The 57,671-nt window shown below is 34.0% G+C and carries 49 protein-coding genes (2 of these 49 running past the window's edge); 18 read left to right on the top strand and 31 right to left on the bottom strand.

The annotated features are described in order from the left end of the window. Positions 1-305: the 5' portion of a YceI family protein gene (locus tag OZP07_RS12630; protein WP_281635349.1), read on the bottom strand. It extends 268 nt beyond the left edge of the window; the window shows 305 of its 573 coding nt (coding positions 1-305); the start codon lies at positions 303-305; its stop codon lies beyond the left edge, outside the window. A gap of 253 nt (positions 306-558) precedes the next feature. Between OZP07_RS12630 and tnpA the strand changes: the two genes are divergently transcribed. Next, the gene (gene tnpA, locus OZP07_RS12625; protein WP_194644296.1) at positions 559-1,014 is read left to right on the top strand and encodes an IS200/IS605 family transposase; all 456 of its coding nucleotides are present in this window, start codon (positions 559-561) and stop codon (positions 1,012-1,014) included. Positions 1,015-1,342: 328 nt separating this feature from the next. Here tnpA and OZP07_RS12620 read toward each other — a convergent pair whose 3' ends face one another. Continuing rightward, positions 1,343-2,620 carry a hypothetical protein gene (locus tag OZP07_RS12620; protein ID WP_281635348.1) on the bottom strand — a complete coding sequence of 426 codons (1,278 nt, stop codon included), beginning with the start codon at positions 2,618-2,620 and terminating at the stop codon, positions 1,343-1,345. Between the two features lie 341 nt (positions 2,621-2,961). Between OZP07_RS12620 and OZP07_RS12615 the strand changes: the two genes are divergently transcribed. Continuing rightward, entirely contained in the window at positions 2,962-3,192 is a 231-nt protein-coding gene (locus tag OZP07_RS12615; RefSeq protein WP_281635347.1) for a hypothetical protein, read from the top strand. Positions 3,193-3,332: 140 nt separating this feature from the next. Here OZP07_RS12615 and OZP07_RS12610 read toward each other — a convergent pair whose 3' ends face one another. Then, on the bottom strand, positions 3,333-4,373 hold the full coding sequence (locus tag OZP07_RS12610) for an agmatine deiminase family protein (protein ID WP_281635346.1): 1,041 nt from the start codon (positions 4,371-4,373) through the stop codon (positions 3,333-3,335). 1,023 nt (positions 4,374-5,396) lie between these two features. On the opposite strand from OZP07_RS12610, the gene OZP07_RS12605 reads away from it, so the two are divergent. Further along, positions 5,397-6,653 (top strand): OmpA family protein, encoded by a 1,257-nt coding sequence (locus OZP07_RS12605; protein WP_281635345.1) that lies wholly within the window; start codon positions 5,397-5,399, stop codon positions 6,651-6,653. 70 nt (positions 6,654-6,723) lie between these two features. Here the strand turns inward: OZP07_RS12605 and OZP07_RS12600 are convergent, their stop codons facing one another. The 4 genes from OZP07_RS12600 to OZP07_RS12585 all read right to left on the bottom strand — a co-directional run bounded on the left by OZP07_RS12600 (position 6,724) and on the right by OZP07_RS12585 (position 9,382). Beyond that, positions 6,724-7,611, bottom strand: a complete 888-nt coding sequence (locus tag OZP07_RS12600; protein WP_281635344.1) for a carbon-nitrogen hydrolase — start codon at positions 7,609-7,611, stop codon at positions 6,724-6,726. Between the two features lie 65 nt (positions 7,612-7,676). After that, entirely contained in the window at positions 7,677-8,222 is a 546-nt protein-coding gene (gene hemG / locus OZP07_RS12595; protein ID WP_281635343.1) for a menaquinone-dependent protoporphyrinogen IX dehydrogenase, read from the bottom strand. A gap of 96 nt (positions 8,223-8,318) precedes the next feature. Next, on the bottom strand, positions 8,319-8,738 hold the full coding sequence (locus OZP07_RS12590) for a hypothetical protein (protein ID WP_194641974.1): 420 nt from the start codon (positions 8,736-8,738) through the stop codon (positions 8,319-8,321). 473 nt (positions 8,739-9,211) lie between these two features. After that, complete coding sequence (locus OZP07_RS12585) at positions 9,212-9,382, bottom strand: hypothetical protein (protein ID WP_281635342.1); 171 nt, start codon at positions 9,380-9,382, stop codon at positions 9,212-9,214. A gap of 432 nt (positions 9,383-9,814) precedes the next feature. Between OZP07_RS12585 and OZP07_RS12580 the strand changes: the two genes are divergently transcribed. Then, on the top strand, positions 9,815-10,822 hold the full coding sequence (locus OZP07_RS12580; protein WP_281635341.1) for an LLM class flavin-dependent oxidoreductase: 1,008 nt from the start codon (positions 9,815-9,817) through the stop codon (positions 10,820-10,822). A 262-nt stretch (positions 10,823-11,084) separates the two neighbouring features. Here the strand turns inward: OZP07_RS12580 and OZP07_RS12575 are convergent, their stop codons facing one another. The 6 genes from OZP07_RS12575 to OZP07_RS12550 all read right to left on the bottom strand — a co-directional run bounded on the left by OZP07_RS12575 (position 11,085) and on the right by OZP07_RS12550 (position 17,824). Further along, positions 11,085-11,771, bottom strand: coding sequence for an HAD family hydrolase (locus tag OZP07_RS12575; protein ID WP_281635340.1), 687 nt, complete (start codon positions 11,769-11,771; stop codon positions 11,085-11,087). Between the two features lie 72 nt (positions 11,772-11,843). Then, on the bottom strand, positions 11,844-12,713 hold the full coding sequence (locus OZP07_RS12570; RefSeq protein WP_281635339.1) for a DUF808 domain-containing protein: 870 nt from the start codon (positions 12,711-12,713) through the stop codon (positions 11,844-11,846). A gap of 323 nt (positions 12,714-13,036) precedes the next feature. After that, positions 13,037-13,261: a heavy-metal-associated domain-containing protein gene (locus tag OZP07_RS12565; protein WP_281635338.1), complete on the bottom strand. Its 225-nt coding sequence runs from the start codon at positions 13,259-13,261 to the stop codon at positions 13,037-13,039. 49 nt (positions 13,262-13,310) lie between these two features. Further along, the gene (locus OZP07_RS12560) at positions 13,311-15,728 is read right to left on the bottom strand and encodes a heavy metal translocating P-type ATPase (RefSeq protein ID WP_281635337.1); all 2,418 of its coding nucleotides are present in this window, start codon (positions 15,726-15,728) and stop codon (positions 13,311-13,313) included. Between the two features lie 77 nt (positions 15,729-15,805). Beyond that, positions 15,806-16,366: a helix-turn-helix domain-containing protein gene (locus tag OZP07_RS12555; protein ID WP_281635336.1), complete on the bottom strand. Its 561-nt coding sequence runs from the start codon at positions 16,364-16,366 to the stop codon at positions 15,806-15,808. 858 nt (positions 16,367-17,224) lie between these two features. Continuing rightward, complete coding sequence (locus OZP07_RS12550; RefSeq protein ID WP_194641982.1) at positions 17,225-17,824, bottom strand: nitroreductase family protein; 600 nt, start codon at positions 17,822-17,824, stop codon at positions 17,225-17,227. A gap of 480 nt (positions 17,825-18,304) precedes the next feature. On the opposite strand from OZP07_RS12550, the gene OZP07_RS12545 reads away from it, so the two are divergent. After that, positions 18,305-19,765 (top strand): hypothetical protein, encoded by a 1,461-nt coding sequence (locus OZP07_RS12545; RefSeq protein ID WP_281635335.1) that lies wholly within the window; start codon positions 18,305-18,307, stop codon positions 19,763-19,765. Positions 19,766-19,961: 196 nt separating this feature from the next. Here the strand turns inward: OZP07_RS12545 and OZP07_RS12540 are convergent, their stop codons facing one another. Further along, positions 19,962-20,504, bottom strand: coding sequence for a TetR/AcrR family transcriptional regulator (locus OZP07_RS12540; RefSeq protein WP_281635334.1), 543 nt, complete (start codon positions 20,502-20,504; stop codon positions 19,962-19,964). Positions 20,505-20,738: 234 nt separating this feature from the next. On the opposite strand from OZP07_RS12540, the gene OZP07_RS12535 reads away from it, so the two are divergent. Next, complete coding sequence (locus OZP07_RS12535) at positions 20,739-21,560, top strand: universal stress protein (protein WP_281635333.1); 822 nt, start codon at positions 20,739-20,741, stop codon at positions 21,558-21,560. 871 nt (positions 21,561-22,431) lie between these two features. Here OZP07_RS12535 and OZP07_RS12530 read toward each other — a convergent pair. Continuing rightward, the gene (locus OZP07_RS12530; RefSeq protein WP_281635332.1) at positions 22,432-23,412 is read right to left on the bottom strand and encodes an IS30 family transposase; all 981 of its coding nucleotides are present in this window, start codon (positions 23,410-23,412) and stop codon (positions 22,432-22,434) included. Positions 23,413-23,635: 223 nt separating this feature from the next. Here OZP07_RS12530 and OZP07_RS12525 point away from each other — a divergent pair, with 223 nt between their 5' ends. After that, entirely contained in the window at positions 23,636-24,769 is a 1,134-nt protein-coding gene (locus OZP07_RS12525; RefSeq protein ID WP_281635331.1) for an IPT/TIG domain-containing protein, read from the top strand. Positions 24,770-24,890: 121 nt separating this feature from the next. Here the strand turns inward: OZP07_RS12525 and clpB are convergent, their stop codons facing one another. Further along, the gene (gene clpB / locus OZP07_RS12520) at positions 24,891-27,494 is read right to left on the bottom strand and encodes an ATP-dependent chaperone ClpB (RefSeq protein ID WP_281635330.1); all 2,604 of its coding nucleotides are present in this window, start codon (positions 27,492-27,494) and stop codon (positions 24,891-24,893) included. A 151-nt stretch (positions 27,495-27,645) separates the two neighbouring features. On the opposite strand from clpB, the gene ytxJ reads away from it, so the two are divergent. Beyond that, entirely contained in the window at positions 27,646-28,044 is a 399-nt protein-coding gene (gene ytxJ, locus OZP07_RS12515; RefSeq protein ID WP_194641985.1) for a bacillithiol system redox-active protein YtxJ, read from the top strand. A gap of 29 nt (positions 28,045-28,073) precedes the next feature. Beyond that, a complete protein-coding gene (locus OZP07_RS12510) occupies positions 28,074-28,748 on the top strand; it encodes a hypothetical protein (protein ID WP_194641986.1) in 675 nt (224 codons plus the stop codon). Positions 28,749-28,837: 89 nt separating this feature from the next. Here OZP07_RS12510 and OZP07_RS12505 read toward each other — a convergent pair whose 3' ends face one another. Together OZP07_RS12505 and OZP07_RS12500 are read right to left on the bottom strand one after the other, a co-directional pair. After that, positions 28,838-30,025: a hypothetical protein gene (locus tag OZP07_RS12505; RefSeq protein WP_281635329.1), complete on the bottom strand. Its 1,188-nt coding sequence runs from the start codon at positions 30,023-30,025 to the stop codon at positions 28,838-28,840. Then, complete coding sequence (locus OZP07_RS12500; protein WP_281635328.1) at positions 30,009-31,007, bottom strand: DUF2157 domain-containing protein; 999 nt, start codon at positions 31,005-31,007, stop codon at positions 30,009-30,011. The genes OZP07_RS12505 and OZP07_RS12500 overlap by 17 nt, the downstream gene beginning before the upstream one ends. A gap of 223 nt (positions 31,008-31,230) precedes the next feature. Here OZP07_RS12500 and OZP07_RS12495 point away from each other — a divergent pair, with 223 nt between their 5' ends. Both OZP07_RS12495 and OZP07_RS12490 read left to right on the top strand, forming a co-directional pair. Continuing rightward, positions 31,231-31,857 (top strand): hypothetical protein, encoded by a 627-nt coding sequence (locus OZP07_RS12495; RefSeq protein ID WP_281635327.1) that lies wholly within the window; start codon positions 31,231-31,233, stop codon positions 31,855-31,857. Positions 31,858-32,063: 206 nt separating this feature from the next. Next, positions 32,064-32,315 carry an NAD(P)H-binding protein gene (locus OZP07_RS12490; RefSeq protein WP_281635326.1) on the top strand — a complete coding sequence of 84 codons (252 nt, stop codon included), beginning with the start codon at positions 32,064-32,066 and terminating at the stop codon, positions 32,313-32,315. A gap of 93 nt (positions 32,316-32,408) precedes the next feature. On the opposite strand, the gene ypfJ is transcribed toward OZP07_RS12490, so the two are convergent. The 6 genes from ypfJ to panB form a co-directional block, all read right to left on the bottom strand. Beyond that, positions 32,409-33,260: a KPN_02809 family neutral zinc metallopeptidase gene (gene ypfJ / locus OZP07_RS12485; protein WP_281635325.1), complete on the bottom strand. Its 852-nt coding sequence runs from the start codon at positions 33,258-33,260 to the stop codon at positions 32,409-32,411. Between the two features lie 61 nt (positions 33,261-33,321). Beyond that, positions 33,322-36,714 carry a PAS domain S-box protein gene (locus OZP07_RS12480; RefSeq protein ID WP_281635324.1) on the bottom strand — a complete coding sequence of 1,131 codons (3,393 nt, stop codon included), beginning with the start codon at positions 36,712-36,714 and terminating at the stop codon, positions 33,322-33,324. 728 nt (positions 36,715-37,442) lie between these two features. Then, positions 37,443-38,213 carry a DUF2189 domain-containing protein gene (locus OZP07_RS12475; RefSeq protein WP_281635323.1) on the bottom strand — a complete coding sequence of 257 codons (771 nt, stop codon included), beginning with the start codon at positions 38,211-38,213 and terminating at the stop codon, positions 37,443-37,445. Between the two features lie 190 nt (positions 38,214-38,403). Continuing rightward, a complete protein-coding gene (locus tag OZP07_RS12470) occupies positions 38,404-39,735 on the bottom strand; it encodes an aldehyde dehydrogenase (RefSeq protein WP_281635322.1) in 1,332 nt (443 codons plus the stop codon). Positions 39,736-39,813: 78 nt separating this feature from the next. Further along, positions 39,814-40,503: an RluA family pseudouridine synthase gene (locus OZP07_RS12465; protein WP_281635321.1), complete on the bottom strand. Its 690-nt coding sequence runs from the start codon at positions 40,501-40,503 to the stop codon at positions 39,814-39,816. Between the two features lie 87 nt (positions 40,504-40,590). Then, positions 40,591-41,409: a 3-methyl-2-oxobutanoate hydroxymethyltransferase gene (gene panB, locus OZP07_RS12460; protein WP_194641292.1), complete on the bottom strand. Its 819-nt coding sequence runs from the start codon at positions 41,407-41,409 to the stop codon at positions 40,591-40,593. Positions 41,410-41,516: 107 nt separating this feature from the next. On the opposite strand from panB, the gene OZP07_RS12455 reads away from it, so the two are divergent. The 4 genes from OZP07_RS12455 to OZP07_RS12440 all read left to right on the top strand — a co-directional run bounded on the left by OZP07_RS12455 (position 41,517) and on the right by OZP07_RS12440 (position 45,768). After that, on the top strand, positions 41,517-41,711 hold the full coding sequence (locus OZP07_RS12455) for a hypothetical protein (protein ID WP_281635320.1): 195 nt from the start codon (positions 41,517-41,519) through the stop codon (positions 41,709-41,711). Between the two features lie 209 nt (positions 41,712-41,920). Continuing rightward, positions 41,921-43,033 carry a sensor histidine kinase gene (locus OZP07_RS12450; protein ID WP_281635319.1) on the top strand — a complete coding sequence of 371 codons (1,113 nt, stop codon included), beginning with the start codon at positions 41,921-41,923 and terminating at the stop codon, positions 43,031-43,033. Continuing rightward, complete coding sequence (locus OZP07_RS12445; protein ID WP_281635318.1) at positions 43,026-43,712, top strand: response regulator; 687 nt, start codon at positions 43,026-43,028, stop codon at positions 43,710-43,712. Before OZP07_RS12450 ends, OZP07_RS12445 begins: the two co-directional genes overlap by 8 nt. Positions 43,713-43,824: 112 nt before the next feature. Beyond that, the gene (locus tag OZP07_RS12440; RefSeq protein ID WP_281635317.1) at positions 43,825-45,768 is read left to right on the top strand and encodes a KUP/HAK/KT family potassium transporter; all 1,944 of its coding nucleotides are present in this window, start codon (positions 43,825-43,827) and stop codon (positions 45,766-45,768) included. A 180-nt stretch (positions 45,769-45,948) separates the two neighbouring features. Here OZP07_RS12440 and OZP07_RS12435 read toward each other — a convergent pair whose 3' ends face one another. After that, positions 45,949-47,376: an L-serine ammonia-lyase gene (locus tag OZP07_RS12435; protein WP_281635316.1), complete on the bottom strand. Its 1,428-nt coding sequence runs from the start codon at positions 47,374-47,376 to the stop codon at positions 45,949-45,951. 392 nt (positions 47,377-47,768) lie between these two features. On the opposite strand from OZP07_RS12435, the gene OZP07_RS12430 reads away from it, so the two are divergent. Beyond that, positions 47,769-47,936, top strand: a complete 168-nt coding sequence (locus OZP07_RS12430; protein WP_194641288.1) for a hypothetical protein — start codon at positions 47,769-47,771, stop codon at positions 47,934-47,936. Positions 47,937-48,007: 71 nt separating this feature from the next. Here the strand turns inward: OZP07_RS12430 and OZP07_RS12425 are convergent, their stop codons facing one another. Together OZP07_RS12425 and OZP07_RS12420 are read right to left on the bottom strand one after the other, a co-directional pair. Then, positions 48,008-50,464 carry a TonB-dependent receptor gene (locus OZP07_RS12425; protein ID WP_281635315.1) on the bottom strand — a complete coding sequence of 819 codons (2,457 nt, stop codon included), beginning with the start codon at positions 50,462-50,464 and terminating at the stop codon, positions 48,008-48,010. 80 nt (positions 50,465-50,544) lie between these two features. Next, complete coding sequence (locus tag OZP07_RS12420; RefSeq protein ID WP_194641286.1) at positions 50,545-50,886, bottom strand: arsenate reductase family protein; 342 nt, start codon at positions 50,884-50,886, stop codon at positions 50,545-50,547. A 106-nt stretch (positions 50,887-50,992) separates the two neighbouring features. Between OZP07_RS12420 and OZP07_RS12415 the strand changes: the two genes are divergently transcribed. After that, positions 50,993-51,904 carry a CPBP family intramembrane glutamic endopeptidase gene (locus tag OZP07_RS12415; protein ID WP_194641285.1) on the top strand — a complete coding sequence of 304 codons (912 nt, stop codon included), beginning with the start codon at positions 50,993-50,995 and terminating at the stop codon, positions 51,902-51,904. Positions 51,905-51,940: 36 nt separating this feature from the next. Further along, positions 51,941-52,996, top strand: a complete 1,056-nt coding sequence (locus OZP07_RS12410; protein ID WP_194641284.1) for an AMP-binding protein — start codon at positions 51,941-51,943, stop codon at positions 52,994-52,996. Between the two features lie 89 nt (positions 52,997-53,085). Here the strand turns inward: OZP07_RS12410 and OZP07_RS12405 are convergent, their stop codons facing one another. From OZP07_RS12405 to glgP, 4 genes are all read right to left on the bottom strand, one after another. Then, on the bottom strand, positions 53,086-53,517 hold the full coding sequence (locus OZP07_RS12405; RefSeq protein ID WP_281635314.1) for a DoxX family protein: 432 nt from the start codon (positions 53,515-53,517) through the stop codon (positions 53,086-53,088). Between the two features lie 88 nt (positions 53,518-53,605). Then, complete coding sequence (locus OZP07_RS12400; RefSeq protein WP_281635313.1) at positions 53,606-55,201, bottom strand: S41 family peptidase; 1,596 nt, start codon at positions 55,199-55,201, stop codon at positions 53,606-53,608. A 171-nt stretch (positions 55,202-55,372) separates the two neighbouring features. Further along, complete coding sequence (locus OZP07_RS12395) at positions 55,373-57,001, bottom strand: acyl-CoA carboxylase subunit beta (RefSeq protein WP_281635312.1); 1,629 nt, start codon at positions 56,999-57,001, stop codon at positions 55,373-55,375. 230 nt (positions 57,002-57,231) lie between these two features. Continuing rightward, on the bottom strand, positions 57,232-57,671 hold the 3' portion of the coding sequence (gene glgP, locus OZP07_RS12390; protein ID WP_194641279.1) for an alpha-glucan family phosphorylase. It continues 1,225 nt past the right edge of the window; 440 of the gene's 1,665 nt are visible here — the last part of the coding sequence; the start codon falls outside the window, past its right edge; it ends in the stop codon at positions 57,232-57,234.

The following is a 57,671-nucleotide window of genomic DNA, read 5'->3' as shown; positions in this document are numbered from 1 at the left end:
GCCGTGCTAAAAAAATCTTCTGATTTTAAATGACCTTCCAGTTTTTGTTTTGAAGAACCTGTCTGGTCATCATTGGATAAGGTACTCATATCTGCTGTGAAACTTCCTCTGGCTAGTTTTTTATCTTTAAAAACAAGATAACCGTCCTTGAACTTGATGCTTCCTATGTGTTCACCAGTTATTTTTTTTCCTATCCAGTGGATACTACTTTTTGAAACATCAATTTTGGACGTCTGCGCATTTCCTTTGCCGAAAGCGAAAAAGATTAGTAAAACAATAATGCTAAGTGATTTTGAATTTCTCATATTTTTTCTAAATTAAATTAATAAAAGATAATAAAATGTAGGCTGAATTCATTTTTGGTAAAAGCAATGATGAGATCGATTTGAAATAATGCAAAAAATAATAAGGGACTAGCAATAAATGTTCTATAAAGTTAATTTAAAATTTTGTAAATCAGCTGTTTTTGGGTTGTTATTTTGGAGCTGTATTTTTAATCAAAAGAATTCCTCGAGGCTCTGCCTCGGGGTGATGCGCAAAGATTAGTATATTTGTTTGATGAGTGAACATATTTTCAAACGGCATAATAAAAGCTTGTTGCTTTATCATTTGGTTTGTCCGATAAAATATCGAAGAAATGTTTTATCGGAGGATGTAGAACTGAGTTTGGTAGAAGTTTGTAGAAATATTTCGGAACGATATGAAATTCATTTTGTTGAGATAGGAGCAGATGAAAATCATGTACATTTTTTGATACAAAGCGTGCCAAAGATTTCTGTTGAAATTATTGTCAGGACAGTAAAAAGTATTACAGCAAAAGAGCTCTTTCGTTTACATCCAGAAGTTAAAAGTAAGTTATGGGGAGGTAATTTTTGGACGAGTGGATATTATGTAAATACGGTTGGTCAGTATGGTAATGAGAATGTGATTCAGAAATACATTCAAAATCAAGGAGAAGAAAAGACTGTTTACAAATCGTTTAACAAAAATCAGCTACGGTTGTCTTTTGAGTAATGCGATACCTCGAGGCTCTGCCTCGGGGTAATTCATTTATAACATGTTTAGAAGAAAGTTTTGAGTTGTAGTTCTGAATTTTATAAAAAAAAAGAGCCTGAACAATTTCAGGCAGGGCATTCTCATTTAAAAAAAGATAAACACGAATTTCACCAATTAACACTAATTTTTATCAAAATTGAAATCAAATTTTACAACTTTTTACAGTTTCGAATGTTTTGTGTAATTAAACAGCAATCTTAATTCGTGCAAATTAGTGTAATTCGTGTCAGAAACTTTTAAAAGCGAATGCCGTGAATTTCAGGCTCTTTTACAGGTGAAAAAACAATTATTTTAAACTTACTATCGGATTTGTATTCTTAGTTCTGAAATCGGGAGAATTTTTAATGTCTGATTGTATAAATAATTCTGTATCTGATAATTTTGTAATGTCTAGTGAAAAAGTTTCGCTATTGTACCAGGTATTTAGCTCTGGATTATAACTTGAGCTTTCGCTTAAAACGATCCCTCCGCATCGGTTAACCTGTATTCCCTGAATGTTGATTTTTGCTAAATTAGCCGGCAGTGTACCAATTTTATTTTCGAGTAAAACACAGCTGCTAAAGCCATCGATAATACTGTTGCTGATGTTGAAATAACTTTTTTCCTTAACATAAACCGCTTCCCGAACCAAACCTTGATTATTATCTTCAGTATTAGTCAGTGTCATATTTGTGGCAGTGATTTTGGTTAATTTTTTGGTTACATCTGCATTTTCAATTTTATCGTATGAGTCAATTTCAAAACAGCGTGAACCGGATATATCTGAAGAATAAGGATTACGGATAGCAATACTGTTAGAAATTGTGCATTGAACACCTTGAGTGAAATCAAAGTCGTCATCGGTTGCTCTGTATGAAATCAAGTTGCTGAAATTAACATCACCTCCATACGATTCGAATGAGTCATCATTTGAGAAACTAATTTGGATGAATTCAAATTTAGTACCTCTTCCAACACCTCCCAATGACAATCCGTTAAGTTCTTTAAGGGCATTGATTTTGTGACCTGAATATTCAATACGTACATATTTTAATATACCCGAATTACTGTTTGGGTCTTGTCCTCCATAATAACTGACAGCTGGATCTAGATTGAAATCCAAAAAGTTAACGCCGCCAACTTTATTTATAGGAGCATCGCCTAATAAGATAATGCCTCCCCAATCACCTGGCTTTCTCATTAAATTTGAATTGTTTGATGTGAAAACAATAGGTTCAGCAGCAGTGCCTTCTGCAATGAGTTTGCATCCTTTGGTAATTATAAGCGTACCGCAGGATTCTTTGTCTCCTCGAATGACGGTTCCGGGTTCTATTGTTAAAACAGCTTTATTAGTCACATAAACAGTTCCAATTAGTTTGTATGTATTGTTTTTGGTTAATTTTAGATCTTTGTCTATAGTGCCAGTTAAAATCTGATTAGCTTCTTTATAAATGGTAGTCGCAGGCTTGAAATTTGTCCAATTGTCCATCCAATTGTTATGACCGGTAATTCCTTTTGTTTGTTGGGCACTCAGTGAAGTAACTGAAAATAAGATGATGGTGATTACTAGTAGTTTTGCTTTCATAACACTAATTGTTATAGTTTTTTTGATGTTTTTAGTTTTTCTTTTCAAAATTACCATTACAATGTTTTAGGGATATTTTCTTAGCGTTACCGATTCGTCATTATTAAGTTAAGATATGTTGTTTGTTTTGAATTACTTGGCTTTTTATATTGCAAAAAAGAGATTTTAGTGTATTAAAGATTTCGTAATATTTACTTAATAGCTGATGCATTTTGGGAAATTATTTTTGAAAAAATTAAAAACGAATTGGATAAAAAAGCGTATGAGTTTTGGGTGTATGATGATGCATGAAGTGATGATAAAGGAAAGGAGTTGAACCAGAAGCTGTTTATACACCCAAAATGGGAGATAAGCAGATTTTGTTTGTGGGATTAGAAAGAGCCGATGCATTAATGATATATGATGTGAGTAATCCTGCAGCTCCAAAACATTTGCAAACGTTAAAAACAGGTGATGCTCCAGAAGGAGTATTGTATATTCCTGCCTCTAAAAGTCCGACAAAAAGAAGCTTGTTAGTGGTAAGCAGTGAAGGCGATGGCAGTGTGAAAATTTACCAGCCCGATTTAAATTAAGAAAATAGACTAATGTTCAGGTAATGGCGAATAGAGATTTAAAGTAAATATTTCTCTGTTTAATAATTATTGCTGGTTTAAATAAAAAATCTGCCAAAAGTAAGTTGTTACTATGGCAGATTTTTTATAGTGTTTTGAATTTATTCTGGAATCTGCTGGCTTAAGCAGTGTAACGTTCCGAATCCCCAAATAAAATCAGTTGCGCTGATTCCTATGATTTCACGGTCTGGAAAACATTCTGCCAAAATGTTTAAGGCAGTGCGGTCATTACTGTCATTAAATGTCGGAACCAAAACACAGTTGTTCAAAATTAAAAAATTAGCATAACTTGCAGGTAAACGTAATCCTTCAAAATCAATGCGTTTTGGCATTGGCAATGAAATAATAACCGGTGCTTTTCCGTTTTCCAGTTTAGCATTTTGTAATCGTTTTAAATTATCCTGCAAAGGTTTATAGTTATTGTCGTTCGGGTCTAACTCAACAATTGTTACGATTGTGTCTTCATTAACAAATCGGCATAAATCATCGATATGTCCGTGGGTATCATCCCCTTCAATTCCATCGCCCAGCCAAATTACATTTGTTATCCCTAAATATTCTTTGAAAACAGCTTCGTAATCTTCCTTTGTGAAATTTTCGTTTCGAACCTGAATAGAAGGATGCATTAAACACTCTTCAGAAGTCAATAATGTACCACGCCCATTTACATCAATTGCACCGCCTTCGACAATAACAGGTTTGCCTTTGTACATCACCTGAGTAACTGGAATGTTTAAAAAATCTCCGACTTTTGTCGGTACATGCTTGTCTAAATTGATGTTTTTATATTTTGCCCAGCCATTAAAATTGAAGTTCAATGCTTCTCTTTCAGTACCGTTTTTTACAATAATCGGTCCAGAATCACGCATCCAGCTGCGGTTGGTTTTGTGTATAATGAAAGATATGCTGCTCATTTTTACATGAGCTGTTTCCAGCATTTCGGTTACTTTACTTTTTTGATTCTCATCAGCTACTACAAGAAAGACTTGCTCATATGCTGCCGCTTTTTTAATGAATTCAACAAATGCCCATTGTACGGCTTCATATTTTCCTGGCCAGTCTTTGCCATTATGCGGAAAACACAATAAAATTCCTTGCTGTTTTTCCCACTCTGCCGGAAATCTTCTTGTAACTGTTGTCATATATAAATACTGATTGTAATGTGTGCAAAGATATATAAACAGCAGGATTAATAAAAGAAGGAATCGTGATCTGCTGAAGGTTTCTTTACCGTAATTTTTATTTCTCTTCTCAAGCAGCATCTGATAATTTGTAATGGCTCATAAATGTTTTGAATAAGTCATTTCCAGACTGAGTGTAATTGCTAACGGAGAGGATGTATCTGTGAATAAAAATTCTAAAGAAGCACGCTAAATTGTAAGAAGAATTACTTTTCAGGTGAAATAAATTCCTTTGAATAAAACTAGCTAAAGATCGTTTCAAATGATTTGAAATGGTCTTTTTGTGGAAAATTGTTATTCAAATTATTTTTTTGGCTATAAACCTAAAAAAAAACAATCTCATTCGTTTTTTAATGGCTTTAACAAGTTTTAAAATTTATAAAATCGGCTATTTATTGTCTAGGTAATTAATTAACATATTATAGTTTATATGAATGTTTTTAACCGCTAAATAATTACTTTTTTATCAAAAAAATCAATTTAGCAGGTTTTTAATTATTTGATAAAAAAGCATAAAAGCAATGGTTTTTATTTGTTTTTCAATGCTTTTTAAGGTTAATATGTTAAAAAGAAGGATATTGATTTATGAAATCGCTTTAAGATTTGTATTTGCTCGTTTATTTGTATTATATTTGAAAACGTAATCTAAATACTAACTTAAATATAACATTATGGAAAATTGCAGCGCTATTGTTTAGTTTTATATTAAATGCCCACTGCGTAATTATTATTTAAATAACAAATATATCTTGTTGAAAGAGAGTCTTCAATTCTTATTTTAAAAACATTAAAAAACAAAATCATAATTTCAGTTTCGCATTATATTATGAAACTATATGTATGAAATAAACTAATCTTAAGAGTTTCTATTTCAGTTAATTTAAAAAAAGCCCCAAATTTTTTTAACTAATATTAATATTTTCTAACAATTTTAAAATGTATTTAGATTTTGGATCTAATCATTTTTGATTAAACTTTTTTATTATGAAAAAAAAATTTTCTTTTTTAACTTTATTATTATCATTAGCAGCTACCGCACAGGATGTGAGTACGGCTTCAGTACAATCTTCAGCTGAAAATACTGCTTATAACAAATGGTCAGTCGAAATAAATGGCGGTTTAACTAAGCCAATTACTACATTATCAAAAGGTTACACTAGTTCTGATTTTAATTTTGCACATGGAGATTTAGGAGCAAGATATATGTTAAACCCTAAATTTGGTATTAAACTTGATTTTGGTTTTGATAAATTTAGTGAGCAAGATAATACTCCATCATTTTCAAGTACTTATTTAAGAACGAGTTTTCAGGGAGTTGTTAATCTCGGCCGAGCTTTGAATTTTGAAACTTTTACCAATTCATTTGGTCTGTTATTTCACTCTGGTTTAGGAGGATCTTACTTAACATCAAAAAACGATAATGTTGATGACTATATGTTAAATGGAATTTTGGGTTTAACAGGTCAAGTTTTATTAAGTAATCGTATTGCTTTGACTGCAGATTTAACTGGAATTCTTCATGGAAAACAGAATGCTAATTTTGATGCTACGAGTGCTGCACCAGCAAAAGCAGTAGGTGGTGTTATAATAAATGTAACTGCTGGTTTAACTTTTTATTTGGGTAAAAATGAAAAACATGCTGATTGGATACCTGAAAAAACAATTTCTGATGATTTAGAAAAACGCTTGAGTTTATTAGAAAAAAGTCTCTTGGATTCTGATAAAGACGGCGTAGCCGATTTATATGATCTGGAACCAAATTCTATTGCAGGAGTTGCTGTTAATACAAAAGGACAATCTATAGATCATAACCAGAATGGTGTTCCAGATGAATTAGAAAGCTACTTAGATAAAACGTATGGTAAAAAAGGAGACAGTGTACCATCAAATAATAACATAGAAGAACTGATTAATGCTGGATATGTAAATGTTTATTTTGATTCTAATTCAAGTAAACCAACAAGTACTTCTTTATCAGGGGTTGGTTTTATAGTTAAATATCTGCAAAGCAATCCATCTAAAAGTGTTGATGTTATAGGATATGCTGATGAAATCGGGTCTTCAAGCTTTAATACTGAATTATCAAGAAAAAGAGCTGAAGCTGTAAAAGAAATAGCAGTAAAATCTGGAATTGATGCTTCTAGATTAAATGTAATTGCTAACGGAGAAGACGCTTCTGTTGATAAAAATTCTAAAGAAGCACGTCAAATCGTAAGAAGAGTTAGTTTTAAAGTAAAATAATTCTCTAAAATAACTAAAATAAAAAAGCTGTTTCAATCTTTTTGAAACAGCTTTTTTTATAAAAAAACTACTAATCAATAGCTCTTTTTGTAATATCTCCAAAGGCATCAATTCTTCTGTCTCTAAAGAAAGGCCAGTTCTGACGCACATTTTCCTGTAAATCCAAATCCACTTCGGCAATCAGGATTTCTTCTTTATCGTGTGAGGCCTGCGCCAAAATTTCTCCTTGCGGTCCTGCAATAAACGAAGAACCCCAAAACTGAATTCCTGCTGTTCCTTCAATGTATTGTTCCAATCCAATTCGGTTTGCAGCTGCTACATACACACCATTAGCAACGGCATGTCCTTTCATTACATTCATCCATGCTCCGTGCTGGTTTTTACCATATTGTTCTTTTTCAAGAGGATGCCATCCAATTGCTGTTGGATAAAACAATACATCGGCTCCTTGTAAAGCGGTCAAACGCGCAGCTTCTGGATACCATTGATCCCAGCAGATTAAAGTTCCTATTTTTCCTTTTTCGGTTGGAAAAGCTTTGAAGCCTAAATCGCCAGGTGTAAAATAGAATTTTTCGTAGAAATGCGGATCGTCTGGAATGTGCATTTTGCGGTACAATCCAGCCTCTGTTCCGTCAGTATTAATGATATAAGCGCTATTGTGGTAAATCCCTGCCATTCTTTTTTCGAAGAAAGGGACAATGATTACCACACCCAACTCCTTTGCCAAAGCACTAAAAGCAATAAATGAAGTGCTGTACAACGGCTCTGCCAAAGCAAAATTATCTACATCTTCACTTTGACAAAAATAATGACTGCTGTATAACTCTGGCAGCGAAATCACCTCGGCTCCCTGACTAGCTGCGTCACGCACCCAGCTCAAACATTTTTTAAGGTTATTTTCGGCAACATCGTTTAGATTCAATTGAATAACCGCTATTTTGTATTTCTTCTTTGACATGTTAAAAAAATTAGACTGCAAAAATAGTTCTTTTTTAAAACAGTTGCAGTACTGATTGCCGGTTTTTATATTTTAGCAAAGTATTGACTAAATTCATTTACTTTATTCCAATCAGTATATTCTATCACTGTTTTGGAATTAACTGGTCCTTTTGTTATTAACATTATTAACTGTATCATAATTCGATCTTTAAAACTATAAAGACTGTAATCCAGTTTTCCAGCAAAAACCGCAACAGTTGTAGGCCGCCATTCTATCGCATTTAGAAATTTAATTACATATGGATTTGTATCTGCTTTACTTTTTTCAACTTTCCGAGCAACCAAATTTACAGAAATGAATGCTGTTTTTTTTGAATTTAAAAGTTCAAAATTCTCTTTTATAAGATTTTCAATTTGATCGTTATGCTTTCCATATCTTATGCTCGAAGCAATAATTACTTTATCAAAGTCTGTTATTTTTTTGCTAAAATCATCAATCGAAAAGATTTCGGTTAAATGATTATTCCGAATTAATATATCCTTTATATGGTAACAGATTCTTTTCGTTAAACCATTGACAGATGAATAAATAATAATTGTTTTTGTTTCTTTTCTAAATTTTTCGCTCATTAATTTTTTGTTCTGATATTACAGGAGTTTAATATAGTTTTCTTAATTATCATAAATACAAAACCAACTTTTCATTAAACTGACTGCGCAAATCTGTTAGCGGTTGTAATTATTCTTCCACACGATTAAACTATCATTAGGTAAGTCGTATTCGTATATTTTTTTTGATATACTATCAATATAAATCCATCCATCAGAGGTAAATCTTGGTTCAGTACCATCTTCTTCTGATACATCTTGACCAATATTAAAAATATAATAATTTGTAGAATCAGTTTTTTCAGTTCTATCTAAAAGCCATTCAATTCGTTCTTTGTTTTTTAAAGAGGATTTAATAAGTTTATTATCTGATTTTTTAATATAATCAACAATTAAATCATCGTACCAATTTTGAGCTTTTGATTCAGTTTTTGCTTTATTTACAGATAAAGGATCAATTTGTTTTTCAACTTGACTTGTTTTGCTACATGACAAGAGTGCTGATGAGATTAATAATAAAAGTGTTTTCTTCTTCATTAAATATAAGTTTTGATTATAAATTCTTTCGTTCGGCTCAGGTATAATGTATGACTAATACAGTCACAACTTTTCATTAAGCTAATTGCCCAAATCCGTTGTAGCTGTTATGGGTTACCTTTCTTCTCAAGATATAAATAATTCGGAAAGATTGAATCTTTCTCAGTTTCGTTTATTTTCTTTATCCATTCAGGAAACTTGTAATTAACTTTTATGACTGAATCATTTATTAAGTAATATTCACAAAAACTGTCACCATTCTTTGGATATTTTTTGATGCCATTTGAGTGTCTTAAGTATTTCATATCAAGCAAATCGGCCTTATAAGACCAAAGTAGTTCTATTTTGTCAGCTTTAGTGTGATAGTGATTTGTGAAAAACCAATACAAGCATTGACCATGAAACTGATAAACAGCAAATTCTTTTTGGAAAATAACTCTTATCCAATATCTTGTGCCACTTTGTTTAGCTGACTAGGCAAAATCTCTATTGTCTGACATATAATCACCAATTATCTTTGGAGCTTTTTCGGTGTTTTTAGCTATTAAATTTTCTTTGACTTTAAACTTTGGATTCCCTTTATGATTTTCTTTTCTGCAGCTTATTAAAAAAACGATAAGAAATAAAACTGCAATTTTTTTCATGTGAAGTTGTTTAAAGGTAACCCATAAAATGTATACTCGCTGGATTATAGCGATAATACATCATATATGAGATATTTTGTGCTATAATTATAGTAAATGTATTCTATTTAATTTCAAAAACAAAGTTTTAATAATCACATTACATCATCACTACAACTGAAAAATTAAAATATCTCGCCTAGTCGCGATAGCAGTTAAAATCTTTGTTTTTCCGGTGTTCGGCAACCAAGATTACTTCATCATATAATTTTTTTTCATAGGAGTTCAGTGAACTTTGTTTGTAACGTATAGCGGGACTGCTGCTGTAGGAAAGTGACTAACTTCTGCTCCCAAAAAACATGCGAAAGAAAAATAAAAATTATAATTCAATTAACATCTTGGATAAAATACCATTGGCGGTAATGCCTAAATTTGTGCAAACATGAAATGTCTATGAAAACCCCAATTCCCATATCTTTATTAGAGTTAGCCATAATCACTGAAGGCAGTAATGCTGCTGAAACGATGCACAAAACCAAAGAGCTGGCACAGCTGGCGGATGGTTTGGGATACAATCGGTTTTGGCTGGCGGAGCACCACAATATGGCACATGTGGCGAGTTCGGCTACGGTGGTTTTGATAGGATATGTGGCGAGTCTGACGCAAAATATACGAGTTGGATCGGGGGGGATAATGCTGCCTAATCATTCTCCGCTTATTATTGCTGAACAATTTGGAACATTAGCAACTTTATATCCAGACCGGATTGATCTTGGTTTAGGAAGGGCTCCAGGCACCGATTCACTGACAGCACAAGCTATACGAAAAGATTTTTTTGAGGAATCGCAACGGTTCCCTAAAAATGTTTCGGCACTGCAGGATTATTTTTCTGTAGAGAATGCTGTATCAAGTGTTCGTGCTTTTCCTGCCGAAGGGACAAATGTCCCTATTTGGATTTTAGGTTCAAGTATGGACAGTGCAGCATTGGCGGCGTCATATGGACTGCCTTATGCGTTTGCGGGACATTTTGCACCCCGGCAAATGATTCAGGCTTTTGAATTTTACAGAGAAAACTTTAAACCGTCGGTCTATCTTGAAGAGGCGAAAACGATGGCATGCGTCAACGCAATTGCAGCTGATACGGACGAAGAAGCTGAAATTCTGTCTACAAGTTTATATCAAATGTTTCAGAATTTAGTTCAAAACACTCGAAAGCCATTACAGCCTCCTGTGGCTTCGCTGAGCGATCTTATGAATAATATGAGCGAAGAATCTCGTTTTCATGTTAACCAAATGACGGCTGGTTCTTTTATTGGCAGTAAGGAAACATTAACCAAAGAATTAAAAAAGTTTATTGAGTATTCCCGCATCAGCGAATTGATGATTAGCAGTCCGATATACAGTCATCAGGATAAAATGAAAAGTCTGCGAATGCTGAAGGAAGTTGTAGATAGTATTTAATTTTCATCAGCAGTTTTTGAGGTAAAAAATACTGTATTTTATTTTGTTAAAATGCAGTATTTCTATGTTTTAATATTGTTGTTTTAATTAACTGCTTTAAGTCTGAAAAGTTCCTATAGTATCTCACCAAATTTGAAGCCATAGCAGGACCGCAGCCTTAGTCTTTTTTGGCTCCATTATGTCGTCTAAGTCTAAGAGGGTTTCGTCTTTCCATCCAATTTCGTTAAGCAGATTCTTTACCGAGGCTTTAGCTTGGTCATCATTACCACATATTTTGAGCTAAAATGGTTTCATCGTTTGGCTGTATGATCTTAATCAAATCCAGGGGGCTGTTTATTATGTATTTAGCTCCTGCAGCGATTAATTCTTCCTCCAGACGGTATCCCCATGTCACGCCTACTGCAGACATGCTGGCATTGACAGCAGTCTGCATATCAATATCTGAATCTCCAGCAAAAATAATTTCTTCGGCCTCTAGTCCCATTTTTTTGCTTATTGCAATGGCCTCAGTAGGATTTGGCTTTTTTAATGCTTCAACGCTTAAACCGACTACAGTGTCAAAATACCCAGGAAATAAATCGGCAGTAATTTTCTTGGTAAGCGCATCTGATTTATTCGAAAAGACACTTAGTTTTATATTATTTGAAATCAAATGATCTAATAATTCGATAATTCCATCATATGCTTTTGTTTTTCGGGTGCAGTTATGACTGTATTCTTCAATCATCAGCTGGTAGCAGAGATCAATATGCTTTTCATCATTATTGGTTTCCGGCAGTGATCTGCTTACCAGATTTCGAAGCCCGCTTCCAATGAAATATTGATATGTTTCATAACTGTGCATTGGATAGTTCAGCCCTTGAAGAACCGTATTCATAGCATCTGCAATGTCCTCCAGAGAATTGACCAATGTGCCGTCTAAGTCAAAAATAACGCCTTTAAATTTCATTTTTATTTTTTAGTATTTGTAAAAAGTGGTGACAAAGTCATTTGGATTTTATAAAAACAGCTCATTTTACATTTATTTCTTTCCAGTTATTTTTTTGAAAACGTTTACTATACCTACGCTAAGGAAACCAATTATAAGTGCCACACAAAATTCTTTTATGACAGATGGTAACTGCGGAAATAAATGATGTAAAAATTCAATGTTGTGCACAAATATGCCGCCTGCTACAAGAAGTAAAGCGATTGTGCCAATCACGGCCAGACTTTTGATGACTTTTGGCAAAGCCTGTACTAATATGTTTCCTATGATTTTTAGTAAACTGCGGTCGTTTTTACTTTGCTTAATCATTTTATAGCCCAGTTCGTCCATTCGGACAATCATGGCTACAATGCCATAAACTCCAACTGTTGCCAGCATTGCAATTATTGAAACTACAACAATCTGGGAAAACAACGGTTTTTCCATGACTGTTCCCAGCGCAATAATTACAATTTCTACCGATAAAATGAAATCAGTCACTATTGCTGATTTTATTTTGTCTTTTTCAAGAGCAAGGATTTCTTCTTCGGTGTATTCTTTGATTACAGTTTCAGTAACGGCGTGTCCGCGGTGAAACAGATATTCGTATATTTTTTCGGCACCTTCATATGCCAGATAAAGTCCTCCAAGTACCAAAACGATTAGTACTCCCAATGGGAAAAATCCGCTCAGCAGAAAGGCAATAGGTAAAATGATTAGTTTATTTAAAAGAGAACCTTTTCCAATAGCCCATAAAACAGGAAGTTCTCTTGAGGACATAAATCCAGAAGCTTTTTCGGCGTTGACCGCTAAGTCATCACCCAAAATCCCAGCTGTTTTTTTTGCAGCGACTTTACTCATTATGGCAACATCATCCATAATTGCTGCGATATCATCTAATAGTACGAAAAAGCCTGATGCCATTTTAAGTGTTTTAGAAACTGTTTTTTATTTGTTTCAAATCTTTTTAAAGCCTAGATTTTTATTGATGCGAATCTACTACTTTTTGTTGGTTTTTTTGCAAGAATTGATTTTGAAGAACTAAAATTCATGGTCATTATAACTCAAATAAAAAACACCAGCCTCTCGACCAGTGTGTTGTTTTAATTTTGAAAAAAAAATATATTTAGCTGTTTTTTTTAATATTAAAAGTGCTGTGCCGAAAGCCTTAATACTGATTGAATGTTTTTGATACAGCATTTCCGGCTTATAAGATTTACATCATTCAGGAACAGCTGTCAAAGTTATTAGTTTAACGATTCAATTTTAAATCCTGCTTCCTGTACTTTTTCTATTATTTCTTCTTTGGTAATTCCATCGGTTTTTATGGTGAGAATTTTGTCTTTGTTTTCTGTATCCACTTCCCATTGGAAAATGCCTTTGGCATCATTAAGAAAAGGTGTTACTTTGGCAATACAGCCATCGCAGTTGATGTTCGTTTTAAATTGTAAGCTGTTATTTTCTGTTTTCATGTTTTTTATTTTAATAGTAAATTATTAGTTTTCATTTAATGGATTTTGACTATTTCTTCCATTTTAAACGCAGGCTGTTACTTACCACGCTCACACTGCTTAAAGCCATTGCAGCACCCGCAAGCATCGGATTCAATAAAAATCCGTTAATAGGGTAGAGGATTCCCGCTGCAATTGGGATTCCTATCAGGTTGTAGATAAATGCCCAAAAAAGGTTCTGTTTTATGGCTGCCACAGTTGCTTTTGATAATCTAATAGCCTCGGGTATTTTTTTAAGATCTGATGAAATGATAGTCATTTTTGCAACATCTATTGCAATATCGCTGCCTTTTCCCATCGCAATACTTACATCTGCCTGTGCCAATGCCGTACTGTCATTAATGCCGTCGCCAGCCATTGCCACGACTTTACCATTGGCTTGGAGTTCTTTAACGTATACCGCTTTTTGTTCTGGCAATACTCCGGCTTTGTAATGATTGATGCCAACATTTTTGGCTATTGCTCGTGCGGTGGTTTCATTGTCGCCTGTCAGCATATATACTTCAATACCATTTTTTTGCAGTTCGGCAATTGCGGTTTTTGAATTGGGCTTTATTTGATCTGCAATGGCATATATGGCTAATGCTTTTTTACTGTTGGAAAACCAAATGACGGTTTTAGCTTCATTGCTCCATTGTTCTGCTTTTTTTAATAGTTTGTTTTCAATTGTGATTTCATTTTCCTCTATTAAAGTCTTATTGCCGACAAAATAGGTTTCGTCCTCAAAAACAGCTTTAGCACCTTTACCGGTAATGCTTTCAAAATTTGAAACAGCTTTTTTTGTTTGTGAATTTAAATGCTTCACTATTGCTTCTGCCAGTGGATGTTCTGATTGTTTTTCTATGCTGAATAAAATTTGCTGTGACATATTGTCTTCGGCTAGCGAAAATTCATCAGTTACAATTGGTTTTCCTTCGGTTATTGTTCCGGTTTTGTCGAGTACTATTGCATTGATTTTTTTTGCTTGTTCCAGACTTTCAGCATCTTTTATCAAAATCCCCATTTCTGCACCTTTGCCGACTCCGACCATAATTGCTGTGGGTGTTGCCAATCCTAATGCACAAGGGCAGGCAATTACAAGTACGGTTACTAAAGCCATTAAGCCTTGCGTAAAGCCATTTTCACCTCCAAAAATTGTCCAAACGATAAATGATGCAATGGCAATGATTATAACAATTGGCACAAATACACCAGCGATTTTATCGGCCAATTTTTGAACAGGAGCTTTGCTACCCTGTGCATCCTGTACCATTTTGATGATTTGGGCAAGCATGGTGTCGCTTCCAATTTTTTCAGCTTTGAATTGAAAACTTCCCTTTTGGTTGATAGTCCCTGAAAAAACTTTTTCGTTTTCGTTTTTTAACACAGGAATCGGTTCGCCGCTCAGCATGCTTTCGTCTACATAAGAGGTGCCGCTAATCAGCGTTCCGTCTACTGCTATTTTTTCTCCTGGTTTTACCAAAATAATGTCGCCAATCTGTACCTGCTCAATAGGAGTTTCCGTTTCATGCCCGTTTTCGTTAATAATGATAACTGATTTTGGCTGTAACCCTATTAATTTCTTAATTGCTGACGAAGTATTTCCTTTGGCTTTTTCTTCTAGCAGTTTTCCTAATAATATAAAAGTGATTACAACTGTTGCAGCTTCAAAATACACATGAGCATGTAATCCTCTCTGATGCCAAAAATCAGGAAACAGCGTATTGAAAACACTAAAAGTATAAGCAGTTCCAGTACTCAAAGCTACCAAAGTATCCATATTGGCAGTTCGATGTCTGGTTTGCTTCCATGTGTTTGAAAAAAAATCCCTTCCAATCCATGCAATCACAGGCGTACTCAATAGCCACATGATTTCATTCGTGTAAGGTATATTCATAAAAAACATATTAATAATTACTAATGGAACAGAAAACGCCACTGCCCAATAGGTTTTCTTTTTCAGCAAAGCAAATTTTGCATGCTGCAGGTTTTCGATCGTATTGATTTCCTCTTTATTTTCTTCGATCAATAAATCATAACCGCCGGACTGTACAGCTTTCTTTAGGTTTATGGGGTTTATTACTCCCGGGATATATTCGACAGCAGCGGTTGTCGTAGCAAAATTAATTGCTGCATTTACAACGCCCTGCTGTGATTTTAAAATGTTTTCAGCATTTGCAGCACATGAAGCGCAGCTCAATTCTAATACTGGAAATGTTTTTTTGATAGTAGTTACGCCATAGCCTAAATCTTTTATAAGATGAACTGCTTCAGAAACTGCTTCGGTATTAGCCACCTGAATAACGGCGCGTTTGTTGTTTAATTCGACTTTGTGGGTTTTAATTCCCTGCTGTCTGCTCAATGCCTTATCAATGATTAAGGCGCAGTGTTCGCTTTCGACCCCTTCGAGAGGCAGAAAGATTTCTGTAGTACTTGCTTTTGCTGTCATGTTCTTTAATTACATAACAAAGGTCGCGGTATCAGGTCTATTTCATGTTACCTGATTTTGGATAGTATTTGTAACATTTACAGTTCGTCTAAAGGTCTGCGTTTGTTTTCCTTGATGTTCTTAAAATAAGTAGGAGTGAGGCCAGTGACTTTTTTGAACTGATTACTTAAATAAGCAACGCTGGAGTAATTCATTTTTACAGCAATTTCGCTTAATGACAACTCATCATAAACCAGCAGTTCCTTTACTTTTTCTATTTTTTGGGCAATAAAGTATTTTTCTATAGTTATGCCTTCAGTCTCAGAAAACAAATTGGAAAGATAGGTGTAATCGTGGTGAAGCTTATTGCTTAAATAATCGGAGAGATTGGTTTTTATATCACTTTTTTGATGATGTACAATTTCGATAATAGAAGATTTAATTTGTCCAATAATTCGGCTTTTCTTGTCGTCTATCAATTCAAATCCCAGATTTTGCAAATGCTGGCTGAGTATTTCTTTCTCTTTTTCAGTAATTTCTTTTTCTAATAGTACTTCGCCCAAAGTAATATTTAAAGGGTGATGCCTAAGTTTTTCCAATTCATTCTTAACCGTCGCAATACAGCGGTTGCAGACCATGTTTTTAATGTAGAGTTTCATAGTAATTCAGAATCCTTGTGTTTGGCAAAAAATAGGCCTCACTGTAAACAAGTAAAGATATTGTTTTTAAACATTCATACACGGCATTCGCATTTAAAAAAATATAAACACGAATTTCACCAATTAACACTAATTCTTATCAAAATTGAAATCAAGTTTTACAACTTTTACAGTTTCGAATATTTTGTGTAATTAAATAGCAATCTTAATTCGTGCAAATTAGTGTCAGAAACTTTTAAAAGCGAATGCCGTGACATCCTTAGATTCTCTGAATTCTATTTATTTTAGTTACTGCAGTGTTCTTCAAAAAGCTGCTTTTCTTGAGGTTTTCTTGTTATTGGTTCCTCAGTTTTTTTAGTGAAGTTTTTAGTCTTGGCAGGACTCATGTCAGTAATCCACTTCAGATATTCCCATAAAAAAGTAAAAGAATTATAAACCATATCATACAGAGAGGCAAAAAAACGAACTGACAGTTTTATAAAATTATAACCCAAATCATATATATATGCAAAAAAGTCAATAAAGATATTTAGTAATGATATTTTTTTATTTTTTGATGCTGATCCCAAAATAGTATAGTTTATTTCTTTTGTTTTTAAATCATTTGAAGGACAGGTGGTTACCGGTTTTTTGTTCGGTTTTGGCTGTCAAAATGTGGCGCAAAATTAGTTAAACTATATTGAAATAGCGACAAAATGCATTTGTTTTATTTTAAAGTAGTAAAAAACTTATTTTTAAAAACAAAGGAAATCTGGTTTATTTATTCCAAAAAACCAGAAATTTATTGTTACTGATTCAGCTTCAATGTGTTGATTTCGGAATTGCTTTTGCTATTGATGTGAATGGAGAAATCAGGATTTAAATAGTTTCAATTACACTTTCCTGCGGTCTTCTGGATTTTGGTAAAACTTCAATTCTGTTGAAATCGTCTTCCGAAGCATAACCTACAGCCATTGCAAAAAGCGGTTTGAAGGCTGGCATATTTAGAATGTCCCTATACTTATCCGATTCTATACCTTCCATTGGTGTCGAATCCAGTCCTAATGCAATACTGGCTGTCAAACCAACTCCCAAGGCGATATACACTTGCTGTGACAGCCATACTTTTAAATCGGCTTCGGGTTTATTAGCTTTAATCTGATTGTACCAATCCCTTCTTGCCTGTGGTAATTCGTTGTCTACTATTTGCTGAAAAGCATCGAGATCATCGGCTACGCTGAATACAACCAAAAGTTGGGCTTGATTTACTTTTTCAGTATTATGCATTGAAACCGAAGCTAATTTTGCTTTGATTTCCGGATTCTGCACAAATGTAAATTTCCAAGGCTGTATATTTATAGAAGAAGGAGAGAGACGTAATATTTCTTTTAAGTCTTCAATTTTTTCTTGAGGTATGGTTTTGTCAGTGTTGTATTTTTTAGTACTATACCTTTTTTTTATTAATTCTAAAATATTCATGGCAGTATTTTTATAAGATAAATTATTATATGCAAAGTTAAGTTAATAATAGTTTTATACAATTTGATTGAGTCAGATGCGTATTACATTTTGTAGTGAATGCTAATTTGGGATATTTCACAGTGTAGGAGACATTGCCTTGGCGGGATGTTGGAATTTATGTTGGCTCTTGGAGTCCTGTCCTTGAGAAACGAAGTACCCGGGAGAGATCCTTTGGATAATCACATTTGCAATATTTTTTCCAATGATTTGCCGAGTTTGTTTTTTATAGTGATATTTCGAAGAGAGGGAAGTATTCGTATATAGACTTGTGAAGTATATACTTGCATTATTAAATCAGTATTTACTTATACGTATTTTTCCTGTCTTCATGCCTAAATATACAGAGCTTAAGGCATTTTTTTTCAAAATGGTTAGTTTATTACATAATTTCATTTTTTTTTAAACACATAAGATTAAATTTAACTAAAGAAGTCTAATATGAAAACGACAAAAAAACTATTGCTTTTAATTATCCTAGTCTTATTTTGTGCCTGCAAAAAAGATTCAAAAGATGAAAATTCAAGTTATACGAGTACGAGTAAAAGCACCAGTGCCAGTGTCTCAGAATGTTTAGCTCCGGCTAGTTGGTTTGCGATGGAAAACAATACCAGAAAAACTCCTGCGCCAAATGAAGGACCAACAAGCGTATTTGCAAACAATGCAACTGTAACTAATTGTGACTTTCATCAATGGTCTTGGCAAAAGTTTCTTTGGTTAACCAATGAGGTTAATGGACAGCCATCATTTATTACAACTTTGATTCAGGTGAATTCGGCTGGTAAAAGACTAGATCAAAGTAAAGGGATTGTTTTGACAGATACTGGTCAGGCAAGTTCACCTACTACAGATATTTTGAAAACGCCAAATTATCCATCGGGGATTCCGCCTTCTACTACGGTTTATTATTCAATATTTATGGATAAGCTTCTTTATGGAGCAATGCTAAAATATGGACCAATAGCAAAAAGCGATCCTACAAAATTGAAAGGCGTAACTTTTCCCGTAGGCTCATTGGAACTTAAAACGTCTTGGATAAAGGCAAGCGTTCTTAAGGATACCACTTCCTATTTTATTACCAAAGGGGAAATCAATGGAGTAACAACGAGAGTGGCTCTTTTGGGAATGCACGTAGTTGGGGTTGTGGAGAATCATCCCGAATTTGTATGGGCTACTTTTGAACATGAAAATCTTGCACCTGCCTATGATTGGTCCAAGGCTACGCCTACAACCGATGCACCGGTGACCAGCACTGTCGATTATCCTTTTTTCAATAAAAGCTCCACTGCTACGGTTAAGAATATAACTTCAAAAAATGGTATTTACACTGACGTTTTTTCGGTTTACAAATACGGCGTTCCTGTTGAGAAAGCAATGAAAGGATCTCATAATGTACAGCTTTATATGAAAACAAGCCAAAATGGTTCAGAGAACTTAGGCAATATTCGAACTATAAATCAAAGTGTTAAGGCACAGCTGAAAGGTGTTTGGAATAATTATTTCTACAATGGTTCAATATGGATCAATACTGCAGGATATGTAGGTCCTCAGGCACAAGCAGCCCTATTGGATTCGTTAAGTTATGATCTTTCAAATTCTCAACCCGGAAAATTGACAAGAGGTTCCGTTGCCGCCTACAATATTACTATGGAAACCTATGTTCAGGTTGGATTTACTCCGACTTCTATACATGGAACTACAGTTGACAATCTTGTTAATTGCTTCTCCTGTCATAATACTTATAATAGTACTAGTACTGGTTCTAATCTTTCACCGCTCTTTATTAGTCATATTTTTAAAGGATATGTAAAAAATCTGCAGGGTTTAAATACCAAACAAATCAAGCAGGCACATGCTGATGAATTCATGAAAGAATACAGATTGCGCCTAAAAGGAATTTAGTTGAATAAAATCAGTTGTTATTAATTCAAATGACAAATACAAAAAACCACAAGCTGTTGTTTGTGGTTTTTTTATGTTTTTTTTGAATGAATTATCTGGAATTTGCAAAGACTTTGATTATAGAGTTGCATTGGTTGCTTAGCGCGTGTAAAAGAGTTATAGTACTTCACAGGGCATTGAAGGTTCGAGCAAAGATTTATTTTGGTAATATATTCAATATTTCATTCATTTTTTGTGTTTCTATTTTGTATAATCCTAATGTATTCATGTTCCATATTCCAATAGCAACAAGAGAACCTAATAATGTTTTAATTTCGCTCTCTTCGTCCAAATTTTTGATTATGTGTTCTGAAAACCATTCATTCCATAACAGACAATATTGTTCGTTGTTCACTAAACATTTATAGATAACTTTCATCAGTTTGCGATAGCTTTCGTCATTACATTTCCTTAGGGTAATTCTAAGAAGTGCAATAGCCGGATTGGGCAAATCTTCCGACTTTAATTCTTCTTGAACCCAGTTTTTGTATTCTTCAAAGTTTTCTTTGAAAAGGGTATCAAAAATAGATTCTTTCGTTGGAAAATGATGAATAATACCGCCTTTACTGAGACCGCACTTTTTTGAAAGAGCATCAAATGATATCTGGCTAAGTTCATATGTATTTGCCAATTCAATAGCAGTTTCCAAAATTAGCTTTCGGCGTTCAATAGGATCTTTTTTCTTCTTATAATTATTCATGACATTTTATATTATGCAGTGTAGACTGCTTTTTTATTTTAATCCTAGAATTCTATTTACATTATAAAATTAGGTTGTTTTCACCTTTTATCATAAAATATTGTAAATTTTAAAAAGTTTTAAATTGTAAAGATACCAAACGTTTGGTATCTTTGTAAAGACAAAAGCGTTTTTTGTTTTAAAGAAAATTTTACTTTCAGATTTTTTATCAATTATACAAAACAAAATAGATTTATGAAAACAATACTTGTTGCTACAGATTTTTCACCAGAAGCCAGTAATGCTACAGCTTATGCTTCTCAATTTGCTGCCGATACAGGAGCCAAAATTATTTTATTCCACCTATATCATGTTTCTATACATGCGCTTAATGCCCGCGTACAATCTTCTTCAATAGATGAATTAAAGGCAGACTGCGTAAAGAAACTCTCAGATTTAGCAAAGAAACTTTCTGAGAATTATAAAATTGAAGTAATGCCAATTTTGAAAATGGGAGATTTTGAGGATCAGCTTCAAAAGACAATCGATACCACTCAAGCTGATATTGTTGTCATGGGGATGTTAAAAGATTCAATAGAGCAGGATTTATTAGGTAATACCACAACAGCAGCTTTGCAAAGGCTTAAATTTCCAGTGTTGGCAGTTCCTCTTAATGCCAAATATAAAGGGTTGAAAACAATTCTTTTTGCTTGTGATATTACCCGTGGAGTACAGAAAACTATATTGCAGAAGGTTAAAAATATTGCTGTACGATTAGGTGCAGCTGTAGAAATGTTTCATGTGAGCAACAAGCTTAATGAGTTGGAAAACGAGCAAAAAGAAGCCAAAGTAATAGAACATTTTACAGACGGATTAAATGGAACAAATTATTATTATAAAAATGTAACATCTAATACAATTATTAAGGCCATTCAGGATGAAATAACTCAAATAAATGCTGATTTATTAATTATGGTTCCTTATAAATACGGCTTTTGGGATTCATTGATGCGTATTAGCAAAACTAGAATGATGGCTTCTAGAAGTGAAATTCCTCTTTTGTCACTTCCGCTTTAAAATTAGCAGCATTGTAATTCAAATTTCAACAACAAAAACCACAAGCGCTAGTTTGTGGTTTTTTTATTTATTGGTCTCAGATTAGGGTTTAAAACCCTGCAATTTATTGCAGTACTTTAGTAATGCGAAAAAATGTAATCTTCTACTTTTAATATTGTTTAACAGATTTTCAAAATAGAGAGACTGAAAAGTCTCTCGTCAAACAAACCTCTGCACTTTCAGTGCAAAGTGGTTTAGTTTTTTTTTGTGATGCCACAAATTTATTTGGTTCTATTGTCGCTACGCAAATAAAGTTCGCTACTATTGGTTGTATTTTAACAACTGTTAGTTGTATTTACGTCTTAAATGTACCAAATTAAAAATTACTTTTAGCTTTTTTTGAAATGAAATTAGGTTGAGGTTTGTTTTTGATGGCAAGGACTGCAAATGTACGCTATCTGATGCTTCAGTTATTGCTAGGTACAAAGCAATTTCCATCACGATAAATTACTTTGTTTGCCTTAGGTAGTGAATTTGCCCCATTCCTCGCAATGAGTTTGATTGCGGACTTGTATTGTTTGTTTTACGTGTGGCGAAGTCGGGAGACTTCGGAGCGGGGGGTATGGATTGGAAATTATAATTGTTTGGAGATATTGTTAAAGTTTAGCTATTCCGACAACACATTATTCTCAAAGTTTGTCATTCCGGTACGAGGAATCTTCGCAAGTAATTCTGCAATCAAAATGCTCAATTTTTGTCGAGTTTCTAACGGGGATTCATCCTTCGTCGGAATGATAATATTATGTTAAACCAACGTTTCTTGCTTTATTTAATTCTTTCTGAACATTATTAATGCTAATTTGCACTATCGGAAATTCCGAAGAGGGTGGATTCAACATATAAATGCAACAGTATTCAATTTATTGATTTTTTCGGCGAAAATTTCATTAGGTGTTTTATAGCCAAATCTTTTTCTGGGTCTGTTGTTTAATGTATTAACTACTGTTTTTATTTGTTGTTCTTCGATGTTTTCAAAGTTAGATTTTTTAGGAAAATATTGTCTTATTAATCCGTTTAAATTTTCATTGGCTCCTCGTTCCCAGCTATGGTAGGGTTTGGCAAAATAATAATCGATATCTAAATCTTCTGCAATGGCCCGATGATTGGCAAATTCCTTTCCATTATCCGAAGTAATGGTCTTGATTATTGGTTTCCAATCTTTCAATAATTCAATTGTTTTCTGCTGTATTGCACTAGCTTCTTTGCTTTCTACTTTTCCCATAAAAAGTATTCCAGAGGCTCTGTCATTGATAGTTAGTAACGCTCCTTTGTGATTCTTACCAATGACCAAATCAATCTCTAAATCGCCCAATCTACTTTTCTTTTCTACAATCTTTGGACGCTCGCTAATATCGACCCTACCAATAATAAGTCCTCTTTTATCCTTTAAATGTCCTCTTTTTTTATACTTTTTACCCTTGGTCCTAAGATGTTTATATAAGAGTCCTCCTTTGCGTTTATTTTCCCAAATATATTGATAGATTCTTTCTTTAGAAACCATTGCTCTTTTGTCAATTTTTGCTCTGCCAACAATTTGTTCAGGACTGTAATCTTGCTTTAAATAAAACAAAATATTTGCTTCAACTTCTGAGGTTAAAGTGCATTTTTTGATCTTAACCTTATGCCTGTTTAAAGCTTTTTTATCCGCCAAAACAGCTTTATAAACACCACTTCTTTGATCAGAATTACGTTTTATTTCTCGAAAAATAACTGATTTGTTTTTATCTACCAATTCAGCAATTTCGGAAATACTGATACCGGCATTTCTATATACTTCTATTTTGTATCTTTGTTCTAACGTTAAATGTGCCATCTATTTTGAGTGTTGCAACCCAAAGATATGATGATTTTTTCGCCAACTCTAGTGTTATTCTTTTGACCTAGGTCAAAAGAATAACACTAGAGTTTTTTTTCACGTTGCATTTATTACTTGAATCTAAGGAGTTATATAGATTGAATTTTTAATAAATAATTGTTTTGTGAGAATATTTTGTATATTTAAAGAAAAATTAACAATTAGAACCAATATATTTAGAATGAAACATTTTTTTTCGATTTTAGCGCTATTTATTTTAATTAGCTGTTCAAGTGATGACTCAGAAGATAATCAAGACCAAAAAACAATAATTCAAAGTGTTTTGCCTAGCTTATCGGCTAGCTCAACTAATATTGGTGAGACAATTACAATTAATGGGCAAAACTTTAATCCAAATATAGCTTGTACTATTAAATTTAATGGAACAAATGGTCAAATCACTCAAATTACTTCAAATACAATAAGTGTTACAGTTCCAGTTGGTGCAACTTCTGGTCAAATTGAGTTAACTACAAATGGTGTTACACTTAATGTGGGCTATATTACTGTAAATGGGACAAATCGCCTATTTGCTTACAAACAATGGGGAACAATTGTTGAATTAAATCCAGTTACAGGTGCAGAAACTAAAACTCTTGTATATGGTACAGGATCTAATTATTTAAAGGATTTAGGATATTTTGCTCCAACAAATGAAATTATTGCACAGGGAGTTGGTAACACTTCCAAACTATTCAAAGTAAAACTTACAGACAAGACTGTAAAAGAGATAACTTTCGCAGGGTATGACCAATTGATCATAACATCAACAAAATTATATGGATACAAATCGTATGAAGGTATTATTGAATTGAATCCAAATACAGGTTCCGAAATTGGAAACTTAATAAATACAGGAAATACATCAGGCGATTACCTTTATGGATTAATTTACAATGATGCAACAAATGAAATAATAGGAGAAAAATATGGTAATGACAAGAATGTGAACCTCGTTAATAAAATTTGTAAGATAAAACTTTTTGATAATTCAGTAATTGAAAGTACTTATTCTGGTTATGATGAACTAATTCCTGCATCAAATGGAAAGTTATATGCTTATAGAGGGCTCAAAAGGATAGTTGAACTCAATCCTGCCACTGGTGCGGAAAACAAAACTTTAAAAAACATTAGCGATCCACATATTTCTAATTTTACTTATTTTCCGCAAACAAATCAACTAATTGGGAAAAAAAACATATATAATAATGGAATTGTTACATCTAAATTTTTAAAATTAAACCTAACTGATAATTCATTATCTGAAAATAACATTCTTAAAGATGATTATGATTATCTTATCGTAACAAATTAAAAAACAAATATCAATAAGTGGCTGAAAGTGATATTATAACTTTTGAGACTGCTTCTTATAAATAAAAAAACTGCAAAGCGTTGTGACTTTGCAGTTTTAAGGATTTTATTGTTTTTATTTATTAGTGTGCCAACTCGGTTTGGTTTCTAAAAACCAGTTCACCATCAAAGGAATCCAGTAAAATAATGCTATCAGTCTTTATGTTGCCTGCTAGAATTTCCTTGGACAATTTATTCAAGACATCTCTCTGGATGACACGTTTTACCGGTCTTGCACCAAATTGAGGATCATACCCTTTCTCAGACAAATACTCGATGGCCTGAGGCGTTGCATCCATTGTGATGCCTTGTTGTGCCAGCATTTTGGTAATACTTTTTAATTGTAATCCAACAATCTGAGTAATATTGGCGGTGTTTAGCGGTGTAAACATTACAATTTCGTCAATACGGTTGATGAACTCGGGGCGTACGGTTTGTTTTAATAATCCCAGTACTTCGACTTTGGCAGCTTCGGTGGCGGCTTCGACGCTTCCTTTCAGGTTTTCAAATTTTTCCTGTATAATCTGGCTTCCCATATTAGAAGTCATGATGATAATCGTGTTTTTGAAATCAGCCAGACGTCCTTTGTTGTCGGTCAAGCGTCCTTCATCAAGCACTTGCAGCAGGATGTTGAAAGTGTCAGGATGCGCTTTTTCAATCTCATCCAGTAATATTACTGAATATGGTTTTCTACGCACAGCTTCGGTCAATTGACCGCCTTCGTCATAGCCCACGTAACCCGGAGGCGCTCCTACCAATCGGCTCACGCTGTGGCGTTCCTGATACTCGCTCATATCGATTCGGGTCATGGCGTTTTCATCGTCAAAAAGATATTCGGCCAAGGCTTTGGCAAGCTCGGTTTTACCAACACCAGTTGTTCCAAGGAAAAGAAAAGTACCCACTGGTTTTTTAGTGTCCTGAAGACCGGCACGGCTGCGTCTCACGGCATCGCTCACAGCTTCGATAGCTTCTTCCTGACCTACAACTCGGTGGTGCAGTTCGTCTTCCAGATAAAGCAGTTTTTCGCGTTCGCCCTGCAGCATTTTCATTACTGGAATCCCGGTCCATTTGGCTACCACTTCGGCTATGTCTTCACGGGTTACTTCTTCTTTTATCAATGAGGTTCCCGATTGGTTTTCGGCCAATTGTTTTTGATATTCAGTCAATCGATCTTGAGCTTCCTTGATTTTTCCGTAACGGATTTCGGCCACTTTACCGTAATCGCCGTCACGTTCGGCGCGTTCGGCTTCGTGTTTAAAATTTTCGATTTCGGTTTTCACATCCTGAATGTTATCGGCAACTTCTTTTTCGGCTTTCCATTTGGCGTAAATAATATTTCGTTCTTCTTTGAGATTAGCCAGATCCAAGCCTAATATTTTTAGTTTGCTTTCGTCCTTTTCACGTTTGATCGCTTCGATTTCTATTTCCAGCTGCATTATTTTTCGATCTAAAACGTCTAGTTCTTCGGGTTTGGAGTTTATTTCCATGCGCAGTTTCGAAGCCGCTTCATCCATTAAGTCAATAGCTTTGTCTGGAAGAAAACGATTAGAAATGTAACGCTGCGAAAGTGTAACTGCCGCAATGATCGCATCGTCCTTAATCTGTACTTTGTGATGTGTTTCGTATTTTTCTTTGATACCTCTCAGAATCGAAATGGCACTTTCGGTATCGGGTTCTTCGATGATAATTTTCTGGAAACGGCGTTCAAGTGCTTTGTCTTTTTCGAAATATTTCTGGTATTCGTCCAAAGTCGTCGCACCAATGGCGCGCAGTTCACCACGGGCCAAAGCTGGTTTCAGAATATTAGCAGCATCCATTGCGCCCTCACCGCCGCCTGCACCTACAAGCGTGTGGATTTCGTCAATGAAAAGTACAATATCTCCTTCAGAAGCGATTACCTCCTTAACAACCGATTTCAGTCTTTCTTCGAATTCTCCTTTGTATTTTGCACCTGCAATCAGAGCTCCCATATCGAGTGAGAACACGATTTTTTCTTTCAAATTATCGGGTACGTCGCCATCTACAATTCGGTGTGCGAGTCCTTCGGCAATAGCGGTTTTACCTACGCCGGGTTCTCCAACCAACATCGGGTTATTTTTTGTACGACGAGTTAAAATTTGTAATACGCGTCGGATTTCCTCATCACGGCCGATTACGGGATCTAGCTTTCCTGTTCTCGCCAGTTCGTTGAGGTTTTTGGCGTATTTGTTCAATGAATTGTAAGTCTCTTCAGCTGAAGCAGAGGTTACTCTTTCGCCTTTGCGCAATTCTTCAATAGCTGCTTTCAGTCCTTTTCCGGTAACGCCCTGGTCTTTCAGGATTTGGGACACTTTGCTTTTAGAATCAAATATTGCCAAGATTAAATGCTCGATTGAAACGTATTCGTCATTCATTTTTTTGGCAATGATTTCGGCTTCGTTCAAAGCGGTATTAGCTGTTCTGGAAAGCTGTATTTCACCTCCTGAAACTTTTGGAAAACTCTGAATTGTAGCATCCAGAATCTGAAGAAACAGCGGTACATTTACGTTGAGTTTTTTCAAAATAAAAGGCGCAACATTTTCATCGACTTCAAAAATAGCTTTGAAAATATGTTCGTTTTCTATTTGCTGCTGCCCTAAACTCTGAACCAACTGTTGTGAGAGCTGTATGGCTTCCTGCGATTTGATTGTAAATTTGTTTATGTTCATGGCTAAAGGTTTTATATTTTTTTATAGGTTTAATAACTAACTTTGCAAATAATCATCAAACGGTATTCCAGTCTAAATTTACAGACAATTTGGCGCTCTAGTGATGATTTTTATCAATTTATAAAGACAAAACGACATAAAATACGACAAAATGAGCCTTTTTAATTCACTATTCGGAAGTTCAGAAGAGAAGAAAGATACATCAAGCAAAATCAATTGGATTCCGTTACAGCATATGGGACAATTGGATGAAATTACTGCTTTATCCGATCAGGCACCTGCGATTATCTTTAAGCATAGTACGCGATGCAGCATCAGCAGATTTGCATTGAAACAATTTGAAAAGGAATTTGATGTAGAGACGTTGGATTCCAACGTTTCTGCTTATTTTCTGGATTTATTGGAGTATAGAGATATTTCCAATGAAGTTGCCAGCCGTTTCAACGTGTTTCACCAATCGCCACAATTATTACTGATTAAAAACGGTAAATCAGTTTATGATGCTTCGCACAGCGATATTAATGCAGAAGAATTGAATTCGAAATTATAAATAAATCCCCCTAAATCTATTGTAAATAAATGAAAGTAAGCAAATGGTTAATGGGCAGTGTTATTGCCGCTCAATTATTATGTTCCTGCGATGCAGTCCGTATTAGTGAAAACTCAAATTATCAGGATTCTCAGTTTGTTTTTGGAACTGATAAAACTGCTATTCTTGTTGGTAATGATGATGTTTTAATAAATGAATTTACTAAGACATTTAATAAAAAATATAAGAAAAAACATGATTTTGTGAGCCATTATGATAGTTTATGTTCTGTTAAACTGAAAGAAGAAAAAATTTTTGGTGAAATAAAACTTGATAAATCTTTTGAATCTGTTTCAAATGATTCTATGACATTGACTATGGATCAGAAAAAAAAGATTGATTCGTTATTTACAAATACAACTGCTGATTATCTGATAAAAATTAATAATCATGAAGTTACAAACAGTATTCAGGGAAGTGTAGGAGCACCTGTGCTTATGGCTGGTGGAGGAATGGGGATGACGAGTACCCAAAGCGAGAGCTGCATTATAAATTCGCATTTTCAGATTTACGATATTAAGACTCGAAAAAAGGTGCTTGATTTTGTTTCTAAAGGAAGCGGATCAGTTCTATTTTTTGCATTTGAGCAAGCTTTTACTGATGCGATGAATAGTTCAATCAAAAATTCAACTGTATATCTAAAAACTGGAAAATTAAAATTTTAAATTAAATTTCTACTGATTGATAAAAATATAGCTGCATAAAAAAATCCATAAAATTAATTATGGATTTTTTTATGTAATGAAATAAACGTCTAAAATTCCCCTCCAGAACCGCCGCCACTAAACCCGCCGCCGCCAAATTCCATTGGAGATTCTTCAGGTTTTATCTCGGGTTTTATTCCAAATTGCGAAGCAGACACAAGAACCTGAATATTGGCAAAAGCATTGGGATCGGTAAAACGATCTGCTTGGAACGTGATTCCGGTTTCATTGTGTTTTGTTTTTTTTATGGCAAAATAAGTAAAGGCAAATAAAACCAATCCGCCAATAGTCAAAGCGGCTTCAGGCGGTAAAACATGATGATACGTTCTGAAAGTAAAAAAGCTGAAACAAAGTGCTAAAAAGCCAATCCAAAGCATCATTCGGTCTTTGTTTTTCAAAGAAAAAACGAGATATAGTATTGGAATTGTAAATGTAAATACCCAAAAGAGCAAAGCAAATGGAATTTCGGGACTCGGGCCATCATATAAATAATCTCTAGACAAATTGAAATTCAATTCTCTGACCACATAATAATTCCCAGCGAGATAAAACAAAATCAGGCAAAAGCCTTTGGCTAATTTTAGTCCTTTATAATAGTAAGGAAAAGATAAGTTTTTCAATGTTTTTTTAGAAATAAAATAGCCTATACCCGAAAATAACATCATCACAAAAGGCAATATGGCTTTGCCTATAATAAGATATTCAAACGTCAGATAAGCTATAGTTCCTGTTATCCCGATACAGGCCAGCAGTGCCAATGAAAGATTCAGATAACGCAAATAAGCTCCACTTGATGCAATTGCGATTACAATAATAGCAGCAAGATAATTTGGATCGTAGTTTATGTCAAATGTGAGGGAGACTGCAATGGACAGAGATAGAATTGCTCCCAAAATAAAAGCATCATCTAGGCCAAAACCGAAATATTTCATTTCTCGGGACATAAATTCTTTGGTACCAAAACCTATTATCGCAAAAAAATAAATAAAATAGATATATTCATTACCGTTGGAAGCAAGCAATAGCAATGACACAAATCCGCAGATTGATGAATACAGCAAGCATCCTAGAATAAAAAAAGCAATCCGGATAAAAAGATTTTTGTGGCTTTTTAGCTTTAATAATTGCTTGCTGAATGATTTGTATTGTTCCTCACTAATAAACCCCGATTGCTTTAAGCGATGGGCTTCTTCATCTAAATAGACATTGTTTAAAAGGTCTTTATCGTATGCTGTCATCGGAAGTTTTTTTGTTAAAATGTTTAATCAGTTTTATAAAGCCAATTATAGCACCAATGAAATAAAAAGGGGTTGTAAAAATGAAAAGAAAGAAAAAATCATCAAAGTGTATGCTGTCCAAGAGTCTTGCAAAAAAGATATTCATCCCTATAAAACCATACAAAACCGTGAAAATAAACAACGAAATAGACCTGACTTGAAAACTTAAATTATAAAAATAGTAAGATGCAATTCCCAAAATCAGACCAAATGGGAACCAATAATCCGCACAAAGATTAACGATACAGGCAATACCGATTAAGTGCAGGGAAAAAGTAAGATAGACCAGATTAAAGTGTTTTTTCAAACTGATTTTAGAGGCATACAAGACCCAAAGCAGCAGCGTCAGTCCAAAAGCCAGACCAACATAACTCAAATAAGTATTGTCAATCATCTCATTGTCAAAAATATGTTTTGGGTCTGCTGAAATTCCAAGATAAGCTGCCATTCCGGTGATTCCAATAGAGAGAACGCTTTTGTTATCAAAATAATAGGCACAAAAAAGACTAATGACAGTCGGAACCAGAGTTGCTAATCCATAATGAGTTCCAAAAGTCTGGTATTGAAACTGCAGATAACCTATAAATGTACAGCTCAGTATAACGGCTGTAAGCACCAGATAATCATAAAGCGGATTAGGAAAAGGCGCTTCTTCTTTATTGAATCCTGGATGATTTTTAAAGCAAAAATAAAAACAGCCAATTGTAACTAACAGCAATAAACCAAGAAGTACAGTATGTCCAATGGTATCAATGTTCTGATAGATTAAAATACCAATTCCAGAAGTAAATAACAGCATTGAGAGGTATAATAAGAACTTTAATTCATTGTGTACTGAAAACAGTTTTAAATTACGATAAGCGCGGACAGCTTCGAATTGTTCTTCAGTAATATGATTTTGATCAAATAGCGTCTGCACCGCTTGATCCTCGAAATTCGGCATATAATTTTAATTAAGATATTTCTCAAATATATAGATTTTTTGCAATTAATTATGAAAGTGATATTTGTTTTTGATACATCAAAAATTATCCCTTAACATTTTCTTGGTTACATAAAACTTCAATGTTTATTATTCTTTAATTTGTGGAGAAACTCAAATTACTTAAATAAAATTGTATTACCCAGCACAATGATGTATATTGCAAAAACATAAAATATTTAAGATGAGTGATTTGAAATATACAAACAAAACAAAAGCGGCTTTTATTCTGCTGATTGTTATGGTTCTTATTCTATTGAATAATTTCAGGACACTGCATAATTCCAAAAAAACAAATGAAGATATTAATACCATTTTTAATGACCGATTGGTAGTAGAGCATTATATTTTTCAATACGCAAATGAAATTCATTCGATAAAAGCAAGTGTAATACAATCTCAATTAAATGATAATCAGAAAATTGAGTCGATTGCATTAGCATTAGGTAATATTCAAGATATTGATAAACTATATTTAAAAACGGTTTTGACTTCTAATGAGAAATTATTTTTTAACTCTTTTTTATCTGCCTGCACTTCGATTAAAGAACAAAACCGAAATAAAAACTGGAATCAAATTACAAACCTGAGCAATAATGCGTTGCAAACATTAGGAAAATTGTCTAATCTTCAAATAAAGGAAGGAAGGTCCAAATTAGACCATGCTACTGCCATACATAATGGTAACAACAGTTTGGGCGAACTCGAAATTGCCTTGCTGGTCATTTTAACTGGGATTACTACTTTTTTATTAATGGCGAAGAAAAATAAAATCAAAGTCAAGATACCCGAAGCACCAAGTTTGAATTAATGCAATAAAAAATTACAGTTTATAATTTCAAAAAGGCTTAATTTGTAAGTTTCTGACAATAATTTACAGTTTTCTTTTTTCTGCACATTTTCAGCATCAAGAGATTTTGAATTATATAATTTTGCTTTACGATGAGATTTGTCTGTACTTGATGGGATACTTCTTCGGATAAAAAGAGCCCTAAAGTTATCTTTGCAACTGACTGGATGAAGAAAAATTATCCAGTTTCAACAGAAAATAAACAGGCCGAATATGAACTGCTGAAGGCAAGCGCAATAGATTGGACTCTGGTTAGGCTTCCTTTGATTGAGCAGACAGATGAACGATTTGATACCAATGTCAGTTTAGAAGATTGTTTAGGGGATAAAATCAGTGCCACTGATTTGGCAGATTTTTTTATTGAACAATTGTATGATAAAACATTTATTGGAAAATCACTGTTTTTGTCAAATGTTTAAAAAAGATATTTAGGTTTTAACCACGAAGTTCACAAAGAATTACCAAAAGTTCGCAAAGCGTTGTGTTCTTTGTGAGCCTAGTGGTTTAAAAAACTAATTCAATTTCGAAAAAGTATTTCCTTGGTGGATATCTCCAGTATTGTACCCTTTCATAAACCAGTATTTGCGCTGCTCAGAGGTTCCGTGGGTAAAAGATTCTGGAACAATATGTCCTTGCATTCTTTTTTGTATTGCATCATCTCCAACTGCTTGTGCTGCACTCAGTGCTTCGTCAATGTCACCAATATCAAGATTTTCCTGATTGTGTTTTGCCCATACTCCAGCATAAAAATCAGCCTGCAGTTCTAAGGCTACAGATAATTTATTTGCTTCAGCCTCATTTTTTCCTTGCTGGGCTTGACGCATTTTTGCAGATGTACCTAACAGTGTTTGTATATGATGCCCTATTTCGTGTGCAATAACATAAGCTGTTGCAAAATCTCCTCCTGAGGCTCCAAATTTTGTTTGTAATTCATCAAAAAAAGCCAAATCCATATATACTTTTTGATCTTCTGGACAATAAAATGGACCAGAGGCTGACGATGCACCGCCACACGCAGTTTCTACAGAATTTGTAAATAAAACCATTTTTGGTTTTATGTATTCCATATTGTTTTCTTCAAATATTTTAGCCCATACAACTTCAGTATCTTTAAGGACAACTTTAGGAAACTCTCCTAATTTTTTTTCCTCTTCGGTTAATGGCCTGCTTTCAGTCTGTGTTGTCTGCAGCTGGTTAAACTGTTCTAATATTGGAGTAATCATTTGAGCATTTTCTCCGCCAAAAGCATTTATAAGTAAAATAATAATCCCAATTATTCCTCCGCCTACAATAGTTTTACCTCCGCCAGACATTCCTCTGCGGTCTTCAACATTGTCGCTTTGTCTTCTTCCAATCCATTTCATTGCTAGTATAATTTATTGGTTAGTCTTTAAAAATTAAGATTCTTTAAAATTAAGATAAAGCTTATAAAATGCTATTTTTTGCTTTTAGCCATTTTTCTAAAATATCTTCAAGCGTTTTCTTTATAATAGGTTTTGAAACATAGTCATTCATGCCGGCTTCTATGCATTTCTCTTTTTCACCCATTATAGTTCCCGCAGTGAGGGCAATGATAATAGTATTTTGTAATTGCTGTATTTTTCTAATCGCTTTAGTGGCTTCATAGCCATTAATTAATGGCATCTGAATGTCCATAAAAATAATGTCTGGATTAATTTCTAACACTTTTTCAAGTGCTTTTTCGCCATCACTGGATTCATAAATTGTACATTTTGGTACAATTTGCTTGACTAATGTTTTGGTCAGCAGCATGTTGATTTTGTTGTCCTCTACAATTAATATTTTGGGTTCTTCGTTTTCAAATTGTAATATGCGGTTTTCTGAAATTACTTTTAAAGAATCTGATAATTTGTTTTGCTTTAATTTATTACTGCTTTTTAATTTTATGTCAAAGAAAAAAGTACTTCCTACATTATACAGGCTGTCAATCTGCAGTTTACTGTTCATTAAACTTAGTAATTGATTTGAAATTGTTAATCCAAGTCCTGTTCCGCCAAATTTTTTGGTTGTAGAACTGTCTTCCTGCGAAAACGCCTGAAAAATGATTTTTTGATTACTTTTTCGGATACCAATACCTGTGTCTTTTACTGAAAATCTTAAAAGAGTTTTATTTTTATAGACTTCTAATGTAGAAATGGTAAGATCAATTTTACCGGCATGAGTAAATTTAATTGCATTTGTCAATAGATTAATGAGTACTTGTTTTAATCGGATATAATCGACCCAGATGAATTTTGGAACGTCATCATTAATTATATAATTTATTACTAAATTTTTGGAATGAGCCTGATAATTAACTAATTCTTTTATTTGAAGAATAATGTCATTGATACAGTATTTTTCTACGTTAAGCTCTAATTTTCCAGACTCAATTTTAGAAAAATCAAGTATGTCATTAACCACCTCTAATAAAATATTTGCGGATTGGTTAATGGTATTCATATATTGTTTTTGAGTCGTTTCGAGCTTAGAATTCATCAGCAGATCGGTATAGCCTATGATTCCGTTTAGAGGCGTTCTAATTTCATGACTCATATTGGCAAGAAACTCTGATTTTGCCTTGTTTGCCGCTTCTGCTAGTTCTTTTTCTTTAACGATGGATTCGTTTTTCTTTTTTTCGGTAATATCGATAAGAATTCCTTCCATAAAAGTAATTTCTCCATTTTTTAAAATCGAATCTCCAAATTCTTCTACCCAGACAATTGAACCATTTTTATGCGTAATCCGATAAATAATATGCAATGGTATTTTATCCTCCAGAGCAGTTTTGTTTTTTAATATAACATTTTCTAAATCTTCATCAAAAATCAAGTCTATGAAAAATATTTTATTCTCTAAAAAATCAGATTTAGGATATCCGGTCAGTTTTTCAATTTCGTCATTGAGGTAAATTTTTGTGTATTTTTCATCGTAATTGGATAAATACACAGTTCCGGGGATATTATTGGCTAATAAACGGAACCGTTCTTCACTTTCCTCAATAATTGATTCATTCATATTTCGTTCAATGGATGTGGAAATGTTTTTTACTAATAACTGTAATATTGAGATTTCATCCTGACTCCAAATACGTTCTTCTGTTGAATTATCAAAAACAAAAAAGCCATCAAATTCATTTTTTATGAAAATAGGGAAAAACAGCATTGTTGCTGGATTTAACCGGCTTAAAGCAGCACTTACGGTTTCATTTTGGACGTTGTTTTTAATGATTTCAAAAAATTCTGCTGGAGAGAAATCCTTTAAAGTGTTGTCAAATTCAGAAAATTCCAGATTTTGCAGGATAGGATAAACAGTGTCGAAATTCTGCAGTTCATTTGTCCACATACATTTTTGGTCAAATAAATTGGTTTTTTTTTCTTTTTTAAAAAATGAGATTCGCTCTGATTTTGTTACTCTTCCTAATTCATTAATTATTCCTCTAATAAGTTTTTCAGTACTTTTTTCTAATAAAAACTGATTAGTATTTTTATTAATAACTAACAGCAATTCGCTTTTGTAAGCTAAATTCCGTTCTATTTCTAATCGTATATGAGATGCTAAAGCAATTACAATTAAATCGGAAACAGATTTCACAAAATTGATATCTTCATTGTCCCAATTTTTAATTCTGTGTGTGGATTCGTACGAAAGGATACTTTTTAACTCTCCGTCAATAAAAATAGGAGTGTCCAGTGTTGAGTATATGTTATTGCTGTAAACATAATTGTCTTTTATTTTGTTATTATCAGTATAAGATCTAATATCCGACTGTACTACTTGAAGTTTACTTTCAATTTTTTTAAAATACTCCAGATTTTCATTTCTGAAAAAGCGAATGTCATTTTCCAGAATATTTTTTTTGGATTCATAGAGTTTACTGCAGATTATCTTATCCGTGTCATATACCCAATAGCCTACTCGGTTTACTCCTAATGCAGCAGAGGTAATATGCAGGATTCTAGTAATCGTCTGATCAAAATTTTCATTACTGGAATGGTTTGAAACCGCTATATCTTTTAAGGTTTTGCTGTATTTTCCTATTTTATACTGTCTCTTAGATTTTTCATCTTCGATGTTTTTTAATAGTGTTATATCTCTTGCAATTCCAGAATATCCATCAATTTCTCCACTACTGTTTCTTCTGACAAAAACATTTTGGGAAATCCATAACTCACTGCCGTCTTTTTTGATAATAGGGAATTCGAGTGTTGTAAAATTTTCTTCAATATCAAGAATGTTTTGGTAAAAACTCATGGTATTGGTTATGTAATCTTTTCTTATTAATGAAGAGAAATCTTTGTTGAGAAATTCATCTTTTGAATATCCTAAAGTTTTTATTGCATAATCATTGACAAAAGTAAATCGGCCTCTAGCATCTGCTTCAAAAATAATATCAACAGCGGTTTGAATTAAAATTTCATATTGTTTTCTGATTTTTATTTCATTGGTAACATCTTGGCCAATTCCAATGATGGAGTTTTCATTGAACTTTTTATCAATCCACTGAATGAATTTGTATTCACCGTTTTTACATTTTAATTTCCTAATATATAAACGATTGTCTACAAAGGTTTTATGGTAGTCGAAGCCGATAAATTCAGGGTCTTCTGTTAGTTTCCAAAAACCATATCCCATCACTTCTTCTGGAGTGTATCCTAAAATAGCCGTTATAGTATCACTGCAGAAGGTTACTTCTCCCATTTTGTTTGTGGCAATGGTCAGTGAGTTCCCTTTGTTTACAATTTCATTTGTAAAATTGACCTTTTCCTGAATTTTATAAATAGCGATATGCTTAATATGATTTATTATAAATATCATTGTAGAATAATTGATAAGTATAACAGCTTTGGAGGTAGGAACTATATTAAAGGTAAATATTGTAATTAAAAAAGCGCAGACGAATCCACAGAAAATCCAATACTTTTTTATAGGCTTTATAATAAGATAGGAAAAGAAAAATGCTAAAATGAAAGTGTAAGTTGGTATATTATCTGTTGGTAAAAAAACGATATTGTATGCCGTAGTTATGAAATGTATATAAAATAAGACCGTAAATATTGTTTGAACTCTATTGTATAAATATTTTGATTTTTCACTCAATATAAAGAACAATAAAAAAATAACTCCAACAGAAAAGTAGTAATTTAATAAGCTTTTGGGCCTAACCTTAAATAACTCAAACAATATTTCTATTAATGGAAGAGATAGTCCGAGAAATAATAAATAGAGTAAATATTCTCTTTTGTCTAACTCTTTTGATGTAAGATTATTTGTGTTTTTTAGAATACTGTTTATTTTGTGGTTGGAATAAATAATTGCAAGTAAAATGACAAAAAACAGTGCCAGTAAAATAGTATTCCGATTCGTAATGTCTATTAATAAATTTTGTACCAGATTTAATGCCATGGGCGTATAAACTGAACTTGATAAAGAAAAGTTGAAGTTGAAAAACAGTAAAATTTTACAACATAATAGCATAGTTTTCGGGGGTGACTATTTAATAAAATGTTTTAATCGTCTGCAATTTAATTTTAATAGTTAAAAAGTTATTCATTTTCGGCAATACTGTTTATTCCTATAACTGCACTGTAAATGGCATAATTCATAGAATAAATAAAAGGTATTGTAAAAAACATACCGACACAGCAAGCCATAAGACCTATTAATGAACCAATAATTGCTACAACTATTAACCCTAATAAAACAATTGGCTGTTTGAAAACAATTTGAATACTGTATTTTATTGCATCCATTGCCTGTAAGTTACCAAATATAATCAGAGGAATGGTAAGAAGTGTTATAAACGATATGAAATAGTTAGTTATGATGCCCAGAAACTCAAATTTTATATATCTGAATAAAGTAGCCTGAGCAAATGCAATTGTAGTAATAATAAGAGTCGAAATGATAATTTCTTTTAAATAAGGTAATTTATAGAGTGAAAATAAAGAAGAAATCGGGAAATTTTCATCTCTGTCTCCATGATCTGCCATTTTTAAGAAAGCCGCCTGAAAAGGACTGAGCAAACAGGAAATAATTATGGAAATAATTCCCACGGTATCTATATTAGACTCAATAAGTTTTTCAATTTTAAGCTGTCCCGAAGAAAGTTGCTTTGTCATTTCGGTTATACCAACAATTGAGATTAATGAAAAAGCGCTGAAAGCAATGAATAATATGCTGAAGATAACTATAACTGATCCAGCATATAAAGCAATTTTCTTGTAATTTTCAAAGGCGTGATTGAATACATTTCCAAAATCAATCTGGTATCCGTTTTTTTCAATTTCCTGTAATTTTTCTAAAGTTTGGTTCATTATATATTGTTAGATTAGTTATTCGTAGATTTAAAAAGACTTTTTAAATGAAGCCTCGAGACCAATGATATTATATTCTAAATCACAATTCAATTATTATAAAGGTATGTATTAGTGTACAAATTTACTGTATTTTTTTTTATTTAAATGAAGAAGTTTTTTTGACACTTTTATATCTTTTTCTGAGTGTTTATAGCCAGTTCAATAATTTTTTTAAAGTACTAATTTTGCTGTCTGTATAAGGAGCATATCTTAGGTTTAAATCCAGCCAATTTGCTTTTTTTACAATTCCTTTATGATGGGAAAAAGTGTCAAAACTCAATTGACCATGATAAGCACCAATTCCGCTGTGGCCTACACCTCCAAAAGGAAGTCTTTTGTTTGCAAAATGAATTATAGTATCATTAATACAGCCTCCGCCAAAAGAATGATTCAAAATTGTTTTTTTGGCAAATTTTCTGTCATCGGTAAATACATATAAAGCTAACGGCTTTTCATAACGTGAAATTATTTTATCAATTTCTTTTTCATCTTTATAAGTAATTATAGGAAGTAAAGGGCCAAAAATCTCTTCCTGCATCAGAGGGCTTTCAAGATCATTTTCTTCAATTAAGGTTGGTGCAATATAGCAGTCTTCAATATCAATTTCACCTCTGAAAATTACTTTCTCCGGCTCGATCATGCTGACTAAACGATGCCAGTTTTTTTCGTTTACGATTCGGGCAAAATCGGGAGAGTTTTTTGGGTTTTCTCCATAAGCATTTGTGATTTCATTTTTTAGGAAATTTACAAAATGACTTTTCATTTCTTCCTGAATCAAAATATAATCGGGAGCAATGCAGGTTTGTCCGGCATTCAGAAATTTCCCCCAGACTATTCTCTTGGCAGCAAGTTTGAGATTTGCAGTTTCATCAATGATGCAGGGGTTTTTACCGCCTAATTCAAGGGTGACCGGAGTAAGATGTTCTGCAGCGGCTTTTGCAACAATTTTTCCAACAGCAGCACTTCCAGTAAAAAAAATATAATCCCAGCGCTGTGCCAATAATTTTTTAGCAGTTTCAATACCGCCTTCAATTACTTTTACATGCTGATGATGGAATACTTTCTCTATAATTTTTAGAACTATAGCCGATGTCTTTGGCGTTAATTCAGAAGGTTTTAATACTACTTGATTTCCTGCCGCAACAGCCGCTATTAAAGGACCTACCGCTAATTGAAAAGGATAATTCCAAGGTGCTATAATTAAAACTTTCCCATAAGGTTCTTTTACAATGTAATCTGTCGAAGGAAAATTAAATATAGAGGGGATTACGTTTTTAATTTTGGCCCATTTTTCAATATTCTTTATTGTATCCTTTAATTCCCAAATAATATAACTGATTTCTGTAGCAATTGATTCAAATGGAGGTTTTTTGAAATCCTCAAGTAATGCCTGGATGATTTCATTTTCATGCTTGATAATTTCATCCATTAATTTTATTAAAGCTTCTTTTCTGGTACTAATATTTAATTTGTAACTCATAGTAAAAAAAAGATTTAAGTCATTATCTAAGTGCAAGTTAAATTTAAAATTCAATATAAAATACTTTTTATACGAAATTTAAATAGCTTTCCAGATTACTTCATCTGGAGTTGGAGCAGTTATAATAATCTCTTCTTTCGAAACAGGATGAACAAAGACCAGCTTTCTGGCATGCAAATGGATGCCTCCGTCAGGATTGCTTCGGTCAAAACCATATTTTAGATCTCCTTTTATTGGAGAGCCAATAGCTGACAGCTGTGCCCGTATCTGATGGTGTCTGCCCGTGTGTAACTGGATTTCAAGTCCAAAATAATTATCCAGTTCCTTGATGATTTTATATTCCAGACTAGCTTTTTTACTATCGGGAACTTCTTTTGTATGGGCTTTTGAAGTATTGTTTTTCTCGTTCCTTTTGATGTAATGAACCAGTGTATTTTCGTTTTTTGAAGGCCTGTTTTTGACTACAGCCCAATAGGTTTTTTTGGTTTCCCTGCTGCTGAACAATTCGTTCATGCGTGTCAAAGCCTTGCTGGTTCGGGCAAAAACTACAATTCCGGTTGTAGGTCTGTCCAGTCGATGTACGACTCCAAGAAAAACTTCGCCAGGCTTATTGTATTTGTCTTTTATGTATTCTTTTACAACCTCGCTCAATGGTTTGTCACCCGTTTTGTCGCCTTGCACAATGTCGCCCACACGTTTATTTACAACAATCAGGTGGTTGTCTTCGTGAAGGATTTGAAGATTATGTTTATTTGAAATTACTTTCATTGCTTTTTGAGTTGCTAAGATACTAAGATGCTAAGTCCCTAAGTTATGGAAAAACTTAGAAACTTAGCATCTCAGAGACCTAAAGTATTAGTATTGTTCTTTCTCGTTTGGAAAATCCTGTGATTTTACATCGGTTACATATTGGCTGATAGCCGAAGTCATTCCTTCGTAAAGATTCATGTAGCGTCTTAAAAAACGAGGGCTGAATTCATTATTCATTCCCAGCATATCGTGGATCACCAATACCTGTCCGTCAACTCCGCCTCCGGCACCAATTCCGATTACCGGAATAGAAATGCTTTTTGCAACTTTTTCGGCCAAATGAGCAGGTATTTTTTCAAGAACTAATGCAAAGCAGCCCAATTGTTCTAGTAGTTTAGCGTCTTCAATTAACTTTTCGGCTTCTTCATCCTCTTTGGCGCGAACGGTATACGTTCCAAATTTATAGATAGACTGTGGTGTTAATCCCAAATGTCCCATTACCGGAATTCCAGCGTTCAGAATTTTTTTGATGGATTCTTTGATTTCTTTACCGCCTTCCAATTTTACAGCGTGACCACCGCTTTCTTTCATAATTCTAATGGAAGAACGCAAAGCCTCTTTAGAATCAGATTGGTAACTTCCAAAAGGCAGGTCAATTACAACCAAAGCTCTCTCTACAGCCCTCACAACAGATGAGGCATGATAAATCATCTGATCCAAAGTAATTGGCAGTGTTGTCTCGTGACCAGCCATAACATTGGAGGCCGAATCCCCAACCAGAATTACGTCAACTCCGGCAGTGTCCACAATTTTAGCCATGGTATAATCATAAGCTGTAAGCATGGAGATTTTTTCGCCATTGGACTTCATGTCAATTAGTGACTTGGTGGTAACTTTTTTGTAATCTTTTTTAATTGCAGACATGTAATTTCCTATTTTATTTCCGAAATCTCGGGATTGATTTTTGTTTTGAAAGTGTAAAAGTAATAAATAGAATTTTTCTAAATTGAGTTTTTAGAAAGAATATGTGGTTGAGAGCTAGTCAAATTGTGACATTGGTAATTTATTATGTAGTTTTGGTAAGTTTTGTTAAAATATGTAGTTTTTTAAGAGAAGGATTTCAAGGATTTAGACCTGACAGGTTTCAAAATCCTGTAGGTATTACAATTGAAACCAAAAAATCACAATTGCCTGTCTTTAGCCCCGAAGTGGAAATCCTTTTGTAGAGACGGATTTCAAACCCGTCTCTACAAAAGACTGCAACGAAGAGCGGTAACCATTATTCCTAAAATGCCAAATCTTTCTGCTCCTGAAAATAATGATTGGTTTCAGGGAATTTGAAATCTTTATAAAATCTTTATATCCTGTCTCGTTATCTTATAAAATACTTATAGGATATGGTTTAACTTTGTCATATCAAATAAATGCAGGAATTATGAGCGCTATTTTGAATCAGATAAAGGTTAAAAATCAATACTTAATAAGTGTATTGTCAGTCGGTACGGTCGCTGGATTGTGTTTGTTTACCAGAGATTTTCTGGATTATAAAATTGTTGGTTATCTTCTATTGGTTGTAGTTTCTGTTTTGTCTATGTTCTTGGGGATTCTGCCTTTATTACTGAGTGCAGTTTTAAGTGCGCTGATACTGAATTTTCTATTTATAGAACCGTACTATACGTTCCATATCAGCAATGCCGAAGATTCTTTGTTACTGTTTTTGTTTTTTATCATTGCTCTTGTAAATGCTGTTTTAACACACAAAATCAGAAGAGCTGAAAAGATATTGCAGGTAAAAGAGGTTAGAATTAATACGATGAAACTTTACAATGCTCTTCTGGATTCATTGTCTCATGAATTGCGAACACCGATTTCGACGATTATGGGAGCGATTGATACTATTCAAACCAAATCGGTGCCTATTTCTGAAGAAAACAAGGAGAATTTATATGCTGAGATCGAGAAAGCTTCTTTGAGACTGAATCATCAGGTAGAAAATTTACTGAATATGTCCCGGCTGGAGTCAGGTGTTATTGAACCCAAGCTGGATTGGTGTGATTTAGAAGAATTGATTTATAATGTTTTGGATCATTTAAAGGATGATTTACAGTTTCACAAAGTGGTTGTGAAAACAGATGAAAATTTACCGCTTTTCAAGTTAGACTATGGTTTGATGCAGCAGATAATTTATAATTTAGTTTTTAACGCTTCACAGTACACGCCCAAAGGAGCCAAAATAGAAATTAAGGTTTCCTATAATGCAGATGTCGATTTTGAATATAATCCAGATAAAGTATTTCCGTGTGTAATCACAATTGCCGACGATGGCATTGGTTTTCCCGAAAGCGAAATTGATAAAGTATTTGACAAATTTTATCGACTTCAAAATTCCAAAACAGGAGGGACAGGACTTGGATTGTCTATTGTAAAAGGATTTGTCGAAGCACAGCACGGGATAGTAACGCTTGAAAATAGGGAAGAAGGAGGATCGGTTTTTATCCTTCGTTTTCAAACCCTGATTATGAATACTAAAGAAATTTCAAATGAATAATGGTGTCCAAATTTTGGTAATTGATGATGAAGTTCAAATTAGAAAACTACTTGAAATCACATTGGATTCCAATGATTACAGAACAATTTTTGCCGTGAACGCAAAAGAAGGATTGTTGACTGCAGCCAATCATCAGCCTGATTTGGTTATTCTCGATTTGGGTCTGCCTGATGAGGACGGACAAGCTGTTTTGAAACGCCTGCGCGAATGGTATAAAAATCCAATTATTATTTTAACGGTAAAAAGTGCCGAAGATGAAATTGTAAAAGCGCTTGATAACGGAGCCAATGACTATTTGACAAAACCGTTCCGCACGCAGGAATTGCTGGCTAGAATCCGGACAGCATTGCGGAATAAGGTAACGGAGGAAAAAGAACTGATAATTGAATTTGGTTCGGTTTCAATCGATTTGGCTTCCAGAATTGTCAGGCTGAACAATGAAATTTTGAAACTCACGATGACAGAATACAATCTGCTTTCCATTTTTGCAAAAAATGAAGGGCGCGTATTAACTCATCAATATTTATTAAAACAGGTTTGGGGCAACAGTTATGCTGACCAGACACAATACCTCCGGGTCTTTGTTGCCCAGCTCAGAAAAAAAATAGAAGATGACCCAAACCGTCCTAGGTTTATTATTACTGAATCTGGTGTAGGCTACCGATTCAATACAGGTTAAAATCAGCTAAGAAAGTTTAAAAAAGAATACAATTTGAAGTGTGTTATACGCCTCATACAGGACTTTCTATGTCCAAAAATTAATGAATAAATAAGAATAAATTTTAAATAAAATGAATAAATCAACGGTTCAAAAAGTTACAGCTGCATCGCTTTTGGTGGCACTAGGAATTATTTACGGAGATATAGGAACCAGTCCGTTATATGTTATGAAAGCCATTATCGGGCAAAGGGAAATATCGAAACTATTAGTTTATGGAGGGATTTCGTGTATATTTTGGACACTTACTTTTCAGACAACTTTTAAATATGTTTTGCTGACACTTTCGGCAGACAATCATGGAGAAGGAGGTGTGTTTTCCCTCTATGCATTGGTCAAACGATTTGGAAAAGGAAAATTGGTGATTCCGACAATTCTGGGAGCCACAACGCTTTTGGCTGACGGAATTATTACACCGCCTATTTCTGTAGCTTCGGCTGTAGAAGGATTAGGTGATGTAGTTCCAAATATTCCAATACTTCCAATTGTTATTGTAATCCTGTCTGGTCTTTTCTTTTTTCAGCGTTTTGGCACCCAGAAAGTAGGATTCTTTTTTGGTCCAGCCATGGTGGTTTGGTTTTCCATGCTTTTGGTATTGGGATTTGTACAGATTTTGGAGCATCCAGCGATTTTGACCGCTTTGAATCCTGTGTATGCTTATGAGTTATTGGTTGAGTATCCTCATGGATTTTGGCTGTTAGGTGCTGTTTTCCTTTGTACCACTGGAGCCGAAGCCTTGTATTCGGATTTAGGACATTGCGGAAAAAGTAATATTAGAATCACATGGGTTTTTGTAAAAATTGCTTTGGTTGTCAATTATTTGGGACAGGCCGCTTGGTTAATGAATCAAAGCAGCCCTTTTCTTGAAGGCAAAAATCCTTTTTATACAATAATGCCTCAATGGTTTTTGTTTTCGGGTGTTGTGATTTCGACTTTTGCTGCAATTATTGCTTCACAGGCATTGATAAGCGGTTCGTTTACATTGATTAATGAAGCGGTGTCACTTAATTTTTGGCCTCGGGTGACGATGAAAAACCCAACCAATTTGAAAGGACAGATTTACATTCCGTCAGTGAATACCATTTTGTGGATCGGCTGTATTTTGATGGTTTTGTATTTCAGGACCTCATCTAACATGGAAGCGGCTTACGGATTTTCGATTACTATAGCCATGCTGATGACGACAGTTCTTTTAAATTATTATTTGATTTATATCAAAAAAATGAACAGGATTCTCATCACTGCAGTCATAACGGTTTTTGTGGTTATTGAAATCGCATTTTTTGCTGCCAATATTGTCAAAATCAAAGAACGATGGATGTTTTTGTTTTTTGAGCTGTTTATATTTATGACAATGTATGTTTGGTATTTTTCAAGAAAAATTAATAACAAGTTGGTGAAATTTACCAATCTGACTGAATACTCGGCAAAATTTAAAGAATTGAACAATGATATTTCAATCCCGAAATATTCTACCCATTTGATTTATTTGTCAAAAGCCGACAGGGACTATGAAATTGAAGAGAAAATATTGAATTCAATTTTTTCTAAAAAACCAAAGAGAGCCGATGTGTATTGGTTTTTCCATATCAACCGGACTAATTCTCCTTTTGATCTGAATTATGAGGTTATAGAGCTGCTGGATGATAAAGTAATTAAGATTGTCTTGAATATAGGTTTTAGAATCCAGCCAAAAGTAGAATTATATTTTAAACGAATTGTCCAGAATCTGATTGATAACAAAGAGTTAAATCTGCACATTCGTTCTGACGGTTCTACAAAATACAATGCGGAACCTGATTTTAAATTTGTTATTATTGAGAAGTTTTTGTCTGTAGAAAATGAGTTTTCTGTAAGAGACGGACTTTTACTGAACTCTTATTATATGCTGAAAAACATGTCTTTATCAGATACCAGAGCTTTTGGACTTGATAAAAGTGATGTAGTTATCGAAGAGATTCCAATAGTTTATCATCCGATTACTAAACTGGAATTAGAAAGGAAGGCAGTTAGTTAGCAGTTTTCAGATTACAGAAGGCAGATTTCTGTACGTTTCAGTCTGTGATAAACAGATAAAAAAGATTTCAGAATAAGAATATTAGCATCTTATCTGAAATCTTTTTTATGCTTCTGTAATTTTCGATATTTCTAAAATCTGCCTTCTGCTATCTTAATTCTTTTGCCTGCTTTCTTAAACCTAACAATCCGCCATATTTACGGCAATTGCGAGTCCGCCTTCGGAGGTTTCTTTGTATTTGGAATTCATGTCTTTGGCCGTTTGCCACATAGTATCAATGACTTTGTCAAGAGATACTTTAGCATTTTTTGCATCAGTTGCCAAAGCAAGTTCAGCGGCATTAATTGCTTTTATGGCACCCATAGTATTTCTTTCGATACATGGAATCTGTACTAAACCGCCAATAGGGTCGCAGGTTAACCCCAAATGATGTTCCATAGCAATTTCGGCAGCCATTAATACCTGAGCAGGATTTCCGCCTAATAATTCGCATAAAGCTCCTGCAGCCATCGCACTGGAAACACCAATTTCGGCCTGGCACCCGCCCATTGCTGCCGAAATAGTAGATCCTTTTTTGAAAATACTGCCTATCTCGCCCGCAACCATCAGGAATTTTTTGATTTCGTTTTCGCCTGCCTGATGGTTTTCGATAACTAAATAATACATCAAAACGGCAGGAATTACACCTGAACTTCCGTTTGTTGGAGCAGTTACAACCCGGCCTAATGCAGCATTAACTTCATTTACCGCTAATGCAAAACAGCTTACCCATTTTAGAATCTGGCGGAACTTTACTTCGGTTTTTCTGATTTCTTCCAGCCATTCCTGCGGTGTAGAATAATTACATAGACCAATCAGATTTTGATGCATGTCAAAAGCGCGTCTTCGTACATGTAAACCTCCGGGAAGTATTCCTTCGGAATGGCAGCCAATATACATGCATTCCAGCATAGTGTTCCAAATACGCAGTAATTCGTGATGAATTTCTGTTTCGGGGCGCATGGATTTTTCGTTATCATAAACGATTTCAGAAATGGATTTATTTTCTTTGGCACAATAGGCCAAAAGTTCGCTTGCTTTGTTAATAGGGAAGGGGAAGGCGCATTTTATTGCAACTTTATTTTGGGCATTTTCCCGTTCTTCTTTGACAACAAATCCGCCTCCTATGGAATAAAAAGTAGAACTGTATTCTGCTTCGTTATTAAAATATACAGTAAATGTTAATCCATTAGCATGAAAAGGAAGAAAGTTTTTATTGAAAACAATGTCCTGAAGAATATAAAAGGGAATATTGATTTGGTTTCCCAAATGGATTTCGTTTTTGGCTTCAATCGATTTGATGATTTTGTTAATATTTTGGATAGGAATGTATTCTGGGTCTTGGCCGCTAAGTCCAAGCATAATTGCCAAATCGGTGGCATGTCCCTTTCCGGTTAATGAAAGAGAACCGTACAGATCTACTTTTACCCTGATGACAGTATTGATGTCGTAATCGCTTCTGAGTTCATTTAAAAAACGTTCTGCTGCACGCCAAGGTCCAAGGGTATGCGAACTGGATGGGCCAACACCAATTTTTAACATATCAAAAACAGAGATACATTCTTCCATAAATTTTTATTTTATTGATGAACAAATATAATTATTAATTTATGTAATATTGACTATTTTGTTTTAATAAGTGTGAATTTGATAATATTAGCATGGGTTTTTGTTGATGCTTTATTGGATTGTTAAAAATGAAAGATAGGGAAAGAGCTGTTTTGTTTTTTTAAAGAAAAAAAATAAAGATATAGTGGAGAGCAGGACGGGTGTTTCCTAGAATTTATAATGTTTCTGCTCCAATAAAATATTAATTGTTCTTTAGTTAAAAGCCTGCCAGTCATTCCTTAGTTTTAGGAACAAAAAATATTTTGATAAAATGCTGTAGTTTTTATTGATTTTATTGGTCTGAAAAGATTTAAAACCTATATTTGTCGCTACATTCAAAAATTCCGGAAAACATGTTTGAATTTCAACAGTATTTAGGCTTTTTACTTTTCTTAACCATCCTTACAATGGGATTCTGGTTAATGTTTTTCTTAGTTGGTTTCGTATCTTACTGGGTAGGTGGAGCAACTTGGGAAGCATATAAAGAAAAGAGAGCAAAACAAAAAGAAGAAGAAGCTTAGTCTTTTTTTTGCTTTAAAATAAAAAAGGATTCGTATTACGAATCCTTTTTTTATTGTGTCTACTGAGAAGATTATCCAGGGAAATCGCCGCCTCCGCCATCTCCTCCGCCATCATTTCTAGGCTGAGCATTCTTTTCTCTTTCATTTTTCGCTTTGTTGAAACGGTAAGTAAACGATAAATTGAACTGACGTTTACGGAACTGCATTTCGCCATATGAGATTTGATTATCAAGATAGGTGTATGATCTCATTTTTCTGGTGTTGAAAATATCACTGATATTGAATGCAATTGTCGCTTTATCTTTCATTAGATCTTTACTGAAAGCGGTATTCATAGAAAACTGATCTAAGTTTTTTCCTTGTGCAGTTTTTTGTTCCCCATTATATGTGCCGTTCAGCTGCCAGTCAATTTTGTATGGCAAAGTTAATTTTGAACTTACTCTTGCAAACCAAGAGGTAGCTTGATTGTCAAGATTTTGTACTACAAGTTTTCCTGTCGTATCCGTGTAGCTGTGTTCTCCGGTTGTTTTTACATTGTATAAATTGAAATTACTGTTTATTCTCCATATTTTGAACGGATTATAATTTAAGGTAAATTCAAAACCAAATTTTTGTTCTTTTCCTAAGTTTATAGGCTGGCTTTTGATTACTGGAACTCCATTCACTTCATCACCTGTAGGTGACCGTACAAAGCTGAAAACATCTTTGGTGTCTTCAAAATAAGCAGAAGTATTAAAAGTTACTTTTTCCCAGCGTTTGATGTATCCAAAATCAAATTTATCTGTTAGAGAAGGATCTAAATCTGGATTTCCTTGAAAAATATTGACATTGCTAGAATAATTTACAGCAGGGTTCATGAATCGCCCTCTTGGTCTAGTTAAACGTTTGCTGTAACTTGTTGTTAAGTTACTTTGATCTGAAATTTCATAACTGATGAAAGCACTTGGAAACAAATTGCTGTATTTTTTAGTATTGAAATCTTTAGGGGCTTCTAATAAGTTAACTTCGATATTAGTGTCTTCCCAGCGCAGTCCAAATAAATAAGAGAACTTATTTGCTTTGAAACCATATTGAGTATAAAGGGCATTGATATTTTCTTTGTACTCTAAAGTATTTGATAAATTATCGATTCTTGCTCCATTTTCATCAAGAACGTAATATTCGTTGTTTAAGTCACCAAAACTTCCTTTATATCCAGCTTCAAACTGACTGCCTTCTCCTAACGGAAGAACATAATCAGCCTGAATTTGTGCTTGCTTTTGAATTTGGTTGTTTAAGGTGTTATTGTAGTTATTAGAACCTGTAATTATACTTTGGCTGTCATCAGTATTTCTTGATATAGAAGCATCAACCGTAAGTTTGTGTCCTTTATCGTTGAAGTTTTTAATTAAGTTTGAAGTATAGGAGATATTTTCACTGCCTGTATCTCCAGTATTCAAACGATACGTTGAACCTGTGAAAATGTGGGAAGCGTCATAGTTATTGTAGTTGATCAAATCATTAGAATCGCCTGTATATTTTTCATAATTAATGGCATTTGTCCAATAGGTATTTGGAGCAACTGTCCATTCAAGTCCGGCTCTTCCATTAAAACCATCATTGGTTCTTTCTGTATCACGGTCTTCATTTAAATAATTTTTAATAGAACCGTCGTTATTAAAATACTGAGAATTCGTTTTACCGCCGCCTTCGTTCGTTCTGTGGTTGTAACCAGCAGTAGTGAAGTAGTTTAATTTTTCGGTTTTATAATTCACATTGGCAGTTAAACCATAGGTTTCAGGAATACCTGTTGAAGCGATAAGAGTTCCGTTAAAACCCTGATTTTTACCTTTTTTAAATAAAATATTGATTATACCTGAACCGCCTTCGGCATCATATCGAGCAGATGGATTGGTAATTACTTCCACTTTATCAATAGCATCAGCAGGGAGCTGTCGTAATGCTTCTGCGATGTTTACGGCATAAGATGGTCTTCCGTCAATTAAAATTCGGACGTTATCACTTCCTCTTAAACTTACATTTCCTTCGGTATCAACAGAAACAGAAGGGACATTATCCAAAACATCACTTACAGTACCGCCTTTTACCATCATATCCTGACCAACGTTATAGACTTTTTTGTCCAGTTTTATTTCAACTGATGACTTTTCGGAACGGACAACAACTTCATTCAGCTGTGAAGCATCATCTTCAAGTGCAATTGTGCCTAATGAAGTTTTTTCGGTTATGCTTTTTCCTTTTATGTCGACTGATTTAAAGGAAATAAATTCGATAGTAATGTCATAAACGCCAGGAATAACATCAGCTTCGTATTCTCCTTTGTTATTAGTAATTCCGCCGGAAATGGCTTTTGGATTTTTTTGATTCTTTAAGGTGATAGTAGCAAATTCTAAAGGCTGGTTACTTTTTTTGTCTACAATTTTTCCAGTAACCTTAACTTTGTTAAAAGAAGGAGGTCTTTGCTGGGCAAAATTGGTTAATCCTAAAAGTAAAAATAATAGGACTACATTAAATTTGAAATTTTTCATTTGTAATAAATAAGATTTCTGGGTAAGACGCAGAAATTTGAAAATAGTTTAAGTTAGGCTTCTTAAACTTATGTTAATGTTTAAATGAAAGGAGAAACCTTGTCTAAATCTCTGCCAATAATGGCCTGGCCATCTTTAACAATGATAGGTCTTTCGATAAGAATTGGATTTTCTGCCATTGCCTGAATAATCTGATCGTCAGTTAGTGTTTTTCCTTTGAAATTTTCTATCCATATTTTTTCTTTTTGGCGCACCAGTTCAATTGGACTGAAATTCAGCTGTTTTAATAACACAGTTAATTCGGCAGCTGTCGGAGGTGTGCTAAGGTAATTGATAATCTCAAAATCTTTATTTGATTCTTCTAAAAAAAGCAGGCAGCTTCTTGATTTTCCACAGCGCTGGTTATGGTAAATTTGTATCATTTTTGTATCATTTTTGGGTTGTTCTAAAATAAAAATGGCTACTTTAGTTTCGGCAAAAATAAGATTTGAAAAGCCATTTGAAGTATAATTTAGAAAAAAATAACCAATGTTTATAAAGCAGGGAATTGATAAAGAAAATAAATTTTGGAAATACCTTTTAGGGTTATTAATTATTGTCGGAGCATCTTTTTTAGGACAGATGCCTATGCTGGCAGTAATTTTATATCAGACTTCTTTTAAAGGGAAGTCATATCCAGTGACAGATGAGGAAGTATTTCATTTTTTAGAGCCTAATTTGAATTTGTTTCTTTTATTGTTTTCCTATGTAGTTGCTTTGGGCGGTGTGTTTTTTGCAGTTCGATTTTTACATCGGCAGACTTTTATTTCAATTGTTACCGGCCGAAAGGAAATCGACTGGAAAAGAGTATTGTTTTCATTCTCAATTTGGTCTGTATTTACCATTGTTACAACCTTGGTTTCGTATTATTTAAATCCATCTGATTTTGAAATCAATTTTCAGCCCGTTCCCTTTTTAATTTTATTCATTATAGCATCTTTATTGATTCCAATACAGACAACAGTTGAAGAATTAATTTTCAGAGGTTATTTAATGCAGGGCTTTGCTAATTTGTCTCGGAACAAATGGCTGCCATTGTTAGCTACTTCAGCTATTTTTGGATTACTGCATTTGTCTAATCCCGAAGTTTCGAAGATTGGCAATATAATTATGGTGTATTATATTGGAACCGGACTGTTGTTAGGGATAATGACTTTAATGGATGACGGAATGGAATTGGCATTAGGATTTCATGCTGCAAACAACTTGATAGGGGCTTTATTAGTGACATCAGATTGGACTGCTTTTCAGACGTATTCTATTTTTAAAGATGTGTCAGAACCTGAAGCCGGATTTGATATTATCTTCCCTGTAATAGTGATTTATCCTTTGCTTTTGATTATATTTGGGTATAAATACAAATGGACGGAGTGGGTAAAAAAACTGACAGAAAGTATTTGATTTTTAAATAAGTAACATAAAATTATCAATATTATTATGAGTGCAATAACATACAAAAACGTACACAATCATTTTAAAATAAATGGACATCATTTAACAAAAGAGGATTTATGCAGAATTGCTTATAGTTTTATAAAAGAAGGAGCAGATTTCGAGCAGGCAGTCGGAGATTTTTTACTGGACTGGTTCGATGATAAATCTTATATTGATATGTATACTTCGGGAACTACAGGTGAACCAAAAACAATAAGAGTCGAAAAAGAGGCCATGGTTCAATCAGCGATTTCAACAGGAGATTTTTTTGGACTAGAGCCTGGAAATAAAGTGCTGCATTGTCTGCCGGTAAATTATGTTGCAGGAAAAATGATGTTTGTACGTTCATTTATTCTAGGTCTGGATATGGATTTTGTAGAGCCTAGTTCACATCCTTTGGAATATAATGATCAAAAATATGATTTTGCAGCTATGGTGCCGCTTCAGGCCAAAAACTCAATCAATAAGCTGACTAATATCAAAAAGATAATTATTGGGGGAGTTAAAGTTCATAAATCATTGGAACAGGAATTGGTTAAATTACCAGTCCAGATTTATGAGACTTATGGAATGACGGAAACTATTACTCATATAGCAGCTAAAAAAATTGGTACAGAAGCATTTACAACATTGCCAAACGTTACAGTTTCTATAAATGAAAATCAATGCTTGGAGATTGTTGCTAAAAATATCAGAAGCGAAAAAATTGTTACAAACGATATCGTGAAGTTAATTTCAGATACGCAGTTTATCTGGTTAGGACGTTTTGATAATGTAATTAATAGCGGCGGTATTAAAATTATGCCGGAGCAGGTCGAGGGTAAACTATCGACATTGATACCTAGACGTTATTTTGTAAATGGTGAGCAAGATGATAGTTTGGGTGAAAAAGTGGTTTTATATGTAGAAGGAGAAACTATTAAGATTGATAATTCAGTATTTGATGTTTTGGATAAATATGAGAAACCAAAAGACATTATTTTTATACCTAAATTTAAAGAAACTGCTACTGGCAAAATAATGAGAGAAGAAAGTAAAAAATTAGTATTAGCTAATTAAACTTTAAGTAAAGTTTCGGGAAATAAAAAAGAGAGGACAATGTTCCTCTCTTTTCGTTTTTGATATTTTCTGCTGATTCCGGATTGCTATTATTGTTGCATTTTAAAATAGTAATCTGCCGAATTTTTTCCGCTTCCATAAATTAGAAAACCCACACACACTGTTAGAGTTAGTATTGCTAAAAGTAAATTTTGATGGTGCATTTGTCCCATAAAGTTGATAATAATGGCACTAATTAAAATAGGCAGCTGTCCTGTTATGGCCCAGCGTGTCAATAACCCGAAGAATATTAAAATACCGCCGATCAAATGAGCAGGGGCTATATAATGAATCAAGAACATGCCTCCGCCAAATTTGTCAAACTTGTCTATAGGTGATAATAAATCAACTAAATATTGGGTGTTTGAAAAAAAATAAACTCCTTTCATAAATAAAAAAACACCAAGAGCCATTCTAAGGATATCTACAGGTAAATAAGTATGCGCATTGGCCCACTTATTCAAGCTTTTTACATTGTTCATAATATCAAGAGTTTTAAATTGTTACTACTAAGATACTAATAATTAATGATGTATGTGTATTTTTTTGTGCTTTTAATTATGGATGCCGTTATTTTAGAGTAATATCTTCGCTATTTTGATTTTCGCTGAAAATTATGGGGTTCTTTTTAATGTCTTCCAAGATCCAGCTCAGTTCTAAATCTTTACCGCTTTTAAAATCAGCTGGAGTTGGGATAATTTCTTTATCTGGAAAAATACCGCGTCCTTCGAGCGCTGTTTTATAAGATGGAGCAACAACCATTAATCCTATTGTTATTTTTATATCAGAATTTGGCAGTTTAACAGTCGGCATGATACCTGCAACAGTTCCGTTGTATGCACCGCCTGTTTCTTCACCTACAAAAGTGGCTCTCTTTGATCCTTTTAAATTAGAAGAAATAATACTGGACGCTGAAAATGTGCCTCCGTTTATCATTACGTATATCTTTCCTCTGAATGCATTTTTATTTATTGGTTTTCTCTTTGATGCAGAATTAGGAATGTAGTAATCGCCGTCTTCATTTTTATGAACATTAAGATACATATAAGGCGCATAAAAAGGAGTTATGAAAAATTTTGCAAATAATGGAGCTTTGCTAAAAGGTGTTTTTTCGATTAGAGCCGTTTTTGAAACCACTTGAAAAGGATCTGTAAAAGCATAAGATGCATCCGATAAATAACTGTATAGAATCTCAATTTCTTTTAAGGAACCGCCAGGGTTATTTCTTAAATCAATTATTAATGTTTTTGTTTTATACTGCTGCATTTTCATAAAGCTTTCTTCATAGAAACGAGAAGGTTTTCCTAATGCAAAATGGCTGATTTTAAGTAAAGCAATACTGTTGTCTTTTTCGATGAACTTTAAATCACGATTATTCATTTTCGTGTTTTCATTATAGCCGTACGTTTTTTTATCCTTACTTGTTAGGAAGTTAATTTTCGCTTCATGTCCAACTACTTTCATTAAAGCTCCGTTTCCCTCTTTTTTCGGTGCCGCTTTTCGTTTAATAGATGTTGTGTATAAAGAATCACTTTGTTTAAAAACATATTTCAAACTGTTTTGAGGGCCATTTTCATTGGTGTAAAATGTAGAAAACATTTTGGAAACTCTTTTTCTTTTAAATGTTTTGTTATATCCGTCTGAGGCAAAAAGCGTGTAATATTCATGAATTAATTCGCTGGTTTTTTGGTCATTAATGGATATAACTTCTGCTCCTGTCTGTATTGCTTCATCGTCTGATTTGTTTTTAGTGACATACATTTTGTCATTAAGAATTTCAAATTCAAATTGCGAAAAAGGACCAGCTCCCAGTTCTTTAATCGCTTCTTGTTCCGATTTGCTTAATATTTTTACTGAAGGGGAAACAATCAAATGACCTTGACGGATCGAAGACACCACAGGACTAAGCTTTTTGTAAAATTCATAGCTGGTCATTGGTTTTGTAATGGTACTTTTTAAGCTGTCGAATTTAAAATCGAGTTCTTTTTTTGAAATGTACCAATACAATTTAGGCTGGAGTCGCTGCAGTTTTTGATAAGTAAAATCGACGTCTTCTTTTAGGTCACTTTCCGGTATTAAGTCGTTCAAATGCTCATTGTGTTCTTTCACAGAAGTACATTGTATAAGCAGTAAACTGAAAAATGAAAGTAAGAGAATTTTCCTCATAAATGAAACGTATACAGAGTTTTGTGAAATCAATTTTATCTTACTCGATATAGAAATGCTTGTTTTTTGCAAATATAAAATTTATGCTTATGGTTGGAAAGCTAATTTATGTTAAAAAAAAACATTTTGTTAAAGAATCTAAAAATACTAGTTAATTATGAGTTTACAAACCTAAACCTGAATTACCCCCAAATTAAATTTCCTTTCAATAGGGGAGTGGTTGGCGGCTTCAATACCCATCGAAATCCAGGTGCGAGTTTCCAGCGGGTCAATAATGGCGTCTGTCCATAAATGAGCGGCCGCATAATAAGGCGAAACCTGTTCGTCATACCGGGCTTTGATTTTTGCAAATAATTCGGCTTCTTTGACTTCATCCACAATTTCGCCTTTTCCTTTTAGCGAAGAAGCCTCAATTTGTGCCAGAACTTTTGCAGCCTGAGTGCCGCCCATTACGGCAAGTTCAGCACTTGGCCAGGCAAATATTAGCCGTGGGTCGAATGCTTTTCCGCACATGGCATAGTTACCAGCTCCGTATGAATTTCCAACTACGACAGTGAATTTTGGCACGACCGAATTGGAAACAGCATTCACCATTTTGGCACCGTCTTTTATGATGCCGCCGTGTTCCGATTTTGAGCCGACCATAAAACCGGTTACATCCTGAACGAAAACCAATGGGACTTTCTTTTGGTTACAGTTGGCAATAAAACGGGTCGCTTTATCTGCCGAATCGGAGTAAATAACACCGCCAAACTGCATTTCGCCTTTGGTGGTTTTGACTACTTTTCTTTGATTGGCGACAATTCCCACAGCCCAGCCGTCAATTCTGGCATAACCTGTGATTAATGATTGTCCATAACCGTCTTTATAAGCTTCAAATTCTGAATTATCGACCAATCGCTTGATGATTTCCATCATATCGTATTGCTCGTTTCGGGCTTTTGGCAGAATGCCGTAGATTTCTTTTTCGTCCAATGCAGGTTTTTTTGTCTTGATGCGGCTGAAGCCAGCTTTATCGAAATCACCAATTTTATCGACTATGTTTTTTATTTTGTCCAAAGCATCTTTGTCGTCCTTTGCTTTATAATCTGTCACTCCAGAAATTTCGCAGTGCGTTGTCGCTCCGCCCAGGGTTTCATTATCGATACTTTCGCCAATGGCTGCTTTGACCAAATAACTTCCAGCCAAGAAGATACTTCCCGTCTTGTCTACGATTAAAGCTTCGTCACTCATAATCGGGAGGTATGCACCGCCAGCAACACAGCTTCCCATAACTGCTGCAATCTGGGTAATTCCCATACTGCTCATTATGGCATTGTTCCTGAAAATGCGCCCAAAATGTTCTTTATCCGGAAAAATTTCATCCTGCAAAGGCAGGTAAACGCCTGCGCTATCAACCAAATAGATAATGGGTATACGGTTTTCCATTGCTATTTCCTGAGCTCTCAGGTTTTTCTTTGCGGTAATCGGAAACCAGGCTCCGGCTTTTACGGTTGCATCATTGGCGACAACAATACATTGTTTTCCTTTGATGTATCCAATTTTTACAACAACACCTCCCGATGGACAGCCTCCGTGTTCTTTGTACATATCTTTGCCTGCAAAAGCACCGATTTCAATGGATTTTGCATTTTCGTCCAATAAATAATCAATTCGTTCCCGAGCGGTCATTTTGCCTTCGGTATGCAGTTTTTCGATTCTTTTTTCACCGCCGCCAAGTTTTACTTTGGCAAATTTTTGTCTTAGTTCAGACAGTAAAAGTTTATTGTGATCTTCGTTTGTATTGAAGTTTAAATCCATAAGTGTAAATAGTATTTTTTGTGACGCAGGCTAATTTAAGGAAACGTTTGAAATTATTATGTTTCTATAAATTGTTTTAAATTTTTAGCAATTTAATCTTCTTTAAAATCATATAAAAATAAAACCCCGCCATTTTTTGAAAATAACGAGGTTCAGTATCTGTAATTTAATTTTTTGCCTTATTTCAAAACTTACATCGTCATTGAAATTGAATTTTACCATTGAAATTCTTAATTGTAAACTTTGTTGTAATATTCATCAACCATTCGTGCCGAATCAAAAAACGGTACAATTTGTTTCATACTGGTTTCTACCAAATCCCACCAGTCATCGGGATTGTCATAATACAAAGGCAGTATTTCTTCCTCCAGCATTTGGTATAAATTATACAAATCCATTTGGTCCTGCTGGTAAACAGGTAAATTATGGTCAACAATCGGCAGTACAAAAGAATTTTTGGTTTCATTCAAATCTTTGAATTCACGAACCCATCCATCATTGGTTGAAAAATTAATCGCACCGTTCATAGCAGCAGTTACTCCCGATGTTCCGGAAGCTTCCCTTGTTACCCTCGGATTGTTGAGCCAGACATCGGCTCCTTTTTTTAACTGGCGTGATAATTTTAATTCGTGTCCGATAAGTACAGCCATATTCTTGAAATCCTTGCTGA

The sequence above is a fragment of the Flavobacterium marginilacus genome, from assembly GCF_026870155.1.
Taxonomy (GTDB): Bacteria; Bacteroidota; Bacteroidia; order Flavobacteriales; family Flavobacteriaceae; genus Flavobacterium; species Flavobacterium marginilacus.
The sequence above is the reverse complement of the archived record's forward strand: the minus strand, read 5'-3'. Positions and strand labels throughout refer to the sequence as shown.

Coding starts and splice junctions, on each gene's coding strand:
- tnpA (WP_194644296.1), top strand. CDS start 559: ATGAGTGAACATATTTTCAAACGGCATAATAAAAGCTTGTTGCTTTAT.
- OZP07_RS12620 (WP_281635348.1), bottom strand. CDS start 2,620: ATGAAAGCAAAACTACTAGTAATCACCATCATCTTATTTTCAGTTACT.
- OZP07_RS12615 (WP_281635347.1), top strand. CDS start 2,962: ATGGGAGATAAGCAGATTTTGTTTGTGGGATTAGAAAGAGCCGATGCA.
- OZP07_RS12610 (WP_281635346.1), bottom strand. CDS start 4,373: ATGACAACAGTTACAAGAAGATTTCCGGCAGAGTGGGAAAAACAGCAA.
- OZP07_RS12605 (WP_281635345.1), top strand. CDS start 5,397: ATGAAAAAAAAATTTTCTTTTTTAACTTTATTATTATCATTAGCAGCT.
- OZP07_RS12600 (WP_281635344.1), bottom strand. CDS start 7,611: ATGTCAAAGAAGAAATACAAAATAGCGGTTATTCAATTGAATCTAAAC.
- hemG (WP_281635343.1), bottom strand. CDS start 8,222: ATGAGCGAAAAATTTAGAAAAGAAACAAAAACAATTATTATTTATTCA.
- OZP07_RS12590 (WP_194641974.1), bottom strand. CDS start 8,738: ATGAAGAAGAAAACACTTTTATTATTAATCTCATCAGCACTCTTGTCA.
- OZP07_RS12585 (WP_281635342.1), bottom strand. CDS start 9,382: ATGAAAAAAATTGCAGTTTTATTTCTTATCGTTTTTTTAATAAGCTGC.
- OZP07_RS12580 (WP_281635341.1), top strand. CDS start 9,815: ATGAAAACCCCAATTCCCATATCTTTATTAGAGTTAGCCATAATCACT.
- OZP07_RS12575 (WP_281635340.1), bottom strand. CDS start 11,771: ATGAAATTTAAAGGCGTTATTTTTGACTTAGACGGCACATTGGTCAAT.
- OZP07_RS12570 (WP_281635339.1), bottom strand. CDS start 12,713: ATGGCATCAGGCTTTTTCGTACTATTAGATGATATCGCAGCAATTATG.
- OZP07_RS12565 (WP_281635338.1), bottom strand. CDS start 13,261: ATGAAAACAGAAAATAACAGCTTACAATTTAAAACGAACATCAACTGC.
- OZP07_RS12560 (WP_281635337.1), bottom strand. CDS start 15,728: ATGACAGCAAAAGCAAGTACTACAGAAATCTTTCTGCCTCTCGAAGGG.
- OZP07_RS12555 (WP_281635336.1), bottom strand. CDS start 16,366: ATGAAACTCTACATTAAAAACATGGTCTGCAACCGCTGTATTGCGACG.
- OZP07_RS12550 (WP_194641982.1), bottom strand. CDS start 17,824: ATGAATATTTTAGAATTAATAAAAAAAAGGTATAGTACTAAAAAATAC.
- OZP07_RS12545 (WP_281635335.1), top strand. CDS start 18,305: ATGAAAACGACAAAAAAACTATTGCTTTTAATTATCCTAGTCTTATTT.
- OZP07_RS12540 (WP_281635334.1), bottom strand. CDS start 20,504: ATGAATAATTATAAGAAGAAAAAAGATCCTATTGAACGCCGAAAGCTA.
- OZP07_RS12535 (WP_281635333.1), top strand. CDS start 20,739: ATGAAAACAATACTTGTTGCTACAGATTTTTCACCAGAAGCCAGTAAT.
- OZP07_RS12530 (WP_281635332.1), bottom strand. CDS start 23,412: ATGGCACATTTAACGTTAGAACAAAGATACAAAATAGAAGTATATAGA.
- OZP07_RS12525 (WP_281635331.1), top strand. CDS start 23,636: ATGAAACATTTTTTTTCGATTTTAGCGCTATTTATTTTAATTAGCTGT.
- clpB (WP_281635330.1), bottom strand. CDS start 27,494: ATGAACATAAACAAATTTACAATCAAATCGCAGGAAGCCATACAGCTC.
- ytxJ (WP_194641985.1), top strand. CDS start 27,646: ATGAGCCTTTTTAATTCACTATTCGGAAGTTCAGAAGAGAAGAAAGAT.
- OZP07_RS12510 (WP_194641986.1), top strand. CDS start 28,074: ATGAAAGTAAGCAAATGGTTAATGGGCAGTGTTATTGCCGCTCAATTA.
- OZP07_RS12505 (WP_281635329.1), bottom strand. CDS start 30,025: ATGACAGCATACGATAAAGACCTTTTAAACAATGTCTATTTAGATGAA.
- OZP07_RS12500 (WP_281635328.1), bottom strand. CDS start 31,007: ATGCCGAATTTCGAGGATCAAGCGGTGCAGACGCTATTTGATCAAAAT.
- OZP07_RS12495 (WP_281635327.1), top strand. CDS start 31,231: ATGAGTGATTTGAAATATACAAACAAAACAAAAGCGGCTTTTATTCTG.
- OZP07_RS12490 (WP_281635326.1), top strand. CDS start 32,064: ATGAAGAAAAATTATCCAGTTTCAACAGAAAATAAACAGGCCGAATAT.
- ypfJ (WP_281635325.1), bottom strand. CDS start 33,260: ATGAAATGGATTGGAAGAAGACAAAGCGACAATGTTGAAGACCGCAGA.
- OZP07_RS12480 (WP_281635324.1), bottom strand. CDS start 36,714: ATGATATTTATAATAAATCATATTAAGCATATCGCTATTTATAAAATT.
- OZP07_RS12475 (WP_281635323.1), bottom strand. CDS start 38,213: ATGAACCAAACTTTAGAAAAATTACAGGAAATTGAAAAAAACGGATAC.
- OZP07_RS12470 (WP_281635322.1), bottom strand. CDS start 39,735: ATGAGTTACAAATTAAATATTAGTACCAGAAAAGAAGCTTTAATAAAA.
- OZP07_RS12465 (WP_281635321.1), bottom strand. CDS start 40,503: ATGAAAGTAATTTCAAATAAACATAATCTTCAAATCCTTCACGAAGAC.
- panB (WP_194641292.1), bottom strand. CDS start 41,409: ATGTCTGCAATTAAAAAAGATTACAAAAAAGTTACCACCAAGTCACTA.
- OZP07_RS12450 (WP_281635319.1), top strand. CDS start 41,921: ATGAGCGCTATTTTGAATCAGATAAAGGTTAAAAATCAATACTTAATA.
- OZP07_RS12445 (WP_281635318.1), top strand. CDS start 43,026: ATGAATAATGGTGTCCAAATTTTGGTAATTGATGATGAAGTTCAAATT.
- OZP07_RS12440 (WP_281635317.1), top strand. CDS start 43,825: ATGAATAAATCAACGGTTCAAAAAGTTACAGCTGCATCGCTTTTGGTG.
- OZP07_RS12435 (WP_281635316.1), bottom strand. CDS start 47,376: ATGGAAGAATGTATCTCTGTTTTTGATATGTTAAAAATTGGTGTTGGC.
- OZP07_RS12430 (WP_194641288.1), top strand. CDS start 47,769: ATGTTTGAATTTCAACAGTATTTAGGCTTTTTACTTTTCTTAACCATC.
- OZP07_RS12425 (WP_281635315.1), bottom strand. CDS start 50,464: ATGAAAAATTTCAAATTTAATGTAGTCCTATTATTTTTACTTTTAGGA.
- OZP07_RS12420 (WP_194641286.1), bottom strand. CDS start 50,886: ATGATACAAATTTACCATAACCAGCGCTGTGGAAAATCAAGAAGCTGC.
- OZP07_RS12415 (WP_194641285.1), top strand. CDS start 50,993: ATGTTTATAAAGCAGGGAATTGATAAAGAAAATAAATTTTGGAAATAC.
- OZP07_RS12410 (WP_194641284.1), top strand. CDS start 51,941: ATGAGTGCAATAACATACAAAAACGTACACAATCATTTTAAAATAAAT.
- OZP07_RS12405 (WP_281635314.1), bottom strand. CDS start 53,517: ATGAACAATGTAAAAAGCTTGAATAAGTGGGCCAATGCGCATACTTAT.
- OZP07_RS12400 (WP_281635313.1), bottom strand. CDS start 55,201: ATGAGGAAAATTCTCTTACTTTCATTTTTCAGTTTACTGCTTATACAA.
- OZP07_RS12395 (WP_281635312.1), bottom strand. CDS start 57,001: ATGGATTTAAACTTCAATACAAACGAAGATCACAATAAACTTTTACTG.